Here is a 57,671-nt window from a genome sequence, read left to right as displayed (position 1 = left end):
ATCACCGAGGTCGAGCAGCTGACGGCTGGCAAGGACGACCTGCTCTTCAACCCGGACGGCGTTCATTTCCCCAAGCCGATCTGGTCCGACGTCCTGCCGCCGGAGGAACGCGTCCCCGCCGCCGAGTTGCGGCGCATCGCCAACCTGTATTTCCAGTCGATCCAGGAACATGATCCGACGATCGTGCCGTTCCATCCCGACTGCAACCGGACCGAAAACGGGACGCCGACCACCAATACCAACCGGCCCGACGTCATCACCTCCGACAGTTGCGACATCGGCGTCACCAAGTTCGGCTGGATACCGGTGGTCCGCGAACGCCGCTTCCCGATCGTCGACACCGCGCGCGGCCTGGTCATCGGGATCAGCCATCTGGACGTGGTGCCCGGCATCAGCAGCAACAACGGACCCAGGGCCGATGCGCCCTTCACCTTCGTGATCTATGAGATCTTCAAGATCGTCGACGGCCGCATCCTCGACATCGAATGCTTCATGATCACGCCCAAGGACCGGCGCTCGATCTGGCCGGTGGGGCCGTTCTACGAAAAGCTTCATCCCTATCGGCGGGCGGCCTCGCCCGCCGCGAAATAGCCCGCATGCGGCGGCGCGCCATGCCGGTCCGGGCCATTTTTCGGGCCGCAGGCGGCAAGCGCGGTTCGATGCCGCCGCTAGCCTTCATTCCATATCAGCGAGGGGGAAGAGTGCGTTGACGAAGCCCATGGTTCGGCTCGCCGTCGTACAGGCGGCGCCAGTCTATCTCGACGCGCAGGCGTCCACCGACAAGGCCATCGGCCTGATCGCCCGGGCGGCGGCGAACGGCGCGAAGCTGATCGCCTTTCCGGAAATCTGGATACCGGGTTATCCCTGGTGGATATGGCTGGGCGCACCGGCATGGGGCGCGCAGTTCCTGCCGCGCTACCACCGCAACGCCCTGGCCGCCGACGGCCCCGAACTGGGCCGCATTCGCGAGGCCGCCGCGCGGCATGGCATCCACTGCGTCATCGGCTATGTCGAGCGCGCCGACAGCACGCTCTACATCAGCCAGATGCTGATCGACGACACTGGCACGACGGTGTTCAACCGGCGCAAGCTGAAGCCGACCCATGTCGAGCGCACCGTGTTCGGCGAGGGTGACGGGTCCGACCTGAAGGTGGTGGACACCGCCATCGGCCGCCTGGGCGCGCTATGCTGTGCCGAGCATGTCCAGCCGCTGAGCAAGTTCGCCCTCTATGCGCAGGGCGAGCAGATCCATGTCGCCTCCTGGCCGTCCTTCACGCTCTACAAGGGCATCGCTTATGGGCTGAGCGCGGAGGCGAACCTGGCCGCCAGCCGCGTCTATGCGCTGGAGGGGGGCTGTTTCGTCCTTCATGCGACCGGGGTGATGTCGCCCGATGTCTATGACACGTTGTGCGACACCCCCGACAAGGTGGCGTTGCTCAACGCGGCCGGTGCGGTGCAGGGCGGCGGCAATTCGATGATCTTCGGACCCGATGGCCGCTCGCTGACCGAGCCGATGCCGGAGGATGAGGAAGGGCTGCTCTATGCCGATGCCGATTTCGACGCGATCGTCCATGCCAAGAGCGCACTCGATCCGACCGGCCATTATTGCCGCGCCGATGCGACGCGGTTGCTGCTGAACGCCCGGCCGCGCCGCCCGGTGGAGCCGTTCGGCGCGGCGCTGCCCGACGCTGGCACATGGGAGGCGCTATGACCCCCTCCCACACCGCCGATGGCGGCGCCCTGAGCGGCGACCGCCGCTATGAGTTTCGCGCGATCACACTGCTCGCCTTGGGGTTCGGGCTGGTCGGGCTCGATCGTTGGCTGGTGATGCCGCTCGCGCCGCAGATCATGCGCGACCTGAAGCTGGATTATCAGGACCTGGGCAACCTGGCCGCGGCGGTCGGCCTGTCATGGGGCGTGTTCGCGATCCTGATGGGCAATCTGGCCGACCGCATCGGGCGTCGCCGGATCGTGATCGCCTCCGTGATCGGCTTCTCGCTGCTGTCGGGGGTCAGCGGACTGGCGGGCAGCCTGGCGATGCTGATGGTCGCGAGGCTGGCGATGGGCGTCGCGGAGGGGGCCTATTGTCCCGCGAGCTACGCCGCCGCGCTGGATGCGTCGCGGCCGGCGCGGCGCGGGCTCAACCTCGGCATCATCCAGGGGGCGTTCGCGCTGTTCGGGCTGGCGCTTGGCCCCATCATCGCCACGCAGCTGGTCGCGATCGTCCCGTCGTGGCGCGCCGTGTTCCAGATCGTTGCGGTGCCCGGCCTCGTGCTGGCGGGCGCGATGTTCGTGGTGCTGCGCGATCCTCCCCGCACGGCCCGCCCGGCCGCGACGGCCGATCCCGCCCCCCGCGCATCGTGGCGTGACGTGCTGGCGCGGCGCAACGTGCGGGTCGCCATCCCGGCGATCTTCTGCTCGATGAGCGGCATTTTCGTGCTCGGCGCGATGACGCCGGTGTTCCTGACCGATGTCGTGCGGCTGGACGGCCCGCAAATGGGGCTGGTGATGTCGGGCCTGGGCTTTGGCGGCTTCGTGGGGCAGATCGCGCTGTGCGGCATATCGGACGTGATCGGCCGCCGCCCCGCGCTGGTCGCCGCGTTCCTCGGCGGGGCGGCGGCGCTCGCCGCGCTGGTGCTGACCGCGCACACGCCGCTGCCGCTGTTCGCGCTGCTGTTCCTCGCCGCCTTTTGCTGCTGTGGCGCGAACGCGCTGCTCGCGGGGCCGGTGGCGGGCGAGGCCGTGCCCTATACGCTGTCCTCGACTGCGATGGGGCTGGTCGTCGGGCTGGGCGAGATCTTCGGCGGCGGCATCGCGCCGAGCATCGCCGGGCGCATCGCCGTCACCACCGGGCTGCCGACGACGCTGCTCACCGTGTCGGGCGTTCTGGTCCTGGGCGCGGTCGCCAGCATCGCACTGATCGAGACCGCGCCGCGGCGCGGCCATCGGGCGGCCCGGCCCGAAACGCCCGCCATCGCCGTTTGAGGCCCGGCCCGCGACCGGCATAGCATGGACCGACAAGGAAAAAAGGAGTGAGAGGATGACCCGCTACAGCTTCGAGGCGCAATATATCGACGGGACATGGCGGCCCGGTTTGGGCGACGAAACCATGGAGGATCGCAACCCCTATTCGGGCGAGTGCCTCCTCCGCCTGCGCGCCGCCGACCTTACCGACGTCGATGCCGCCTATCGCGCCGCCGCCAAGGCGCAGCGAGAATGGGCGCAAACGCCTCCGGCGGTCCGGGCCGACCTGTTCCGGCGCGCCGCGAATATCGTCCAGGCCCGGCGCGACGAGATCATCGACTGGCTGGTCGCCGAATCGGGTTCCACCCGGATCAAGGCCGGAATCGAATGGCAGGCGGTGATGGGCGGTCTGAACGAGGCCGCGTCGATCCCCTATCGCATCAACGGCCGCATCCTGCCGATCGACCTGCCCGACACCGAAAGCCGCGTCTATCGCCGCCCCATCGGCGTCGTCGGCGTGATCAGCCCGTGGAACTTCCCGCTCCACTTGTCGCACCGCACGATCGCGCCCGCGCTGGCGGTGGGCAATGCGGTGGTCGTCAAACCGGCCGAGGACACCCCCGTCACCGGCGGCCTGCTGCTCGCGCGCATCTATGAAGAGGCAGGCCTGCCACCCGGACTGTTCAACGTCGTCACCGGCAGCTCGCGCGTCATCGGCGACGGCTTCTGCACGCATGATGTCCCGCGCTTCCTGTCCTTCACCGGCTCGACCGGGGTGGGGCGGCGCATCGGCAGGCTGGCCATCGAGGCCCCGGTCATCAAGCGGGTCGCGCTGGAGCTGGGGGGCAACAACCCGTTCGTCGTGTTGGCCGATGCGGACCTCGACCAGGCGGCGCAGGCGGCGGCCTTTGGCCGGTTCCTGCACCAGGGCCAGATCTGCATGAGCACCAACCGCGTGATCGTGGAGGACAGCGTCCACGACGCCTTCGTTGAGAAGTTCGCCGCCTGCGCCGCGCGGCTGAAACATGGCGATCCGGCCGACCCGGATACGCTGATCGGCCCTGCGATGAACGCGAAGCAGCTGGCCGCGAACCTCGACCACCTCGCCGCCGCCAAATCCCGCTTCCGCCTGGTCCTCGGTGGCGAGCCGTCGGGCGCGGTGGTTCCGCCGCACATCTTCGCCGATGTCGACAATGACGACCCGCTGGCGCAATCCGAGATGTTCGCGCCGATCGCCTTCGTCATCCGGGCGCGGGACGAGGCGCATGCGCTCGAACTCGCCAACGCCACCGATGCGGGCTTGTCCAGCGCGGTCTTCACCCGCGACGAGGCACGCGGGCTGCGCTTTGCTCATGGGCTCGACGTCGGGATGACGCATGTCAACGACATGACCGTCGCCGACATGCCGTTCAATCCGTTCGGCGGCGAGAAGAACAGCGGCATCGGCCGTTTCGGCGGCGACTGGATCGTGGAGGAGATGACCACGACGCACTGGGTGACGATCCGGCGCGGTGCGGTCGACTATATCCCCTGATCGCCGCCTCTTACCCCGACGACGACCCCCGCCGGGCGACCGGCGATGCGACAAGGCCCAGCTCCCGATGTACACCACCTCCAGCGCTTTCCTCGATGCCCTGATCGAGCATGGCGTTTCCCATGTCTTCGCCAACCTCGGCAGCGACCACCCCGCGCTGGTCGAGGCGATCGCGGAGGCGCGCGCCGCCGGGCGGCCGATCCCGCGCATCGTCACCTGCCCCAATGAAATGGTCGGCATGAGCGCCGCGCACGGCTTCTGGCTGGCGAGCGGCGTGGCGCAGGCGGTGGTGGTGCATGTCGAATGCGGAACCCAGGCGCTGGCCGGTGCGGTCCACAACGCCGCCAAGGGACGCGCCCCGATGCTGATCTTCGCGGGTGCGTCCCCCTTCACCCAGCATGGCGAGCTGAAGGGATCGCGCAACGAGTTCATCCAGTGGATCCAGGATGTGCACGATCAGCGCGGCCTGGTGCGTGGCTATATGCGCTACGACAATGAGATCCGCACCGGGCGCAACGTCAAGGAACTGGTGCACCGCGCCTTCCAGTTCGCCGGTTCAGATCCCAAGGGCCCCGTCTATCTGATCGGCGCGCGCGAGGTGATGGAGGAAGAGGTCGCGCCGACCCCCGACGAGGCGGCGGCCTGGCGCTGCATCGGGCCGGGCGCGCTGCCGCCCGAAACGGTCGCCCTGATCGGCGAGGCGCTGCTGACGGCGCGACGGCCGCTTGTCGTGACGTCCTTCCTGGGCCGCAATCCGGCGGCGGTCGCGCCCCTGGTTACGCTGTGCGAGCGGCTGGGGATCGGGGTGCTCGAATCCGTGCCCAATGCGATGAACTTCCCGCACAGCCACCCGCTCTATCTCGGCAACCAATGGAATCAGCCGCAGCAGAATGCCGATCTGGCCGCGGCGGATATGGTGCTGGTGATCGACAGCGACGTGCCGTGGATCCCGACCGTGTCGGCGCCGGGCGATGCCGCGCGAATCTTCCACATCGATGTCGACCCGCTGAAGGAACAGATGCCTTTGTGGCGGATCGGGGCGGAGGCGGTGTGCCGCGCCGATGCCGCGACCGCGCTCGCGCAGCTGGACGACTGGCTCGCCGCGCAGCCCCTCCCCGCCGCGCGCATCGAGGAGCGGCGCGCGCATTATGCCGATCGCCACGCGGCGCGCGAAGCGGTGCTGCGAACGCGCGAGGCGGTTCCGGCGGGAACCATCACGCCGGAATATTTCGTGTCGCGCCTGCGGGCGGCGCAAAGCGACGACATGCTTTTCGTCAACGAGGCGATCTCCAACTATGGCGTGGTGTTCGATCACCTGCGGCTCGACACGCCGGGGGCGATCGCGACGAGCGGCGGCGGATCGCTGGGGTGGAACGGCGGGGCGGCGATCGGCGTCCGGCTGGCCAGGCCCGATGCGACGGTGGTGGCGCTGACCGGCGACGGGTCCTTCCTGTTCACCGTGCCCAGTTCGGTGCACTGGATGGCGCGGCGCTATGACGCACCGTTCGTGCAGATCGTCTTCAACAATCGCGGCTGGAAATCGCCCAAGCTGTCGACACTGGCGGTCCATCCGGACGGCTATGCCGCGCATGCCGACGATCTGGACACCTCGTTCGACCCCGCCCCCGATTATGTCGGCATCGCCGCCGCATCGGGCGGCGCATGGGGTCGACAGCTTCGCGACCCGGCGGAGATCGACGATGCCATCGCCGAGGCGCTGCGGGTCGTGCGCGAGGAACGGCGCTGCGCCGTGCTGGACGTGTGGCTGGACCATCACTGACATGACCCGCGCGCTCATCACGCTCGACGATTATCGTGACGCCGCGCGGCGCAAGCTGCCGCGCATCGTGTTCGACTATCTGGAGGGCGGTGCGGGTTCCGAGCGCGGCCTTTCGCGCAACCGCGAGGCTTTCGCGCGAACCCGGCTGCTGCCGGATCGCCTGACCGATGTCTCGCAGCGTCGACAGGCGATCGCGCCGTTCGGCCGCCCCTGGGAAAGCCCGTTCGCGGTCGCGCCGATGGGCCTGACCGGCGTGGTGCGGCCGCAGGGGGACCTGATCCTGGCGCGGGCGGCGGCGCGGGCGGGCATCCCCTTCTGCCTGTCCACCGCGGCGACCAGCACGATCGAGGCGGTGCGCCGCGCCTCCGACGGGGAATTGTGGTTCCAGCTCTATGTGGTCCAGCGCGCGCTGGCGGACCAGCTCGTGGCCCGCGCGCGAGACGCGGGGTGCACGACCCTGGTCCTCACCGTCGATGTCGCGGTGAATGGCGACCGGGTGCGCGATCGGCGCAACGGCTTCGGCGTCCCCCTGCGCATGACGCCGCGCATCCTGCTCGACGGCGTCCGTCATCCGGTCTGGTCGCTCCGGCAGGTGCGCCAGGGCTTTCCGCAGCTCGCCCATTTCGTCGCCGCCGGTGACGGGGACGTGGAGGCGCAGGCCGCGCTGATGGCGCGCCAGATGGATGCGAGCTTCGACTGGACGGCGCTGGCGCGGCTTCGCGACGACTGGCGCGGCACGCTGATCGTCAAGGGCATCGTCTCCGCCGAGGATGCGCGGCATTGCGAACGGCTGGGGGTGGATGGTGTCGTCGTCTCCAACCATGGCGGCCGCCAGCTGGAGGACGCGCCCGCCCCCATCGACCTTCTGCCCGCCGTCGCGGATGCGTGCGGGCTGCCCGTGCTGATGGACAGCGGGGTTCGTGACGGTGCCGATGTGGTGAAGGCGATGGCCGCCGGTGCGAAGGGCGTGCTGGTCGGCCGGCCGCTGCTTTATGCCCTGGCGGCGGATGGCGAGCGCGGCGTCGATGCCGTACTCGCCATGCTGCGGCGGCAGGTCGATACGACGCTGGCGCTGCTGGGGACGCCCGACGTCACCCGACTGGAGCGGCGTCATTTGGTCTGAGGTGCGCGCCTTTCACCCGCCGCCCCGCAGCGCCTCCGACCGGCCCTGTACCGAGGGCGGCAATCCGGCGAGACTGTCTCGGGTGATCGCGCCGGGACGGTCGGCCCCGATCAGGGTCATCGTCACCCGCATGTCCGCCGCGATCAGGTCGAGCAGTTCGCTCACCCCCCGTTGCCCCCGCGCCGCCAGCGCATAGATATAGGCCCGGCCGAGCAGCACCGCATCCGCGCCCAGCGCCATCATGCGCACCACGTCGATCCCTGAGCGCACGCCGGAATCGGCCAGCACCGCGATCGCCCCGGCGACCGCATCGGCGATGGGGGGAAGCGCCGTGGCGGTGGGCATGGCCCCGTCCAGCTGCCGCCCGCCATGGTTGGACACGATGATCCCGTCCGCCCCGAAACGGACCGCCTCGCGCGCGTCGTCGGGGTCGAGAATGCCCTTGAGGATCAGGGTGCCCTTCCAGTCCTGGCGCACCCATTCCAGATCGCGCCAATGGATGGCGGGGTCGAAATTGCGCGCCAGAAACCCGGTATAGTCGGCCATGCTCATGGAATGGCCGAGATAGGCCTCGATATTGCCGAAGGAGAGCGGGCGGCCGCGCAATCCCACATCGACCGCCCAGCGCGGGTGGCGGAGCGCCTGCGCATATTGGCGCAGCGTCGCGGCGGGCCCGGCCATGCCGGAGCGCCGATCGCGATAGCGCGAGCCGGGCGTCGGCATATCGACGGTGAACACCAGCGTCCGCATTCCCGCCGCCCAGGCCCGGTCCAGCGCGTTGCGCATATAGCCGCGATCCTTGAGCACATAGAGCTGCGACCAGAGCTGCCCCGGCGCGTCGCGCGCCACCTCCTCGATCGACGCGACCGAGACGGTGGACAGGGCATAGGGAATGCCCGCAAGGCCCGCCGCCCGCGCCGCCTGCACCTCGCCGCGCCGGGCATACATTCCCGTCGCCCCGACCGGCCCCAGCGCGACCGGCATCGCCCATGGCTGGCCCAGCACCGTCACCGCCAGCGAGGGGTCCCCCGCGCCCTTGAGGACGCGCTGGCGCAGCGCGACCCGCTGCAAGGCGTCGACATTGCCGACCATGGTGGATTCGGTGACGGCGCCGCCATCGATATAGTCGAACAGGAAGCGCGGCAGGCGGCACCGGGCCGCCTCGCGGAAATCCGTGGGGGCGGAAATGATCATCGAAAGACCTCGCTTGACGGGTCACCGACCCGGTAAGCGACGAAAATAGGCCAAGGGTCGGGTTGCGAAAAACGAAAGCTCCGACTGGCCTCCATTCCCAAATCGACTGGCCCGGACGGATCGCCCCGCCCGGCCGACCGGCTAATCCGCCTGGTCGGCCACCATCTGCAACCAGGCGCGCGCGGCGTGCGACAGGAAGGCGCCGTTGCGCCAGACCATCGCCAGCCGCCATTCGATATAGGGTTCGGTCACGAGCACGCCGCAGATACGCTCCGCATCGACCTGGTCCACCAGCAACCGGGGCAGAAAGGCAATGCCGATCCCCGATGCGGCCAGTTCGAGGATGAATTCCACCTCGCTGCTCTGAACCGCGATATTCGGCTTGAACCCATGGCGGTGGCACGCATCGACCACCATGCGATGCAGCACGAAGCGGTCGGAAAACAGGATGAACGGCTCGTCGCGCAAGGCGTCGAGCGACAGCGACCCGGCCTTGGCCAGCGGATGATCGCGCGCCATCACCGCCATCACCGGATCGCGCCAGACCTCCTGGCTATGCCATTCGGGCGCGCTGGGATCGACCGTCGCCGCCAGCTCGATCTCGCCGGTGCGCACCATGTCGAGGAGCTGGTCGCCGCCATGCTCGCGCAGTTCGATAGCGATGCCCGGATAGGTCCGGCGATAGCGGGCCAGCATCGGCGCGAAGATCCGCGCGCTGCCGACCGGGGGCAGGCCGATCCGGAGGCTGCCCCGCTGCAATCCGCGTATCTCGTCCAGTTCGACGAGCAGGTCGCTGCGTTCCGCCAGCAGGCGCGCGGCGCGCGGATACAGCGCCTCGCCAAAGGTGGTCAGCTTCACGCGCGGGCCGATCCGGTCGAACAGCGGCGCGCCGAGTTCGTCCTCCAGCTGCTTGACCGCCTTGCTGACCGTGGACTGCGTCGCGAAGATCGTCCTGGCCGCCTGCGAAAAGCTGCCCTGGCGAACCGCTTCGACAAAGGCGCGTAGCGTTCGGAATTCCATGCCATTCCTTTAAGGAATAGTACCCATGCCAACAAGTCGCTCCAGGCGTGACTGCAAAACGACTATCGGGGCGTGTTCCCCTCGGTTATCCAAAGAGCCCGTCGTGCCCGTGCCGCCCCCTTCCGTCCCTGCCCGTGATCGGGCGATCGCCCGCCGCCTCGCCACCGGGTTGGCGCGTCGTGGCATACAGTTCCGCGCGGGCGAGTTCGCGCTGCTGGAGGGCGCATCGGGCAGCGTCGCGGTGCTGGCGATGATCCTGTGGGCGCAGGCGTCCCATCGCCCGGCGGATATCTGGGGGGCCTATGCCGCGTTCTGGGCCTGTCTGGCGGACAATCGGCTCCATGCCGCATCGCGCCTGCGGGCCATGGCCTTGTTCGTCATCGGCGGCGCGGTGCTGGCGACCGCCATGACGGCCATGGTCCATCCCGCCCTTCCGCTGACCGCCACGCTGGCGGCGGTGGCGGTCGCGGCGATCACCTTTGTCGCCGGCCGGTCCTATGGCATGGCCACGGTGGGCATGCTGCTGGGCGTCGTGGTGGTCGTGGCGGCGGAATGGCCGGTCGACGCGGCAGGCCCGATGGCGGTCGGCATCGCGTTCCTGGCCGGTGGCGGCCTGGCGCTGCTGCTTCGGATCGGCAGCGTCTATGTGCTGGAGCGGCCGAACCGTGATCGCGATGCGACGTCCCCCGCCCCGCCCGAGCTTCCCTCGACCCGGTCGGCGCGGCTTCATGCCGCCAGCGCCGGTGTCGCGGTGTTCGCCTGCTTCCTGGCGGCGCATGGCCTGGGGCTGGCCTATCCGCAATGGGCGACGATGACGGCGGTGGTCGTCATCACGGTCAATATCCGCACCTCGTCCTGGCGCGCGGTCGAGCGGATCGCGGGGACGCTGATCGGGACTGCGATCGTGATGGTCCTGATCGGCCACGCCAACGGCCCGGTCGCGCTGGAGGCCCTGGTGCTGCCGCTGGCCGCGCTGACGATCGCGCTGCGTGCGGTCAACTATACCATCTTTGTCGGATGCGTGACGCCCTTGTTCGTCGTGATCGCCAAGATCGCCCTTCCCCTGCAAAGCGCGGGCGCACCCCAGGCACGCGCCGTCGATACGATCGTGGGCACGTCGATCGCCCTCGTGATCTGTACGCTGATCGCGGGGCTCGTGCGATGGATCGACACCAGACGCAGCCCCGCGCCCTCAGCCTGCGGATAAGCCTCGACGCCGACCGGCCGTCCTCACAGGCGCAGCCCCAGGCCGACCCCGAACACCAGCGGGTCCAGCGAGACGTTCACCCGCTGGCGGCCCAGCGCGGCATTGTCCAGCCGCGCGGTGGTGTCGATATCGATATATTTGACGTCGAGGTTCAGAAAGACCCGGCGAGTGAGGTCCATATCGACGCCCGCCTGCACCGCCCAGCCTGCGCTGTCCTTCAAATGGACCCTGGTCGGCCCCACCGCGCTTTCCAGTCCGTCCGAAGCCGCCTCGTTCCAGAAGATCGTATAGTTCACGCCCGCACCGACATAGGGCCGGACATGCCGGGTCGGCGTGAAGTGATATTGGACGGTCAGGGTCGGCGGCAGGACCCAGGTGGAGGCGAGCCTGCCGATGCCGCCGGTCGTGCCCCGCACCCCGCCGATCGCATGCTTCGTGGTCGAGGCGATCAGTTCGACGCCGATATGGTCGGTCGCCATATAGGTCGCGTCGACCTCCGGCATCACGCGGTCGTCGACCTTCACCGGCTCACCGGGGAAGGCGGGCAGGATGCTGCCCGACCGCTCGTTGGGCGCGACGAGGATGGCGCGGGCGCGGAGCAGCACGTCCCCGGCGCGAGTCCCGACCCGAGCGTCGCGTCCCCCGCTATCCTGCGCCCATGCCGACGTACCGATTCCCGTCGCGGCGAGCGCGAACAGGGTGGCGGCGGTTCTGATGACGGTCATCCCATGTCTCCTGTGAGGCTGTGGGCGTCGGGATAGGAGCGCCCCCGCCCCGCCGCCTTGACCATCGACAAGCGCCGGTTTGACGGCGGTCAAAGGCATGCGCGCACCGCCGGGGCACGCCATGGGCATGTGGCCCTATCATCCCGATCTGCTCGCCCGGCCCGTGCCGCGCTACACCAGCTATCCCACCGCCGCCGAGTTCGGCGACCATGTGGGCCATGCCGACATGGCGACGGCGCTCGACATGGTCGGGGCGGACGAGATCGTGTCGCTCTATCTCCATATCCCCTATTGCCGGGCGATCTGCTGGTATTGCGGGTGCAACACCGGGGCGGCGAACCGGACCGCGCGGCTGGATGCCTATCTCGCGCGGTTACATGCCGAGATCGATCTGGTGGCCGCCCGGTTGAAGGGAAGCGGACGGATCGCCCGGATCGCCTTTGGTGGCGGAAGCCCCAATGCGATCCCGCCCGCCGCCTTCGCCGCGCTGGTCGCCCATCTGCGCACCGCCTTTGCCAGCCACGAGGCGACGCTGTCGCTGGAGATCGATCCGCGCGGTTTCGATGCGGACTGGGCAAGCGTCATCGCGGAGACCGGCGTCGCGCGGGCCAGCCTGGGGGTGCAGACCTTCGACCCGGCACTTCAGGCGGCGATCGGTCGGGTCCAGCCGCGCGAGCAGATTATCCGCGCGGTCGCCCTGTTGCGCGCCGCCGGGGTCGGATCGATCAATTTCGACCTGATGTACGGCCTGCCCGGCCAGGACGATGCGACGCTGGCCGCGACGCTCGAGGAGGCCATCGCGCTGGCCCCGGAACGGCTGGCAGTGTTCGGCTATGCGCATGTGCCGCACCTCATCCCCCGCCAGCGCCGCATCGACGCACGGGCCCTTCCGGGTGCGGCGGCGCGCTTCGGCCAGGCGGCGCTGGCGCATGACCGGCTGACGCATGCAGGCTACCGCGCCATCGGCTTCGATCACTTCGCGCAAGGCCATGATCCGCTGGCAAGCGCGGCGGCGAACGGACGGCTGCGCCGCAATTTCCAGGGCTTTACCGACGATCCCGCCGACATCGTGATCGGCCTGGGCGCCAGCGCGATCAGCGCCTTTCCCGACCGCCTGCTCCAGAACGCCAAGAATGCCGGGGCATGGCATCAGGCGATCGGCGCGGGTCGGTTCGCGACGACGCGCGGCCTTCATCGCGGCCCTCTGGAGCAGCGCCGGGCACGGGCGATTGCGGACGTGCTGTGCCAGGGCGTCGCGAACCTCGAGGGCCTGCCCGAGCGGACCGCCATTCGCGAACGGCTCGGTCGGTTCGAGCAGGTCGGGTTGATCGCCTGGGACGGGGCGTGCCTGCGGCTGGCGGCGGAGGCCCTGCCCTATGCCCGCACCATCGCGGCGGCCATCGATGCCTGGCGCAACGAGGACGATACCCGCTTCAGCCATGCCGTCTGACCTTCCGCCGCGCTGCGCGGCCTGTGCCGGGCGGAGCATGGCGCTGTGCGACGGTCTGGACGAGGCCGCGCTGGCCGCGATCCATCATATCGGTCACCGCCGTCGGCTACGCGCGGGGCAGGCTTTCGGCTGGATCGGCGATCCCGCACGCCATTGCGCGCATCTCGTCTCCGGCGTGCTGAAGGTGACCCGCATGCAGGCGGATGGCGGCGTCCAGATCGTCGGCCTGCTCTATCCCGGCGATTTCGTCGGCACGCTCTTCGCCGACCGGTCCGCCGATGCGATCACGGCGCTGGGCGATGCCGATCTGTGCGTCTATCCGCGCCAGGCGCTGGAGGAGATGCTGGTCCGCCATCCCGCCGCCGGACGACTGCTGCTGCGCCGGACGCTGGCGACTTTGGACGAGGTGCGGCGCTGGATGCCGATGCTGGCCCGCGCCCGTGCCGACGCACGGGTGGCCGCGCTGCTGCTCGACATGGCGCGGCGGTGCGGGGCGGAGGGCGACGGCATGTTTCGCCTGCCCCTGTCACGCGGCGCGATGGCGGAGGCGCTGGGCCTAGCGGTCGAGACGGTCAGCCGCCACATGACCGCCCTTCAGAATGACGGGGTGATCCAGCTTTGCGGTCTGCGCGGCGTGCGCCTGATCGACCGGACGCGCCTCGCCATCGTCGCGGGCTAGCTCAGGCGGCGGATCGGCGGGACGCATCGTCCGCCGCCCATTGCCGCTCGCACAGCGCGCTGAGCACGGGGCGATGGCTGACGAGGATCATCCCCTGCCCGGTCCGCTCCAGCCGGGCGGCGAGGCGACGCGCGACCTCCGCCGCGACATCGGCGTCCAGCCCCTCGCCCGGTTCGTCGAGCAACAGCCAGGGCGCATCGCCCAGATAGGCGCGGGCCAGCGACAGCCGCCGACGCTCTCCACCCGACAATCGCGCGCCATCGTCGCCCAGCCATGTGTCGAGCCCGTCCGGCAAGCCCCGCACCACCGTATCCAGCGCCGCGTCGCCCAGCGCCCGCCACAGACGATCCTCGGTCGCATGCGGGTCGGCCATGCGCAGATTGTCGCGAACCGTACCCGCGATCAGCATCGCCTCCTGCGGCGCCCAGGCGAAGAGCGCGCGCAGCGTCGCAGGCGGCAGATCGGCCGCATCCCGGCCATCGATCCCGATCCGGCCGGACCGTAGCGGACGCAGCCCCAGCAAGCCTTCGATCACCGTCGTCTTGCCGCAGCCCGATGGCCCGGTCAGCGCGATCCGGCTGCCCGGCATGAACCGGTCGCCATCGAGGACGAGGATCGGCTGGCCGCGCGATCCGACAGCGGGACGCGGGTCCGCCGCCGCATCGAAGACCGCATCCAGCCGCGCCTCCGCCTCGCGCAGCCGCCCCCTTTCGGTCGACGCCCGCAGGATCGGCGCGAGCCCGTCGACGGTCATCGCCGCCGCCAGCGCCGCGAGCGCGGCGACCGGCGCACCGGCGTCGAGCGACAGCATCAGCGCCGACGCCGCCGCCACGGCCACGCCGGTCGCGTGCAGCGCCTCGAACCGCGCGGCGACCGCGGCCTGCCGGATCTGCGCGTCGGCCAGGCGATCGCTCACCGCCGCGACGCGCGCGGCCGCCCAGTCCTCCAGCGCGAAGCAGCGCAGCTCCGCCGCCGCGCTTCCGAGCATCGCCACCTCCTCGCGCAGCGCGCCCGTCGCCCGTTGCACCGCGCGGCCGGGCTGCTCCAACCGGCGCGCGCCATGAAGGGCCAGGGCCAGGACGCCCCCGGCACAGGCCAGCGTCGCCACCATCGCAGGCCAACCGCCGAGCAGGGTCAACGCCGCGCCCGCCATGACCGCCGCGACGGCGCCCCACGGCCCCGACAGACGGACGAAGCGCCATTCCACCGCATCGACATCGCCGATCAGCCGCGCGGTGGCCTCGCCCCGCCCCAGCGCCAGCGCGACCCGGGGCGGCGCGGCGGTGATCGCGCGGTAGAGCGCGGGGCGCAGCCGGGCGAGCGCGCCGAACGCCGCGCCATGGCTGGCCAGCCGTTCGCCATAGCGCGCGCCGGTCCGCACGATCGCCAGCAGGCGGATCGCGGCGGAGGGCAGCATATAGTTGAACGCCTGCGCCGCCACGATCCCGGCCCCGCCCGCCAGCGCGGCGGCGGTCAGGAACCAGCCCGACAGCGCGAGCAGCAGTACCGATGCGGCCGCCACCGATGCGGCACAGCCACCCGCCCGCCACAGTCGGCGACGCTCGTTCCGGCGTTCGGCGGCGATCCATGTGCGAAGGGTCATGCGGCAGGTCCCAGATGGATGACGCGCGTCGCGATGGCGGCAAGCGCGGGGCTATGGGTGGCGATCAACGTCGTGCGCCCGCGCGCCGCCCCGCCGATCGTCCGGATCAGCGCGGCTTCGGCCACCGCGTCGAGATGCGCGGTCGGCTCGTCGAGCAACAGGAAGGGCGCGGGGTTCAGCAAAGCGCGGGCCAGGGCGATGCGCCGCCGTTCGCCGCCCGACAACCCGCTTCCCCGCGCATCGAGCGGCGCATCCAGGCCCCCCGGACGACGGCGGAGCATCGGCATCAGCCCCGCCACGACGACGGCCCGTTGCAGGGCCAGCGCCGTGGCCTCGGGATGGGCGAGCAGCAGATTTTCGCGGATCGTGCCCGCGATCAGCAGCGGATGCTGGCCGACCCAGCTTGCCTGCCCCGCCAGCGAAGTCAGGGCCAAGCCGCCCATCTCGACCGTTCCGGCCGATAGCGGCGCGAGGCCCAGCAGCAGGTGCAGCACGCTGGTCTTGCCGCTGCCCGACGGCCCCAGCAGCGCCACTGTCTCACCGGCCCCGACGGACAAGGAGAGACGCGAAACGGCGGGCGCGTCGCTGCCGGGATAATGGATCGTGACGTCGCGCAGGGTCAGCACCCCAGCCGCCGCCGCGACCGGAACCGCGCCCGCCGGCCCGCCCAGCGGCATCAGCATCTCGGCGGCGGTCTCCGCACCTTGCTTGTCATGATAGGCGGCGGCCAGGCGGCGCATCGGCGCATAGAATTCCGGCGCCAGGGCCAGCACGAAGAAGGCGCGCGGCAAGCTCAGCGTCTCAGGGGCCTCAAAGGGCAGCAGGCCGAGCAGCGAGAAACCGCAATAGACCGCTACCAGCGCGACCGACAGCGCCGCGAAGAATTCCAGCGCGGCGGACGACAGGAAGGCGATCCGCAGGACCCGCATGGTCCGCTCCGCCAGTTCCTGCGCGGCGGCGCCGATCGCCTGGGTCTCGCGTGTCTCGGCGCGGAAGGCCAGCACGACGGACAAGGCGCGCACCCGGTCGGCGAAACGCGCCGACAGACGATGCAGCGCAAGGAACTGCCGCCGCGACTCGTCCGCCGCCGCGCCGCCCGCCAGGATCATCGCCGCGACGAAGGGCAGCAGCGTCGCCGCCAGAATGACGGCTGCGACCGGGCTGGCACAGGCGGTCGCGGCCAGGACCAGGATCGGCGCGATGGCGGCGGCCCGGCGTGCGGGGAGGAAACGGGCGACGAACCCGTCCAGCGCCTCGACCGCATCCACGGCCTGCGTCGCCAGCTGGCCGCTGTCCATCGGCATGCCCGCCTGCCGATACAGGGCGGCGGCGACGACGCGCCGCCGTTGCGCCCGCTTGACCAGTCCCGCGCGCGCGGCCCCCTGTCGCACGGCCAGCATCGCGAACCATCCGCGCGCCATGCCCATGCCGATCGCGAGCAGGGCCCAGGGCAGCACCGCCCCCCGTCCCGCCACCGCCGCCACGCCCCCCGCGATCCCGGCCGCGAAGCCGATGGCGGCCAACGTATCGAGGAGCAGCAGGCCCGGCGTCCCGTCACGGCCCGCGGCCGCATCCTTCAACCAGCGGCTCCGCATCCGGGCGGTCGGGGCATCATGGGCGATCGTCGTCATGCCGCGACCGTCGCAGCGGCGTGGGCGGGCGTCTTTGACCGCGGTCAATGTCGGGGGTCGGGTCGGGGCGTAGCGAATCCGCGGACAAGGGGCCGGGGGGCGGCTCCTTTTATGGAGACATGCCATGGACCCCGGGGTCGTCGACCTGTCGCGGCTGCAATTCGCGGCCACCGCCTTGTATCATTTCCTGTTCGTGCCGCTGACTTTGGGCCTGTCGATGATGCTGGTCATCATGGAATCGGTCTATGTCATGACCAATCGCCCGGTGTGGCGGGTGACGACGCGCTTCTGGGGCAAGATCTTCGGCATCAACTTCGTGCTGGGGGTCGCCACCGGGCTGACCATGGAGTTCCAGTTCGGCACCAACTGGTCCTATTTCTCGCATTATGTCGGCGACATCTTCGGCGCGCCGCTGGCGATCGAGGGGCTGATGGCCTTCTTCCTGGAGGCGACGTTCGTCGGGCTGATGTTCTTCGGCTGGGACCGGCTGTCGAAGCTGGGGCATCTGATCGTCACCTTCCTGGTGGCGCTGGGCACCAATTTGTCGGCGCTGTGGATCCTCATCGCCAATGGCTGGATGCAGAACCCCGTCGGCGCGACCTTCAATCCCGGCACGATGCGGATGGAGGTCGCGGACTTCGGCGCGGTGCTGTTCAATCCGGTGGCGCAGGCCAAGTTCGTCCATACGGTCAGCGCGGGCTATGTCTGCGCCTCGGTCGTGGTGCTGGGCGTGTCGGCCTTCTGGCTGTTGAAGGGGCGGTTCGTCTCCGTTGCGCGCCGGTCGATGACGGTGGCGGCGGCGTTCGGCCTCGCCTCCTCGCTGTCGGTCGTCGTGCTGGGCGACGAGAGCGGCTATGCGCTGACCGACAACCAGAAGATGAAGCTCGCCGCGATCGAGGCGGTCTGGCACACCGAACCCGGCCCGTCGGGGCTGACGCTGTTCGGGCTGCCCGACGTCAAGGCGCACGAGACCCGCTACAAGGTCGAGATCCCCTGGGTCCTGGGCCTGATCGCGACGCGCAGCCTGGACGGCACGGTGACGGGCATGTCCGAACTGGTGCTGAAGGCGCAGGAGCGGATCGCATCGGGCGTGATCGCCTATGACGCGGTACAGCGGCTGAAGGCCGATCCGCAGGACCGGACCCAGCGGGCGCGGTTCGAGGCGCATAAGCGCGACCTGGGCTATGCGCTGCTCCTCAAGCGGCAAATGGCCGACCCGCGCAGCGCGACGCCACAGCAGATCGAGGCGGCGGCATGGGACACGGTGCCCGATGTCGGCCTGCTCTTCTGGAGCTTTCGCATCATGGCGGGGATCGGCTTTGCGATGATCGCGCTGTTCGCGACCGCCTTTGCCCTGTGTTCGCTGCGGATGCACATGGACGCGCGCTGGTTCCTCAAGCTGGCGGTGGCGGCGATCCCGCTGCCCTGGGTGGCGATCGAGCTGGGCTGGCTGGTCGCCGAACTGGGGCGTCAGCCCTGGGCGATCGAGGGCGTGCTGCCCACCTTCCTCGCGACCAGCTCGCTGTCGCGCGGCGCGCTATGGACCACGCTGGCGGGCTTCACCGCGCTGTACGGCGTACTGGCCGTGATCGAGGTCCGGCTGATCCTGGCCGCCATCGCGCACGGGCCGGAGGAACGGGACGACCAGCCCGGCCCCGGCCCGATCCCCGCCGCCATTCCCGTTGCCGCCTGAGCCAAAGGACTGGGATATGTTCGATTACGAGATGTTGCGCCTGATCTGGTGGGCGCTGCTGGGTATATTGCTGATCGGCTTCGCGCTGACCGACGGATTCGACCTGGGGGTCGCCGCCCTCCTGCCCTTCGTCGCGCGGAACGATGCCGAGCGGCGGATGGTCATCAATTCCATCGGGCCGACCTGGGAGGGGAACCAGGTCTGGTTCATCCTGGGCGGCGGGGCGATCTTTGCCGCCTGGCCCTTCGTCTATGCGGTCAGCTTTTCGGGCTTCTACCTGGCGATGTTCCTGGTCCTCGCCGCGCTGATCCTGCGGCCCGTGGGGTTCAAATATCGCAGCAAGCGGCCCGACCCGGCATGGCGCACCCGCTGGGACTGGGCGCTGTTCGTCGGCGGGCTGGTGCCCGCGCTCGTCTTCGGCGTCGCGGTCGGCAACGTCCTGCTGGGCGCGCCCTTCCGCCTCGACAGCGATCTGCGCGCCTTTTACGACGGGACGCTGCTCGGCCTGTTCACGCCCTTCACCCTGCTGTGCGGGCTGTTGTCGGTGGCGATGCTGGTACTGCACGGCGCGGCGTGGCTGTCGATCAAGGTCGAGCACGGGCCGGTCCACGACCGCGCCCGGACGTTCGGGACGGTGGCGGCGATCGCCGCGATCCTGCTGTTCGCGGGCGGTTTTGCCTTCGTCGCCTGGGGCGGCATGGGCTATCATGTCGTCGGCGCGGTCGATCCTCTCGGCCCGTCCAATCCGCTGCACATGACGACGGAAGCGGCGGGCGGCGCGTGGCTGGACAATTATGCCGCCTATCCCTGGATGACGGCGCTGCCCATTCTGGGCTTTGCCGGGCCTGTGCTGGCCCTGATCGGTATCAGGAGCAGGCGAGAGAGCCTCGCCTTTGCCGGGTCGTCGCTGGCCGCGACGGGCATCATCGCCACGGTCGGCTGTTCGATCTTCCCCTTCATCCTGCCCTCCAGCATCGACGCGCATAGCAGCCTGACGGTCTGGAACGCCTCGTCCACGCAGAAGACGCTGGGCATCATGCTGTTCGTCACCATCGTCTTCCTGCCGATCGTGCTGGCCTACACCGCCTGGGCCTACCGGGTGATGTTCGGCCGCGTGACGGCGGAGGCGGTGCGCACCAACCCCGACTTCTACTGAAAGGCCCCGTCCATGTGGTATTTCTCCTGGGTCCTAGGCCTCGGCCTGGCCATCGGCTTCGGCATCCTCAACGGCATGTGGCACGAATTCCATTTGCCGCAGGAGGAGGATGTGTCGCCGCGACACTGACGGATGGGACAATCCGTCCGACGACAAGGGATCATGGCCATGCTATCGGGCAAGGCCATGATCCCGAACGACGTTTGTGCCGACTGCGCGGTGCGCGACCGGGCCCTGTGCGGCAGCCTCGACGACCGCGAGCTGATCGCGCTCAACACGATAGGCCAGCGCCGCCATGTGGCGCGGGGCCAGACCATCGCCTGGGCGGGCGACGAGGCGGTGCTCTGCGGCAACCTGCTGTCGGGGGTGCTCAAACTGGTCGCCGCCACCGCCGACGGGCGCGAACAGACGGTCGGCCTGCTCTATCCGGCCGATTTCTTCGGACAGCCCTATGCGGGCGATGTCGACTTCACGCTGACCGCGCTGACCGATGCCGAGCTTTGCGTCTTTCCGCGTGTCGCCTTCGAGCGGGTGCTGGAGGATCACCAGCGCATGGAGCGGCTGTTGCTCCAGCGGACCTTCGAGTCGCTGAACGAGGCGCGCGGGCGGATGCTGGTGCTGGCGCGCCAGTCTGCGGGGGAGAAGCTGGCCGGGTTCCTGCTCGACATGGCGGCACGCGCCGGGGCCGGCGGGTGCCGGGCCAGCCGCGACGGGCCGCTCACCTTCGACCTGCCGCTGACGCGCGGACAGATCGCCGACGTGCTGGGCATGACGATCGAGACGGTCAGCCGCCAGCTGACCCGGATGAAGCAAAGCGGGATCATCGGCCTGCCCGGCGGCCGGGCCATCACGATCAGCGACCGCGACGCGCTGGCCGCCCGCGCTGCGGCCTGAGAGGCGGTCAGGCCGCGACGTTGTCCGCCAGCGCCTCGACCAGCAGCGCGCGGGCCTCGCGCGTCAGGCGGTGCCCGGCCAGGGCGATGATGGTCAGCTGCTCGAAATCGACCGCGCGGCGGCACCCGGTAAAGAAACAGCGCAGCATATGGCCAAGCGCCTCGGGCCCCATGGCGGCATCCGCCCCGTCAAAAGCCTCGATCAGATCGCGCGCCGCCGCGCCGTCCGCCATGTGCCGATGCCGGACATGGTCGAGCAGCGTCCAGGCGAGCGGGTCTTCATGCCCGTTGAGCAGCATCGCCGCCAGATAATCGCCATCGACCCGCTCCCCCTTCGCCACCAGCCCCTGCAAGGCCGTCAGGAATGCCGCCGTCATCGGCGCGTCGGGCCGCTCGGGCAGGCCGTCCGCGATCGCCTCCGCCTGGTCGCACAGGGCCAGGCGACGGCGATGTTCCCGGATCAGCCGGACCAGGTCGATTTCGTGGATGACGTGCCAGCGACGCGCGAACGGCACGACGCTGCCTTGAAGCGGGTTGCGGTCCATCGCGCAGGGTCTCCTTCGCCGCCCTCGTGACGCAGGGCAGCTTCGCCGACATTGACGATGGTCAAACGCGGACGCCCGGCCCCTTCAACGCTGGCGGGCGAGATGCCGGTGGATCGTGCTGCGGTGGACGCCCAGTTGCCGCGCCGCCGCCGAGACATTGCCGCCATGGGCCGCCAGCGCCGCGTCGATCGCCTCCGCCCGGTCATCCGCCAGCGGACGCGCCACGGGCAGCTCGATGCCGCCGCTTCGCGCCTCCGCATCCCAACCGCCGATCAGCGTCGCGCCATTGGCCAGGCGCAGCTGCCCCTTCGCCGCCTGGCTGCGCATATCGACCAGTTCGCCGAGCGCGGTGTCGTCCAGCGCCTCCCAGCTACGCCCGACCAGCGACAGGCCGCGCCGGTTGGCCGCGACGAGCCGGTCGTCGCGAAACACCAATATCCCCTCTCGCGCCGTGCCCAGCATCGCCGCATCGTCGTGCATGCGCAGCACGCGGCAATCCGCAAAGCCGGTGCGGAACAGCCGATGCTCGATCTGGTCGACCGCCAGGCGGATCAGCCCCAGCGCATGCCCGTGCCCGCTGACCGAAGGGCCCGAAATGTCGAGCGCCCCGACGATCGCGCCGCGCGGATCGAGGATCGGCGTCGCGGCGCAGCTCAGCACCGCGTGTTCGGCGAAGAAATGCTCGCCGCCATGCACCGCGATCGGGCGACGCTCGGCGATGGCGGTGCCGATCGCATTGGTGCCGGTGCTCGCCTCGGTCCAGGACACGCCGGGCCGCAGCGCCACCTGCGCCGCCCGCGACAGGAAGCCGGTGTCGCCGATGGTGTCGAGGATCATGCCGTCGGCATCCGCCAGGATCACGACGCTGCCCGTGTCACGCGCCTCGCCCGCCAGCATCTCCAGTTCGGGGCGGCAAAGGCGGCGCAGCGACTCGCGACGCTGGCGCAGCGCATGGAGTTCGCCCTCGGTCAGCGGCCCGCCATCGCGCAGCCGCCCCTGCGCCAGCCCCATGTCGGTGCAGCGCAACCAGGAGCGCAGCACCGGCTGGCGCACGCTTTCGAGCGGCAGCTGCCCCTCGTCGAAATAGGCTCGCCGGCCCTGTTCTATCCCGGCGCCGTCCATCGCCGCATCCTTCTCCGACTGTCGCAAAGTGCGACACCGGCGCGGCTTTCGCGTCGCGCCGTGCGACACATGCTACGCCTTGCCGACGGAAAGTCCATCGGCGCCGCGCATCTCGTCGCGGATCGGCTTGCCGCGCGCGCCGCACAGGCAGAGCCTTGGCGTCATAACAGACCAAGGAGAGGTTTCATGACGATCCAGGAAAGCATCAAGGCCCGCACCGCGCCGTTCAAGGAACGCTATGCCAATTTCATCGGCGGGCGCTGGGTCGATCCGGTCGACGGACGCTGGTTCGACAACCGATCGCCGATCGACGGACAGGTCATCTGCCAGGTCGCGCGCAGCCAGGCGGCCGATATCGAACTCGCGCTCGACGCCGCGCACAAGGCCAAGGACGGCTGGGGCCGCACCAGCGTCGCCGAGCGGGCGCTGATCCTCCACCGCATCGCCGACCGGATGGAGGAGAATCTCGGCCGCCTCGCCACCGTCGAGACCTGGGACAATGGCAAGCCGATCCGCGAGACGACCGCCGCCGACCTGCCGCTGGCGATCGACCATTTCCGCTATTTCGCGGGCTGCATCCGCGCGCAGGAAGGCGGGATTTCGGAGATCGACCACGACACGGTCGCCTATCATTTCCACGAGCCGCTGGGCGTCGTCGGGCAGATCATCCCGTGGAACTTCCCGCTGTTGATGGCTTGCTGGAAGCTGGCGCCCGCGCTGGCGGCTGGCAATTGCGTGGTGCTGAAACCCGCCGAGCAGACCCCGGCGTCGATCATGGTGCTGGCCGAACTGATCGCCGACCTGTTGCCCGACGGCGTGCTCAACATCGTCAACGGATATGGCGTCGAGGCGGGCAAGCCGCTGGCGCAGAACCCGCGCATCGCCAAGATCGCCTTTACCGGCGAGACGACGACCGGGCAGCTCATCATGTCCTATGCCTCCGAAAACCTCATCCCGGTGACGCTGGAGCTGGGCGGCAAGAGCCCCAATATCTTCTTCGGCGACGTGGCGGCCGAGGATGACGATTATCTGGACAAGGCGATCGAGGGTTTCGCCATGTTCGCGCTCAACCAGGGCGAGGTCTGCACCTGCCCCAGCCGCGCGCTGGTCCACGAATCCATCTATGACCGCTTCATGGAAAAGGCGGTCGCGCGGGTCGAGGCGATGATCCAGGGCGATCCGCTCGACCCCGCCACCATGGTCGGCGCGCAGGCGTCGCAGGAGCAGATGGACAAGATCCTCGGCTATCTCGACATCGGCCGCGACGAGGGCGCCAAGGTGCTGACCGGCGGCATGCGCAACCGGCCCGAGGGGCTGGAGGGCTATTATGTCAAGCCGACGGTACTGAGCGGCAACAACCGGATGCGCGTGTTCCAGGAGGAGATTTTCGGCCCCGTCGTGTCGGTCGCGACCTTCAGGGACGATGAGGAGGCGCTGCGCATCGCCAACGACACGCTCTATGGCCTGGGCGCGGGCGTGTGGACGCGCGACGGCACCCGCGCCTATCGCATGGGCCGCGCGATCCAGGCGGGGCGGGTGTGGACCAACTGTTATCACGCCTATCCCGCCCATGCGGCGTTCGGCGGCTACAAGCGCTCGGGCATCGGGCGCGAGACGCACCGGATGATGCTCGACCATTATCAGCAGACCAAGAATCTGCTGGTCAGCTACTCGGCCAAGAAGCTCGGCTTCTTTTGACCCCAGGCTTCTTTTGACCGTGATCAAGGCGGGGATCGGCCGCCGCGCCCATCCCCGGCCTATCCTCATTCGACAGGAGAAACACCATGGCGAAGACGATGAAGGCGGCGGTCGTCCGTGCGTTCGGCGAACCGCTCAGCATCGATGAAGTCCCCGTTCCCGAAGTCGGCGACGGCATGATCCAGGTCGCGATCCAGGCGTCGGGCGTCTGTCACACCGATCTGCACGCGGCCGAGGGCGACTGGCCGGTCAAGCCCAACCCGCCCTTCATTCCGGGGCATGAGGGCGTCGGCTATGTCTCGGCGGTCGGCAGGGGCGTGAAGCACATCAAGGAAGGCGACCGGGTCGGCGTGCCCTGGCTCTACACCGCCTGCGGCCACTGCGTGCATTGCCTGGGCGGGTGGGAGACCTTGTGCGAGAGCCAGCTCAACACCGGCTATTCGGTCAATGGCGGCTTTGCCGATTATGTCATCGCCGACCCCAATTTCGTCGGCCATCTGCCCGGCAATATCGGCTTCACCGAGATCGCGCCGGTGCTGTGCGCCGGGGTGACGGTCTATAAGGGGCTGAAGATGACCGATACCAAGCCGGGCGACACGGTCGTCATCTCCGGCATCGGCGGCCTGGGCCATATGGCGGTGCAATATGCCGTCGCCATGGGGCTGAACGTCGCGGCGGTCGATGTCGACGATGCCAAGCTGGACCTGGCCCGCCGTCTGGGCGCGAAGGTCACGGTCAATGCGCGGACGGAGGCGGACCCGGCGGCGGCGATCAAGCGCGAGACCGGCGGCGGGGCGCAAGGCGCGCTGGTCACGGCGGTCAGCGAAAAGGCGTTCGCGCAGGCCGTGGGCATGATGGCGCGCGGCGGCACGGTGGCGCTCAACGGCCTGCCGCCCGGCGACTTCCCGCTCAACATCTTCGGTCTGGTGCTGAACGGCATCACCGTGCGCGGGTCGATCGTCGGAACCCGGCTCGACCTTCAGGAGTCACTCGACTTCGCGGCGGACGGCAAGGTCAGGGCGACGGTTTCCACCGCGCCGCTAACCGAGGTCAATCACGTGTTCGACCGGATGCGCCAAGGGCAGATCGAGGGCCGCATCGTCCTCGACCTCGCCGCCTGACATCAGGGCGGGCGGCGGTTTCGGCGCCGCCCGCCGCTTTGGGAGTGACAATGACCGATCGTATCGCCTGCCCGACCCTTCGTTCGCGTATCACCGATGCCGATAGCGCCGCCGCCCTGATCCGCCCCGGCGAGACGGTGGCGACGAGCGGCTTCACCGGATCGGGCTATCCCAAGGCCGTGCCGCAGGCGCTGGCGCGGCGGATGGCGGCGGAGCATGCCGAGGGGCGGCCGTTCCGCGTCAACCTGTGGACCGGCGCCTCGACCGGCCCCGAACTGGACGGCGCGCTGGCGGCGGTCGACGGCATCGCGCAGCGCCTGCCCTATAGCGGCGATCCGGTCGCGCGCGAGAAGATCAATCGCGGCGAGATCGACTATCTCGACATGCATCTCAGCCAGGTCGCGCCGATGGCGTGGGAGGGGGTGCTGGGCACGCTCGACACCGCGATCATCGAGGTGTCAGGCATCCGCGCGGACGGCTCGCTGATCCCCTCCTCCTCGGTCGGCAACAACAAGACCTGGGCCGACCGCGCCAAGCGTGTCATCCTGGAGGTCAATCGCTGGCAGGACGCGGCGCTGGAGGGGATGCACGACATCTATTACGGCACCCGCCTGCCGCCCGACCGCGTGCCGATCCCGCTGGTGCGGCCCGACGACCGCATCGGCACGCCCTATCTGGCCTGCGATCCCGACAAGATCGTCGCCGTGGTCGAGACGGACGCGCCCGACCGCAACCTGCCCTTCGCCGCGCCCGACGATACCGCGCGCGCCATTGCCGGGCATATCATCGAATTCCTGGCCCATGAGGTGTCGCGCGGGCGCCTGCCCCCTGCGCTGCTGCCGATCCAGTCGGGGGTGGGCAACATCGCCAATGCCGTGCTGTCGGGGCTGATCGACACGCCCTTCGAACCGATGACCGCCTATACCGAGGTGATCCAGGACGGGATGCTCGACCTGCTGGACGCCGGCAAGCTGCGCATGGCCTCCGCCACCGCCTTTTCGCTCAGCCCGCAGGCGGCGGCGCGGCTGAACGCGAACATGGCGGGCTATCGCGACCGCATGATCCTGCGCCCGCAGGAGATCAGCAACCATCCCGAACTGGTCCGCCGCCTGGGGTGCATCGCGATGAACGGGCTGATCGAGGCCGACATCTATGGCAACGTCAACTCGACGCTGGTCATGGGATCGCGCATCCAGAACGGCATCGGCGGATCGGGCGATTTCGCGCGCAACGCCTATGTCTCGATCTTCATGACCCCTTCGACCGCCAAGGGCGGCAATATCTCCGCGATCGTGCCGCAGGCGGCGCATGTCGATCACATCATGCAGGACGTGCAGGTGATCGTGACCGAACAGGGGCTGGCCGATCTGCGCGGCCTGTCGCCCCGCCAGCGCGCGCGGGGCGGTGATCGAACGGTGCGCGCATCCCGATTACCGCCCCCTGCTCGCCGACTATGCGCTGCGGGCCGAGGGCGGTTCCTATGGCCTTCATGCACCCTCGCTGCCCGCCGAGGCGTTGTCCTGGCATCGTCGTTTCATGGAAACGGGAACGATGCGGCCATCTTGACCATGTCGAAGGTCGCCCCGACCATGATGGCACCCAGTCAGGAGGACAGGATGATGATCGCGGATACCGAGTTGCTCGTCACTCGCCATGGCGTGCGGCTGCACGTTCGTCCCACGCGCGAGGAGGACGAGGCCGCGCTGGCCGAATTCTTCGCGCGCGTCTCGCCCGAGGATTTGCGCTTCCGCTTCCTGACCAGCGTGCGGCAGGTCAGTCACGAGCGGTTGACCGGTATGATCCACGCCAACGATGCCGCCAGCACCAGCCTGGTCGCCCTGGCCGATGACGGATCGGTGCTCGCGGCGGCGATGCTGGTGGGCGACGACGCGACCAAATCGGCCGAGGCGGCGATCGCGATCCGGCATGACCGAAAGGCGCAGGGCATCGGCTGGACGCTGCTCGACCATCTGGTCGGCCATGCCCGGCAGAAGGGGTATCGCACGATCGAGGCGCTGGAAGATCGCGACAACCGGTCCGCCATCACGCTGGAACGCGAAATGGGTTTCGAGCCCCATCCGGTCGAGGGCGACCCCATGCTGATCCGGCTGAAACGCACCATCCTCTGACCGAACGGCCCGCGGATCGTCCATAAGGGGCGGCGATCCGCGGGCGGACCTACCCGCCCTCAGCCTCCCGTCGGCAGGGCCGATCGCCACCCATGCGACCGCTGCCTGGGTCAAACGCTTTGACTTGCCACGCCTCGATGACGTAATGATACATCATATCAATGATGAGAGCTTGGTATGAACAGCGCATTTTCGATCGTCGATACCGGGCAGGCCCGCCTGCCGGTGACCGTCCTGTCGGGCTTTCTGGGGGCGGGCAAGACCACGCTGCTCAACCATATCCTGGCCAATCGCGAAGGGCGGCGGGTGGCGGTGATCGTCAACGACATGTCCGAGGTGAATATCGACGCCGATCTGGTGCGCGGCGGCGATGCCACGCTGTCGCGCAGCGAGGAGACGCTGGTCGAGATGACCAATGGCTGCATCTGCTGCACGCTGCGCGACGACCTGTTGCAGGAGGTGCGCGCGCTGGCCGAGGCCGGGCGGTTCGACCATCTGGTGATCGAGAGCACCGGCATCTCGGAGCCCTTGCCGGTCGCCTCCACCTTCTCCTTCCGCGATGAGGCGGGGCAGTCGCTGGGCGATGTCGCGCGGCTCGACACGATGGTGACGGTGGTCGACGCCATCAATCTGCTGAAGGATTATTCGAGCCAGGATTTCCTCGCCGATCGGGGCGAGTCGCTGGGCGAGGAGGACACGCGCAGCCTGGTCGGCCTGCTGGTCGAACAGATCGAGTTCGCCGATGTGGTGGTGGTCAACAAGGCGTCGTCGGTGTCCCCCGAACAGCTCGCCACCGTCAAGAAGCTGGTCGCCAGCCTGAATGCCGATGCCCGGATCATCGCCTGCGACCAGGCGCGCGTTCCGCTGGATGCCATTCTCGACACCGGCCTGTTCGACGAGGAAAAGGCCGCGCAGCATCCGCTCTGGGCGAAGGAGCTGTACGGCTATGCCAGCCATGTCCCCGAGACCGAGGAATATGGCATTGAGAGCTTCGTCTACCGCGCGCGCGCGCCGTTCGATCCGGTGAAGTTCCATGGCTTCCTGACCGATGGCGGACTGGATCATGTCGTGCGGGCCAAGGGGCATTTCTGGCTGGCGACCCGGCCCGACTGGGTCGGCGAACTGGCGGTCGCGGGCGCGCAGACGATGTCCGCGCGCCTGGGCCGCTGGTGGGCCAGCATTCCACGCAACCAATGGCCCGACGACGACCGTTTCGAGCGTTTCGTCGCGGGCCATTGGAACGAGATCTGGGGCGACCGGCGACAGGAACTGGTCTTTATCGGCATCGGCATGGACGAGGCGCGGATCCGCGCCCGGCTCGACGCCTGCCTGTTGCCGGTCAAGGCGTTTACGCCCGACCTGTGGATGGGCCTGCGCGATCCCTTCCCGGCCTGGGGCGAGCGCGCGCTGGAAATGGCCGAATGAGCCGGATCGCGACCGCCGCGCACGCGCTTTCGCGCCTGCCCTTCCGCGCATCGCTGGCCTGCGCCCTGCCGCTCATGCTGACGCTGACCGCTCCGGTCGCGGCGACCGAACCCCAGGCGAGCCCGATCCTCGCCGCCGACGGCACGCGCCATGGCAGCGTCAGCGTGCGGGATACGGCGTCGGGCGTGCTCCTGCGGATCGAGGCGACCGGCTTGCCGCCGGGATGGCACGGCATGCACTTTCACGAGAAGGGCGATTGTTCCAGCGCGGGCTTCACCTCGGCGGGCGGCCATGTGCATGCCGCCAAGCCGGTCGTGCACGGTTTCCTGGTGCCGGGCGCCAATGACGCGGGCGACTTGCCCAACCTGTTTGTCCGGGCGGACGGCAGCGCCACCGTCGAGCTGCACTCCACGCTGGTATCGATGACCGGCGCGGGCGGACGCCCCGCGCTGAACGATGCCGACGGTGCCGCGCTCGTCATCCACGCCGATCCGGACGACTATCGGACCCAGCCGATCGGCGGCGCAGGCGCGCGCATCGCCTGCGCCGTCCTTCGCTGAGCCGTTCCGCATGACGCTTTTCCACGACGGCGCGAAGTCCGACCCGTTCACCCCCGACAAGGATGAAGACATGATCCGCAAGGCCGGTACTCCGGCAATCGCGCCGTTTTCCGGCGCCCTCGCTCGGCGGGGAGGGATCGCCCATGGCTGAGTCGCATCCGGCGCTATTTTCCGGCCCCGAGTCGCTGATCCCCGTTTCGGTGCTGACCGGCTTTCTGGGCAGCGGCAAGACGACCCTGCTCAACCAGCTGGTACGCGCGCCGCAGATGAGCCGCGCGCTGGTCATCATCAACGAGTTCGGCGCGGTCAGCCTCGACCATGATCTCATCGCCCGGTCGAATGACGATCTGGTGGTCGAGATGATCGGCGGATGCCTGTGCTGCACCGTTCGGGGCGACCTGGCGCGCACCCTGCGCGATGCGCCCTGGCGCTTCGCCCGCGACGGCCTGTGCTGGTTCGACCGGGTGGTGATCGAGACCACGGGCCTCGCAGACCCCGCGCCGATCCTCCACACGCTGATGACCGACCATCGTCTGCGCACGCTCTACCGGCTCGACGGCGTGATCGCGACGGTCGATGCGGTCAACGGCATGGCGACGCTCGACGCGCAGGAAGAGGCGGTCAAGCAGGCCGCCGTCGCCGACCGCATCCTCCTGACCAAGACCGACCTCGCCTCTCCGCAGGACCAGCAGGCCCTGACCGGGCGGCTGCGCGCGCTGAACCCCGCCGCGCCGCTGATCGTGGCGGTCAACGGCGCGGTATCGCCGGACGTGCTCTTCGATGCCGGTCTCTACAATCCCGAGACCAAGAGCAACGATGTCCGCCGCTGGCTGGCGGCCGAGGCCTATGACGATCCGCACCATCATGACCATGGCCACGACCATCATCATCACGGGCACGATCACCACCATCACGGCCATGACCATCATCATGACGTGAACCGGCATGACGATCGCATCCGCGCCACCTGCCTGACCTTCGACGAACCGCTGAAGGCGCATGCGTTCGAGCGCTGGCTCGATGTCCTGGCCATGTTCAAGGGGCCGGACATCCTGCGCATCAAGGGCATCGTCAATCTGGAGGACGAGCCGAACCCGGTGGTGATCCACGGCGTGCAGCATGTCTTCCACCCGCCGGTGGTGCTCGACGCCTGGCCGTCCGACGACCGGCGAACCCGGCTGGTGTTCATCACCCGCGATGTCAGCGCCGACGAACTGCGCGGCACGCTGGCGCTGATGACGCTGGGGCTGGACTGTTTCGGGTTGCAGGGTCTGGTCGAGGATGTTCCCGCCTCCGGCCTGCTCGGCGTTCCATAGCCCGCCCTCCCCTGGCCGCCCCGATCCCCGATCCCCGATCATCGCGGGCGGCCAGGGCGCGACGGTCACTGGAGCCCATATCCTCGCGGCGCACCCAGCGTCATCGCCAGCATGATGCGCGTCGAACAGATGGCGCAGTCGAGCGCACTGGCCGCGCCCTTGTTGCAGTCGATACAGGCGCGGCGGCGCATCGATCCGTCCAGCAGCCCGAGCAGCAGGCATTCGTCGTCCGACCGCGCGCACTCCCCCACATCGATGCAGCGGCCGAGTGCAGCCTCGCACAAGGTCAGATAGCTGTCGAACACCGGCGCCAGCATCTCGCAGCGATGCGGGGCCAGCATGCGGTGCAACGCCTGTTGCACCGGCCTGCCCCCGTCGCGCGCATAGCGCCAGCAGCGCGCGGCGGCCGTCAATAGCCCGGCGGCATCGGGGGCCGCGCCCATCGGCGCTGGTGGGTTCATGAGGCTTTCCGCTTGCTTCGGACATGGGCTCATGCCGGTTTCCTTCGACGCCTTACTGGGACTCCATCATTATAGCATTTGATAGTCATTATCAACAAAGAGTCAGGTCGTGGCGATGCACGGCGCGGCCCAGACGCTGTCGCGGGGCCCCGCCACCGCACGCCGCCGGGCGGCACGCGCCATGACGGCAAAGCCCATCGCCCCCAGGGTCGCGACCCCGTCGACCAACTGGCTCGCACCGGGATGGCTCCAACCCCGGGCGAATATGGGGGACAGGAGCGTGGTGAGCGGAATGGCGGCGGTCGCCCCGGCGGCGACCCACAACAATTCCGACCCGCTGCGCGCCGCACCGCGGATCAGCGCCCAGGCGACCGCCGCGACGAACACCAGATAATAGATGCGCCCATGCCATGCGCCGATATCGGCGCGGTCGGCGGGCAGCCACTTGGCGGCGGCGATCGTCAGCGAGATCCCGGCGACGCAGCCCAGCGGCACGCCCACGGTCAGGCTGCCGAGGATGCGGGTCGCGCGCGTCTGCTCCACCATAGCCGCCTTGCGCTCCTTGCGGCGGCGGCTCTCGATCCACAGCAGATTGCCCGAGTAGAACAGGAAGGCGCCGGCAAGACCCAAGAGGAAATAGGACCAGCGCACCGGCGCGCCGCCGAAGCTGCCGAAATGCAGCGCGAAGAAGGACGTGACCGCCGCGAACCACGGCCCCTGCCGCCCCGGCATATAATCCGCCTCGATAATCGCACCGGTGCGGGTGTCGATCTCCGCCCGGCCATAGGTGGGCGCGCGCATGCCATAGCGCTGGTCGACGCCCGTGAGATCGCCCTGGGCACCACCCTTGGCATCATGGCGATAGGTGATCGAGCGCAGCGCGAAGCCGGGCGCCTGTACCGCGATCCGCCGTTGCAGTTCGACGGGCGACAAGGTGCCCTGCACCGCCTCGAGCGCGGGCGGCTCCGGCGGGCCGGGCGGCGGCGGAGCCCGCCGCTCGACCGTCGCCGCGCCGACCCGATACACCGCGCCCTGGGCGGCATAGATCTGGTCGTGAAATGCGAAGATGACGGCGGTGACGGCCATGACGATATGGAAGGGCAGGCTGAACAGCCCCAGAAGATTGTGAAGGTCGAGCCACATCCGCTTGATATTTTTGCCGAAGCGCAGCGCGAACAGGTCCTTGGCCAGGCTGGGCAGCAGGCAGATGACGCCCGAGACGATCGCGACGGCGTAAAGCAGCGAGACCAGCCCCATGATCGGCATCGCCGTCCTGCGATCGAGCGGCAGGCCGACCTGCTGGTGCAGCACGTCGACCAGCTCCGCGACCGGCGAGGCGTCCTGCCGGACCACCTGCAACGCACCCTCCGGGGTCAGCGCGGCGAGGAAGGTCGGGCCCGGCGCGCGGCGGTTGCCGGTGGTCCAGCTCAGCCGTGCGGGCATGTCGGGGCCGGTGTCGAAATGCACGGTATAGGCGGCACGCGCATCGGGCCGCGCGTGCAGCACCTTGGCGATCAGTTCGGGCGTGCGATCCAGCGACGGCGGCGGCGCGATGCTGGCGGGGGCGGAGGCCCATCGGTTCAGCGGCTCGGCGAACATCGTGATCGCGCCGGCGTAAAAGGCGATGAACAGCGCCAGCCCGGCGATAATGCCGACCCAGCTATGCACGTCCTTATAGGTCTTCAGAATATCGGTGCGCATCGGCGATCACCCCAAAAGCAGGCGCGCGGCGATATAGGCCGCCCAGGCCATCAGATTGGCGAGCGCCAGCCAACCCCATGCGCGCGCGCCGCTGCGGAACAGGAAACAAAGGCCCAGCACCAGGCACCAGATCGGCGACACCAGCCACATGGCCAGCTGTTTCTGCGCGCTGAACGGGCCATCGTCCGTCGAGAACAGCGCGGCGAACAGACAGGTGAGCGCCAGGGCCAGCGTCAGCCCCAGCAGGGCGGCGGCCGATACCTTGCCGAACCAGTCGCGGCTGGTGAGAAGCGGACGGCTCATCGCGCCGCCTCCCGCCGGAAGCGCCACCAGCGGACCGCCACCGGGACGATGCTCCAGACCAGCATCGCCCCCGTCATCCAGGTGAAGACGGCGGTCGCCGGACCCTGCACGGTCATCAGCAGCGCCAGCGCGACCGACAGCAGCACGATCCCGGCGATCCGACCGGACCGTCGCGCCCCGCCACCGGCGATCAGGGCCTGATGCGACGTGCCCACATAAAGGCATAGAGCTCCGCCGATAATGGCGAAGGCGGCGCACCAGGCCGCGATCACGGCGCGGCCCGTGCAAAGGCGAAGCGGATCGCCGGTGCCATCGCCGCCAGCATCGTCGTTCCGTGCGTCTGGCCCGGCAGCGGCAGGAAGCGGGCATGGTCCGCGCCGCCGCCCCGATCGAGCGACCGCGCCAGCTCGGCGGGAGGGGCCGCGGCCGCGTCGCCCTCCGCGATCAGGATGCGGGGGTGCGAGGCCCCGGCGGTCGCGGCCTCCCGCGCGATCAGGCCGTTGCCGAACCAGAGCGACGGGCTGACCGCGACGATGCCGCCGAACATCGCCGGACGGGTCAGCGCGGCATGCAGCGCGAGCAGGCCGCCGAAGCTGTGGCCGAGCAGCGTCTCGCGCGATCGATCGACCCGCCAATGCTGGCGGACGAACGGCTGCACCTGTCGCTCGACGAGGTCGAGAAACGCCTCGGCCCCGCCGGTCGGCCATCCGCTGCCGGGGCTGTTCGCGGGGATCGTCCAGCCGGGCGTGGCGGGGGTATAGTCGCGGGCGCGGCGCTGGAGCGAGCCCGCCGCGATCCCGACGACAATGCCCTCCCCCACGCCGCTGCGCGCCCCCGCCCCGGCCAGCCGACGCGCGGTCAGCGCCGCGATCGCGAAATTATCCTCGCCGTCCAGCACATAGAGCACCGGATAGCCGGAGGGCGGCGGCGGTGCCTCCGGCCAGGCGACGAAGAGGCGATACGCCTCTCCGTCCGGTGCATGGACGACCCGCTCGACGCTGCGCGGTAGCGTGTAGGGCGGTCCCGCGGGCGGCTCCGGCATCGCCGCCGCAACCGGCGACGCCAGCGCGAGCAGGCCCGCCAGCCACGCGCTTACCACCGGTATTGCAGCCGCAGGTTCAGCGTGCGTCCCGACCCGTAGAAACAGGCCGATGCCGACGAGCACAGGGCGACATAGCGCCGGTTGGTCAGGTTGCGTGCATTGACCGACAGGATGATGCCGCTGGCAAAGGCCTTGCGCAGGAACAGGTCGTACAGCGTATAGCCCGGCACGCGATAGGCGTTGGCGGTATCGCCGTAGGACACGCCGACATAGCGCACTCCGCCGCCCAGGCCGACGCCGCCCAGCGCCCCGCCCTCGGCAAAGCGATAATCGGCGAACAGCGATCCCATCCAGTCGGGCACCTGGGTCAGCCGGTTGCCCTGCTGCCCCTTCGCCCCGCGCGTGATCTCGCTGTCCATATAGGTGCCGGTCGCGATCAGGCTCAGGCCGCCGATCAGCGTCGCCTTGCCCTCCAGCTCGACGCCACGGATGCGCCCCTGTCCGGTCTGCACCTGACAGGTCGTGCCCGCGCAGACATGGCTTTCGTCCGGGTCGGGGCTGGCGAGGTTATTCTGGGTCAGCTGGTACATCGCGGCGGTGAGCAGCGCGTTGCTGCCCTGCGGCTGGTATTTCACGCCGACCTCATATTGATCGCCGGTCGTCGGCTTGAACGGCGTGCCGTCGAAATATTGCCCGGTCGTCGGCTGGAACGAGGTCGAGTAGCTGGCATAGGGCGCCACGCCGCTCGGCGAGATCCAGGTCGCGCCCGCGCGCCACGTCATCTTGTCGGCCTTGGTCACCGTCACCGGATCGGTGGTGCCGGTCGCCAGTTCGTTGACCTGATGGTTCTTGGCCCAGTCGTAGCGCGCGCCCAGGGTGACATGCAGCTGGCCGAGCGAGAGCTGATCCTGGCCATAGGCGCCGACCTGTTCCAGCCGCGCGTTCAGATGGACCTGCGGCCGGAGCGTCGAGAGGATCCGCCCCACCCCTTGCGACACGGGGTTGAAGATGTCGGGCATCGCCGGAACGTCGGTCGACAGGTCGCGCAGGTGCCGCCATTCGGTGTCGAGCATGTCGACGCCCAGCAGCACCCGGTGCGCCAGCCGCCCGGTGTCGATGCGCCCCTCCAGCTTGGTATCAAGGCCATAGCCGTCGGAATGGCCGACGCCGCGCACCGCGCGCCGGTTGATCGTCTTGCCGTTGGACAGGGTGCCGCCGCGCAGCACCGTCCCCTCGAACAGCGTCTCGACCCGGGTGTAGCGACCATTTTGCCGCAGCTCGAAGCGATCCGAAAAGGCATGCCGCAGCTCGTAGCCGAGCAGATACTGGTTGCGGTCATAGGTGTTGAACTGCGGCTCGCCCAGGAAGGCGTCCAGCCGGATATGACGTCCGCCCGCGCCCGGCTGGCGCGATCCGATATCGGGCAGGAACTGGAAGGTCGATCCGCCCTCGTCGCGCTGATATTGCGCCATCAGCGTGACGCTGGTCGCCGCATCGGGCGCCCAGGTCAGGCTGGGCGCGATGTAATAGCGGCCCGTCTTGATCGAATCGATCTGGGCATCGCCGTAACGCGCCAGACCGACGAGCCGTGCGGTGACCGTGCCATCGGCGGTCAGCGGCCCCGACACGTCCGCCGCGCCCTGATACTGCCACTTGCCGAGGCTGGTGAACCCGGCCCCCTGCAACATGATCTCGCCGCGCGGGGTCGCGGTCGGCCGCTTCGTCACCAGATTGACGATACCGCCCGGCGCCACCTGCCCGAACAGCACCGCCGAGGGGCCCTTCAGCACCTCGATCTGCTGGAGCGCGAAGGGATCGAAGGCGGTGCGCGTCCATTGACCGCCCGCGGGCAGCCGGATGCCGTCGAGGAACAGATTGTCGCTGAAGCTGCCCGCCGAAAAGCCGCGCACCGAAAAGCTGTCGGCGCGGCTGTCGATGCCGTCCTGCTCGGCCTGGACCCCGGCGGTATAGGCCAGCGCCTCGGTCACGCTGTGCACCGCGCGGACGTCGAGTTCCTCGCGCGTGATGACCGAGATGGATTGCGGCACTTCGATCAGGCGCGTCGCGGTCTTGGTGCCCGACGTCGCCTGGGTCTGCCCCGTGGCGGTCACGACGATGTCGGTATCGCGAAGCGCATCGCCCTTGTTATCCTGGGCCGCCTCGGCCGAGGTCGCCGCCGACAGCAGCAACCCGATACCCAAACAGATTCTCATACGTCTCCCGCCCCTTGGTACGCGCCGCCCTGACGGCGCTTCCGTGATAATTCGGGGGCGTCTAATGGCGTCAGCTAATGAGAGTCAATCTCATATGGACAGGATGTTGTAATGTTTGAGGAATATCGGCCACTTCCGGCAAAGAGCGACGCCTCCCTTCCCTCGCCCATCGCAGAGGGGAGAGGGTTGCGCAGACTTGGTCTTTGCGAAAGCAAGACTTAGTCGGAGCTGGGTGAGGGGTGCATGCGCGCAGCGCGCGAGCCTTTGGGCTCGCTCAACCCCTCACCCAAGCTGCGCTAGCCAGCAGGCTGGCAAGCTTCGCTAACCCTCTCCCCTGTCCAGGGGAGAGGGACGAAGAAGCAATACTGAATGGCGATCCGACCTAGGGGTCGAGCCCCAGCGCGGCGCGATCGGCGGTGGCGCTGGCCAATTCGGCGCGCGCGGCGGCGATCCGGGCCTGGGCGTCGATCAGGCGGACACGGGCGTCATTGGCGGTTTCCTCGCGCTGGTTGACCAGGAAGAAGTCGCTCGATCCCAGTTCGAAGCGGCGCCGCTCGGCCGCCGCGAGCCGCTCGGCCAGTTGCCGTTCCTGGTCGGCGATCCCCGCCAGCTTCTCGGCCGCGCCGACGCCGATCAATATGCCTTCCACCTCGACCGCGATCTGGTCGCGCAGGAACCGGCTGCGCGCCGCCAGCGCGTCCATCTCCGCCTGCGCCTCCGCGATCCGACCCTTGGCCGCGCGGTTCTGAAGCGGCAGCGAAAAGCGAAAACCGACCGCCGCCTCCAGCGGGGTGCGCGACGGTCCGCCCAGCCCGACCGGGCCGATATCCTTGCCCGCCTCGCCCCGCAGGTCGAGCCGGGGGCGCAGGTCGTTCTGCGCCAGGGCCAGCCGCGCCGTCCCCTGGTCGATCCGCGCCAGCAGCATCTGGATGTCGGGCCGCTGCCGCGCGAAGTCGGAGCGCGCGGCCGCCGCCACCCCCGACAGCGCCTCGGCCCCCTGCGGCAGACGGTCCGGCCCGACCAGCAGCGGCTCGCCCGCCGCATCGCGGAAATAGAGCGACAGGGCGTTGGCCGCCGCCTGGAAATCGCCTTCCGCCCGGACCACCAGCGCCCGGCGGCGCACGAGATTCTGGTCGTTCTCCGCCAGCAATATGTCGGGCCGCGCGCCCAGCTGGACCTGACGGGCCAGGCCGCCGCGACGGCTCTCGGACAGCGCCAGCAGGTCGCGATAGGCGCGCAGCCGCAGGCCCGCCGCCACCCAGTTCTGATAGGCGTCGATCGCGCGCCGCTGCACCCCGATCGCCACCGCCTCGCGCTCGAACCGCGCAATGTCGATATCGCCCGAAGCCAGCGTGCGGCGGGTCCGACGCTCGTCCACCAGCCGGTCGCGCAGCAGCGAATAGAGCGCGCCGACCTTCACCTCGCCCAGGCGGTTGGTATAGTTCTGGTTCTCATAGACCGGGAAATCGCCCCGGCTGACCCGGTAGCCGCCATAGACATAGCCGCCATTGTCGCCGAGCGGACGGGTCGCGGTGGCCGAGGCGACGGTGCCGTCATAATAGCCCAGCGTGCGCGACCGGCCCTCCGCCTCGAACACCGTGTCGAACGCGCCGTTCGCGGTCAGGGCCCGCCCCTCGGCCGCACGGACCTTGGCCAGCGCCTCGACGATCTGCGGCGCGGCGCGGGCGGAGGCGCGCAGCACCTCGTCCAGGGTCAGCGGCCCCGCGCCGTTGGCCTGCACCGGCACCGGGTTGGGCCGGATACGCTGCGCCGTGGCGGGCACGGCGGGCGCGACGAGCATCGACAGGATCAGCAGCGGCCGGATCATTTGGGCTTGCCCGCCTTGGCCGCGATCTTCTTGTCGTCCTCCTTCTCGGTGGCCTTGTCGGTCGCGACCTTGCCGAATTCCAGCGGGAAGTCGTTCAGCTGGCGCCAGAGTTCATAGCCGACGCTGACCGTCTCCCCCTGCACCCAGCCCTGCACCTTGCCGCCCAGCCGGACGAAGCGCCGCTCGGGCCAGGCGGGCTTGCCCGGCACCGGCTCGACCAGGATGCGGAACAGCCCCTGGGCATTGGCGGTCGGGTCGATGCTGCGGATGCGGCCGTCGAAAAAGCCGTAGGCGACCGACGGCCAGCCGCTGAACTGGATCGCGGGCCACCCCTCGAACTCCAGCCGCACCGGGCGGCCGGGGCGCAACAGCGGCACGTCGCGACCGTCGATCATCAGCTCCACCGCGCGCTCCACCTGCTCCGGCGCGACCACCGCCAGCGCCGTCCCGGCGGACACCAGCGCACCACCGGCGGTGGCGTTGAGGTTCTGGATACGGCCGTCGCGCGGGGCGCGGACGAGCTGGGCCGACTGGCGGTTCAGCTGGACGTCGATCCGGTTGAGCTTGGCGCGCGACTCCGCCAGCTTGGCCCCGGAGTCGGACACCTTGATCTGCGCCTGTTCATAATCGCGCCGCGAGGCCAGCCCTTCGGCGAACAGCTGGCGGGTACGGTTGACGTCGATCTGCGCCACTGCCTGCGACTGGCGGACCGAGGCGATCTCCGCCTCGACCTGCGCGCGCTCGGCGGCCAGGCGCGACAGCAGATTGGGGTCGAGATCGACGATGCGCGCGATCGGGTCGCCGCGCTTCACCGGCTGGCCGTCCTGGACATACCAGCGTTCGACCCGTCCGGGGACCAGCGCGGTCACGTCCTGCGCGCGGTCCTCCGGATCGAGCGCGACGACCTGCCCCCGCCCTTGCGCGGTCTGGAGCCAGGGCACCGCGAACAGGATGAAGACCACCACCGCGATGCCGACCGTCAGGATCCAGGCGATGGCGACCGCCACGCGCGGCGGACGCAGCGAGGCCAAAGTGCGGAAATGCGCGAGATGCTCAGGCAGATGCGACATCGCCACCCTCCTGACGATAAGCGGCCTGGAGATCGGCGAGATGGTCGAAGCGCCGCTGTTCGGTCAGGCCCAGATAGAGATACCCGTCCAGCGTCAGATCCTCGGGTCGGCCGGTGCAGAGCAGCACGGTGGTGCCATGCGTCTTCAGCAGGCGCAGCGCCGCCAGCAGCCGCTGCGGCGGCAACAGGTCGAACAGCTGGCCGAGCAGCAACAGCCGGGGCCGGACGAGCAGCGCATTGGCCAGCTTCAACGCCATGGTCTCCCCGACGCTGAGCGGATAGCCGGTCGAGCCGAGCGGGGTGTCCAAGCCCTGCGGCAGGCTGGCCAGACGCCGCTCGAGACCGACCATGGCGAGCGCCGCCATCGCATCCTCGGCACGTTCGCCCGAGGCGAGGCGCAGATATTCGCGGATCGTGACCTCGACGATGGTCGAACGGTCGAGCACCGTCACGTCCGAGCGCAGATGGTACATGTCGAACGACCCCAGATCGGTGCCGCCGATCCGCACCAGCCCGCGTTCAGGCACCACATGCCGTTTCAACAACATGGCCAGCCGCCGCTCCGCGCCGGGTTCGGCAACGGTGACGAGCTGCTCGCCCGCCGCCAGGGTCAGATTGTACCGCGCCTGGTCGAACCGGACATCGGTCATCTTCACGGCGCCGTCGCGCGGGCCGTTGTCGCCCAGCACCTTGGGCTCCTGCGGAATGGCGAACAGCAGCGACAGCTCCTCGGAACTGGCGACCAGGTCGTAGAAGGTGTCGAGATACAAGCCGAGCTGCGAGATGCCGTAGAAGACGCCCGACAGGATCAGCTCGGCGGCGACCAGCTGGCCCAGCGACAATTGCCCGCGCAGGATCAGCATCCCGCCCAGCAGCAGCAATCCAGCGCTGGCAAAGGCATAGATCAGCAGGAAGGCGATCGTCTGCGCGAACTGATAGCGGAAATAGCGGCGATGCGTGTCGACATAGCTGGCGGTCATCGCCTCCGACCGCGCCATCGCGAAGTCGAGGTGGCGCAGCGACTTGTAGAAGCCGTTCGATCCGCCGACGCTCTCCAGCCAGCGCGCGGCATTGTGCTTGGCATGGCTCAGCGCGACCGCGCCGCTGATCGCCCCGCGCCGCCACAGCAGCCAGACGAGCAGCACCGCCGCCACCAGCACGGCGTTGAAGGCCAGGAAGACCGGGTGGTAGAAGCTGGTGATCGTCAGGCCGATCGCGGCCTGCAACATGATGGTGAACGCCCCGATCACCAGGCTGGGCACCGATTTCTGGACGACGACCAGATCGAAGAAGCGATTGAACAGGTCGCCGCGATTGCCGTCGGCGAAGAATGGGTCCTGCGCATGCACCGCGCGCAGCGTGACCTCGGCCACCACGCGCGAGAACAGGCGGCGCTCGAACGCGGCCATGATCCACACCCGAAGCGCGCTGAGCCCCGCGACCAGCAACAGCAACAGCAGCAGCACGCCCGACAGCGCCCAGAGCGGGGCGGGCATCGCGGTGTTGGCCACGCTGTTGATCAGCAGCTGGACCGAGATGGGCGTGGCCAGCGCCAACAGGCTGATCGCGATGGTATAGACCATGCCCAGCCGCACATAGGCCGCGTCCGGCCCCATGATCTGCGCCAGCCAGCCGACCGCGTCCCGAAATCCCAACCGCTTCGCTGCCACGAAGGCCCCCTTTTCCATTTCGACGCGCCCCATCGCACCAAAATTTTTCTGGATCGTTTCTGCGGCGTAAAGAAAGGTACGAAGCGGCCTAATCTATGTCGTTTTTCCGTCATGCCTTCCTGCGCGGCCGCAGCGAGACGGACGGATCAGAAGGCATCCCAGTCATCGTCGGCCAACGCGACATTGCCCTGGACACGCGGCGCCGGGGCGCTGCTGCGGATGCGCGGCGCCGCGGTCGCCACCCGGTCCTGAAGCGCATGGACCGGCGAGGTCGGCGCGGGCGCGGGCATCCCGATGCGGAAACGGGCGATCTGGTTGGCCAGGCCATCGGCTTCCGCCGCCAGGCTGCGCGCGGCAGCGGTCGCTTCCTCGACCATCGCGGCATTTTGCTGGGTCACGCTGTCCATTTCGCCGACTGCGGTATTGACCTGCTGGAGCCCGGCCGCCTGCTGTTCGGCCGCGCTGGCGATCTCGCCGACCAGGTTGCTGACCTCGACGATCCGGTCGATGATGCCGGTCAGCGCGTCCCCGGTCTCGCCGACCAGACGGACGCCCTCGGCCACCTGTTCGGAGGATGCGCTGATCCGGTCCTTGACGTCCTTGGCGGCGTCGGCCGAACGCTGCGCCAGCGCGCGGACTTCGGAGGCGACGACGGCGAAGCCCTTGCCCGCATCGCCCGCGCGTGCCGCTTCGACACCGGCGTTCAGCGCAAGGAGATTGGTCTGGAAGGCGATGCCGTCGATCACGCCGATAATCTCGGAGATTTCGTTGGACCGCCGCTCGATACCGCTCATCGCCTCGACCGCGTTGCGGACGATGCCCCCCGACCGCTCGACCAGCTCGCGCGCGTTGCGCACCGCCGCATTGGCGCTGGCGGTCCGCTCGACGGTCGAGCGCATCGTCGCGGTGATCTCGTCCATCGCCGAAGCGGTTTCCTCCAGGCTCGCGGCCTGCTGCTCGGTGCGCATCGACAGGTCGTCGGAGGCGGTGCGGATCTCGCTCGCGCCGCCGTTGATGCCCGACACGGCGGTCGACACCCGGCCCAGCGCGTCCTGCAAGGCCTCGGCGGCGGCGTTGAAGTCGGTCTTCAGCTTGGCGAACGGGCCGGTCAGCTGCGTATCGATCCGGGTCAGCAGGTCGCCGCGCGCCAGTTCCGACAGGCCATGGCCGATGCTGTCGACGATCAGCGTGGTCTGCTCCGCCTTGGCCCGCTCCGCCGCCGCGAGCTGGTCGCGGAACCGGGTCATCGCCTGGGCCAGATCGCCGACCTCGTCGCGGCGATCGGCTTCGGGGACGGACACATGCATGTCGCCCGCCGCCAGTCGGCCCATCGCATCGGTCATCGTGCCCAACGGCTTGGCGATCTGGCGGATCAGCAGGACGAGCAGCGCCACCGTCAGCGCCACCGCGGCCAGGATCATCGCAAGCGTGATCAGTCGCCCGGTCGAAGCGATCGAGGCGGCCTTGGCACGTGCCGCGTCCATCGCGGCGGTATAGGCTTCCTCCGCCCGGCCGAGCGCGGCGTTCTGCGCGTCATAGTCCTTGACCTCCGTCAGCGCGCTGGCCTGCGCCGCGGCGACCTCGCCCTGGCGGGACAGGGCGATCGTGGCGGGGACATGGTCGAAATAGCGTTGCCAGACGGCGGCGAAGTCCTGCATCGCGGCCTTCGCGGTCGGGTCCTGTTCCAGCGACGCGACCTCCACGAGCGACTTGTTGATGATGTCGGCCGCCTTGCGCATCGCCTTTTCATGCGCGTCCATCACCTCGGGCGAGGTGCTGACGATATGGGTCATTTCCTCGGCGCGGGTGTTCGACGTCTGCGTATCGATGCTGTGGGTCAGCTTCTGGAGACGTGCCAGCCGCTGGGCGATATCGGCCGCATTGGCGCTCAGGGCGTTCTGATTGCGAATGGAAAGCCCGCCGACGATCAGCAAGACCACCAGCACGACGGCGAAGCAGCTTATCAGCTTCGTCCCGATCCGCAGGTTCTTCATTGCAAACTCCCTGTATCTCTCGAATTCGTCGCCATGCCCCCGCATAGTGGCGTGGGACGATAGACATGCCGGGTTAACAAAAACCTTTGCAGCAGGCCCCTCCCCGTGCCGGAGCGTCACCGCTGCCGCCTTCGCCCCCAGTCATGGGACAGGCCGAAAAGGATCGCGCGGCGTGCCTGTCGCATCGGCGGCAAGCCGTGTACGACCCGCCATCGAGCGGCAGGGAGTGTGGTGTGGCAGGTGGCGAGGCACGACGGAACGATCCCGAACGGCGGCAACGCATCATCGACGCGACGCTGGACGTGGTCGCCGAGCAGGGCGTGCCGGGGACCACGCATCGCCGGATCGCGGCGAAGGCGGCGGTGCCTCTGGGGTCGGTCACCTATTATTTCGCCTCGCTGGAGGAGTTGCTGACCACCGCCTTCGTGCAGCTGGCCGAGCGTTCCTCCGCCGCCTTCGCCGCGCATATGGCGCGGGCCAGCGATGCGGACAGCGCGCGCGAGGCGATCATCGACATCATCGCGGGGTCGGTCTGGGCGGAGCCGCGCACGCTGCTGTTGAGCTATGAACTCTATGCCTTTGCCGCGCGCCACCCCTCGGTCTCGACCGTGATGCAGGGATGGATGAACAACAGCCGCGCCGCGCTGGAGCGGTTCTTCGACCCGCTGACCGCGCGCGCGCTGGATGCGCTGGTCGAGGGGATCGGCATCCACAACTCGATCGATCGCGATCCGCTCGACCGGGAGGCCATTCGCACCATCGTCCACCGGATCGCGGCGCCCTGACGGGCTTGCACCGGCGCGCAGGCCCCGCCATCCTGCCCCCCATGGATCGATCGGGGGGAAGCGAATGACGATGCGTTGGATGGCGGCGGCAAGCCTGGTCGCACTGGCGATCCCGGCCGCGGCGCAGGAGGCTCCGGTCCGCCCGCCCGTCGCCGCGAAAAAGCCCTATCAGGTGCCCTCGCCCAACGGCGCGCGCGAGGATGATTATTACTGGCTGCGCGACGACACCCGCAAGAATCCGGAGATGCTCGCCTATCTCAACGCCGAAAACGCCTATGCCGATGCGCAGCTGGCCGGGCTCAAGCCGCTCCAGACCCGGCTCTATGACGAGACGGTCGCGCATATCAAACAGGATGACAGCAGCGTCCCGTATCGGAAGAACGGCTATTGGTATTCCTCGCGCTTCGTCACCGGCGCCGACTATCCGCTGATCGAGCGTCGGCAGGGCAGTCAGAGCGCCCCCGCCACCCTTCTCTTCGACCAGCCCGCCATGGCGAAGGGCCACAATTTCTTCTCACTGTCCGACTGGTCGGTCAGCCCGGACAACAAGATGGTCGCCTGGGCCGAGGATACGGTCGGGCGGCGGCAATATGTGTTGAAGGTCAAGGATATCGCGACCGGCCGCATCCTTGCCGACACCGTGACCAATATCGAGCCCAACATCGTCTGGGCCGATGACAACCGCACCATCCTCTATATCGCCAAGGACCCGGTGACGCTGCGCGGCTATCGGGTCATGGCGCATCGGCTGGGCACGCCGGTCGGCGACGACCACATGCTCTATGAGGAGAAGGACGACACCTTCCAAATGGGCATCGGCCGGACGACCGACGATCGCTATATCTGCATCGGCGTCCAGAGCACGGTCAGCGACGAGCAACGCTGCGCACCGGCGACCGCGCCGACCCGCTTCACCGTCATCGCCCCGCGCGAGCGCGAGTTCCGCTACAGCCCCGACCATCTGGGCCATCGCTGGATCATCCGCACCAATCGCGGGGCCAAGAACTACAAGCTCGTGACGCTGGCCGATGCCGACATGGCCAAGGGGGTCGCCGCCTGGCGCGATCTGGTGCCCGGCAGCGACACCGTGTTCATCGAAGATTTCAAGCCGTTCCAGGGGTTCGTCGCGATCGACCAGCGCGAGGGCGGCAACCGGATGATCCGCCTGCTGACCGATGCGGGCAAGTCGATCCCGGTCAAGGCGGACGAACCCGCCTATCGCATGAGCCTGTCGACCAACGAGGAGCCGGATACGCCCTGGGTCCGCTATACCTATGGCTCGCTGGTCACGCCGACCACCACCTTTGAGGTCAATGCCCGCACCGGCGAGCGCCGGACGCTCAAGGTGACGCCGGTGCCCGGCTATGATCCCAGCCGCTACGTCACCGAACGCGTCTGGGCCCCGGCCCGCGACGGAACGCGCGTGCCCGTCTCGCTGGTCTATCGCCGCGACGTGAAGCGCGACGGCACTGCACCGCTCTTCCAATACGCCTATGGCAGCTATGGCAATTCGACCGATCCGGGGGTCGATCCGGGGCGGATCGGGCTGCTCGATCGCGGCGTGGTCTATGCCATCGCGCATATCCGGGGCGGGCAGGAAATGGGGCGCGGATGGTATGATGACGGCCATCTGCTGAACAAGAAGAACAGCTTCACCGACTTCATCGACGTCACCCGCTATCTCGTGGCGCAGAAATATGCCGCGCCCGGCCGGGTCGCGGCGATGGGTGGCAGTGCGGGCGGGCTGCTGATGGGCGGGGTCGCGAACATGGCGCCGCAGGATTACAAGGTCATCATCGCACAGGTGCCCTTTGTCGACGTGGTGACGACGATGCTCGACGCCTCGATCCCGCTGACGACCTTCGAATATGACGAGTGGGGCAATCCGGCGAACAAGCCCTATTATGATTATATGCTCAGCTATTCGCCCTATGACAATGTGGCGGCCAAGGCCTATCCGGCGCTCTATGTCGGCACCGGGCTGTGGGACAGCCAGGTGCAATATTACGAACCCGCCAAATGGGTCGCCAAGCTGCGCGCGACGAAGACCGATGCCAACCCGCTGCTGTTCCGGGTGAATATGGAGGCCGGGCATGGCGGCAAGTCGGGGCGGTTCGAGCGTATCCGCCAGAATGCCGAGTGGCAGGCATTCATGCTATCGCAGCTGGGCGTGGCGGGCGAATAATGGACGGGGCGGGCTTTGCGGCCTGCCCTCCCCCGGCCCGTCCCGCCTGCGGGATGGCTTCGCGCCAGGCCATGTCACGGGCGCGGGTCCCCTTCCCCCCATCGTCGCACCCCGCTACGCATCACCCATGATACGGCTCGGCTGGCTTATCCTGGGATTGCTGTTCGTCGCCCTCGGCGTGATCGGGGCGATCCTGCCGCTGATGCCGACGACGATCTTCCTGATCCTGGCGGCGGGATGCTTCGCACGATCGTCGCCCCGGCTGGAGGCGTGGCTACTCGATCATCCGCGCTTCGGACCGACCTTGCGGGCCTGGCGACGGGACGGCGCGATCGGGGTCAAGGGCAAGGCCATGGCGTGCGGCGGCATGGCGCTGGGCTATGGCCTGTTCTGGCTGACGGCGGCCCCGCACTGGCCGCTGGCGCTGCTGGTCGGGGTGGTGATGGCGGGCTGTGCGGGCTTCGTCCTCAGCCGCCCGACCGCGCGCTACTGAACGCGGTTGCGTCAGCAATATATGAACCATATATGCTTCGTATATGGGCATAGTCAAAATCGACGATCACCTCCATGAAGAGGTCCGCCGCGCGAGCACGGTCATGTGCCGCTCGATCAACGCACAGGCCGAATTCTGGATGAAGATGGGCATGCTGGCCGAGGCCAATCCGACGCTCAGCTTCCATGACATCGTGAAGGCGCAGATGGCCGCCGCCGATGCCGCCCTGCCCCAGCCGATGGTCGCCTGACATGGTCAAGACGGCGGACGAGCTGGCGCTGATGCGCGTGTCGGGACGGCTGCTCGCCCAGGTGTTCGAGATGCTCGACGGGCTGACGCTGGCGGGCATGTCGACGCTGGCGATCAACGACCGGGTCGAGCATTTCATCACCCACGACCTGTCGGCCCGGCCCGCGAGCAAGGGGCAATATGGCTTTGCCTATGTGCTCAACAGCTCGATCAACCAGGTGGTGTGCCACGGCGTGCCGAGCGCCGACGACGTGATCCGCGACGGCGACATCGTCAATCTGGATATCACGCTGGAGAAGAACGGCTTCATCGCCGATTCCAGCAAGACCTATATGGTCGGTGACGTCGCGCCCGGCGCGAGGCGGCTGGTCCGCGTCGCGCAGGAGGCGATGTGGAAGGGCATCCGCCAAGTCCGCCCCGGCGCACGGCTGGGCGATGTCGGCGCGGCGATCGAGAAACATGCCAAGGCGAACGGCTATTCGGTGGTGCGCGACTATTGCGGCCATGGCATCGGGCGCGAGATGCACGAGGAACCCAATGTGCTGCACTTCGGACGGCCGGGAACCGGCGCGGTGCTGCGCGAAGGCATGACCTTCACCATCGAGCCGATGATCAACCAGGGGAGGCACAAGGTGTCGACCGGCGAGGATGGCTGGACGGTCGTGACCGATGACGGGAAGCTGTCGGCGCAGTTCGAACATACCGTCGCGGTGACGAAGACCGGGGTGGAAGTGCTGACGCTGCGGGCGGGTGAGAAGCTGGGTTGAAATCCGTTCCCCGGCGTAGGCCGGGGCCCAATTACGATGTGGCCGATGGCGCGCGAGGCGATGCGGGGGAGGCATCAACGATGTGGTCGCTATAGCCTCCCCGCATCGGCTGGCGCGCCACGCTGTTCGTAGAAACTGGGCCCCGGCCTTCGCCGGGGAACAGGGCGTTCTTACCCTTCGACCCGCAACCGATATCCCACGCCGAGCTCGTTCGCGATGACGCTCCCCACCGGTTGCGGTGCTTCCAGCTTCTGGCGCAGATTGCGCACGACGATGCGTAAGTAATCGATACGCGGATCCTCGTCCCCGCCCCAGGCGGCGTCGATGATCTTGTCATGCGTCACCACCCGGCCGGGATGGCGCGCCAGCACCGCCAGCACGTCATATTCCTTGCGGGTCAGATGCTGTTCCTCGCCCCCGCGCGTCACCATGCGCCGGTCGAGATCGATCGCCAGGTCGCCGGTCCGCACCACGCTCGGTGCCGCCTCCGCCGCACGCGCATGGCGCAGCGCGACCCGCAGGCGGGCGAGCAGTTCCTCGCTGTCGAACGGCTTGGTGACATAATCGTCCGCACCCAGGTCGAGCGCGGCGACCTTCTCCTCGGTCACGTCGCGCGCCGAGACGACCAGCACCACCCGCTCGGCCGCACGAAGCAGCGGGATCAGGCCCAGCCCGTCGCGATCGGGCAAGCCCAGGTCCAGCAGCACCGCATCGGGATGCTCGGCCGCCGCGCGTGCCAGCGCGTCGCGGCCGTCGCGCGCCTCGATAACCTTGTGCCCCGCCTGTTCCAGCGTGTTGCGCAGCAGGCGACGGATCGCGACTTCGTCGTCCACCACCAATATCGTCGCGGGCATCAGGCCATTCCCTCCGGCGCGCCGTCGCGCATGATCAGGTCGCGCGGAAAGACCAGGGCGAAGGCCGCACCGCTTTCATCGTCGCGATTGCCCGCCTCTACGCCCAGACCCATCGCCTCCGCAAAGGCCTTGACGATGGCGAGGCCCAGGCCGGTGCCGCCCGCCACCCGGTCCGATCCCTCCAGCCGCCGGAACGTCTCGAACACCTCGGCTTCGCGGCCCGGCGGCAGCCCGGGACCATGGTCGAGGACCGACAGGCGCAAGCTGCCGTGGCGGTGCCGCCCCTCGATCACGATCTCGGTCCCCGGATCGCCATAGCGCCCGGCATTGTCGAGCAGGTTGAGCAGGCAGTGATGCAGCAACTGCGGATCGGCGCGGACCAGCGGCAGGTCGGGCGGCACGTCGAGCCGCACCGCATGGCCCTCCAGCGCGCGGCGGGCGTCATGCGCCGCGCCCGTCACCGCATCGCTCAGGTCGATCGCCTCGATCTTCAGCTTCAGGGCCCCCGCCTCGACGCGGGCCATGTCGAGCAGATTAGCGACGAAGCGATTGAGCCGCGCCGCCTCTCCCTCGATGGTCGCGATCAGATCGGGCGTCGCGCCCTGCCGCAACTGCGCGGCGGCGGCCATCACCGCGGTCAGCGGCGTGCGCAGATCATGGCTGACCGAGGAGAGCAGCGCCGCCCGCAGCCGGTCGCGGGTGCGCACCGCATCGACATCGCGCACCTCCGCCTCCAGTCGCAACCGTTCGAGGATCAACGCGGCCTGGTCGATCAGGCCCGTCAGCAGCGGCAGGCGGTCGGCGCGCACCGGCTCGCCCCCCGCCTCACGCGCCAGCCCGAGGACCGCGAGCGTCCGGTTGCCCGCCTTGAGCGGCTGGAACAGCCATTCGGACGCGGCCAGCGTCGCCGACCCCTTGCCCGCCGGCGTACCGGTGTCGAAGGCCCAGTGCGCGGCGGCCATCTCCATCGTCTCCAGCCGGTAATCGGGCTTGGTCGCCGCCTGTACCGCCAGCCCGGCGGGCGACGGGGTGAGCAGGACGGCCTGCACCTCGAACAGCCGCGCGATATCCTCGCAGATCACGCGCGCCGCCTCGGCCGGATCGGCGAGGCCGCTGAGCCGATGGAGGAAGCCCGCCAGCGTCGCATTGTCGCGCGCGCTGCTCGCCGCGAGGTCGGCCTGCGCCCGCACGCGCGAGGTCAGCTGACTGGTCGCGACCGCGACGCCCAGCAGGACGAAGATCGAAATGACATTCTCGGGATTGCTGACGCTCAGCGTGCCGACCGGTGGCAGGAAGAAGAAGTTATAGGCGAGGCTCGACGCCAGCCCCGCGAACAACCCGGTGCGCAGGCCGTAAAGGCTCGCCGCCGCCATGACGGGCAGCAGATAGAGAAGCGCGACATTGCCCAGGTTGAGGATATGGAACAGCGCGCTCGCCAAGCCCGTCACCAAGGCCACGCCGAGCAGCGTCAGGCCATAGCCGGTGGGCGATCCCCATTGCCCGCGCCGCCGAGTCCGCTCGCGCGCGACCGGGACCTCGCCGACCGGCAGGACATGGACGGTGACGCCCGGCGTCTCGCGCACCAGCCGGTCGACCACCGAGCCGTGGCGCAGCTCGAACCAGCGCGACCGCTTGGCCTTGCCGACGACCAGCTGGGTGGCGCGGGCATCGGCAAGGAAGGCGCGGATGCCTTCGACCACGCTGGGGGCGGGCACGGTGGCAACCGCCGCGCCCAGCTGCGTCGCCAGCGTCATGGTCGCGGCCAGCCGCCGGTGCTGCGCCTCGCCCAGCGTCGCGGTGCGCGGGGTGTCGATGAACAGGGCGGTCCAGGGCGCGCGGAGCGCATCGGCCGCGCGCTTGGCGGCGCGGACCAGTTCGTCGGCGCCGGGCAATTCGCTGACCGCGACGACCAGCCGCTCGCCCGCCGCCCATTGCCCGCCGACGCCAAGGCCGCGGACATGGTCGAGCATCTGCGCATCGACCGCCTGCGCCGCCCGCCTGAGCGCCAGTTCGCGCAAGGCCGACAGGTTCGACTTGGAAAAGAAATGCGACAGCGCCCGCGTCGCTTCCTGCGGCAGATAGACCTTGCCCGCCTTCAACCGCTCGATCAGCTCGTCGGGGGGGATGTCGACCACCTCGATCTCGGCGGCCTCCAGGATGCGGTCGGGCACCGTCTCGCGCACCCGGACGCGGGTGAAGCTGGCGACGACGTCGTTCAGGCTCTCGACGTGCTGGATATTGACCGTCGAATAGACGTCGATCCCTGCCGCCAGCAGTTCCTCGACATCCTGATAGCGTTTGGGGTGGCGGCTGCCCGGCGCATTGGTGTGCGCCAGTTCGTCGACCAGCGCGAGACGCGGCGCGCGGGCGAGAACCGCGTCGAGGTCCATCTCGTGCAGCGTCCGCCCTTCATAGGGGACGGCGCGGCGGGGCATGACCTCCTGGCCGCGCACCAGCGCTTCGGTCTCGACCCGGCCGTGCGTCTCGACCACCGCGACGACGACATCGACGCCGTCGCGGCGTCGTGCCGCGCCCTCGGAGAGCATCTCGAACGTCTTGCCGACGCCGGGAGCCGCGCCCAGGAAGATCTTCAGGCGGCCGCGCCCCTCGCGCTCGGCGGCGCGCAGCAGGGCATCGGGGTCGGGGCGCGGCTCGCCTCCCGTCATCGCGCGGGCGTTGCGTCCAGCGCGCGGTTGAGGGCGAGGACGTTGACATGGGGGTCGCCCAGCACCGAGCCCTCGGTCCTGGCGACGACCAGCGCGCGGACCCGCTCGACGCCCAGGCCACGGACGCGGGCGATGCGGGCGGCCTGCGCCAGTGCGGCTTCGGGCGACAGATCGGGGTCGAGCCCCGATCCGCTGGCGGTGACGAGGTCGGCGGGCACGTCGCCCATCACGCCTTCGGCCCGACGCTTGGCGACATCCGCCTTCACCCGGTCGGCCAGCGCCTGCGACGTCGGCCCCAGGTTCGAGCCCGACGAGGCCAACCCGTCATAGCCCTTGCCCGCCGCCGAGGGTCGCGTCTGGAAATAGCGGTCGCTGACGAACGCCTGCCCAACGACTTCGGAGCCGATTACGCGCCCCCCGACCTGCACCAAACTGCCATTCGCCTGATGCGGGAAGATCGTCTGTCCGATGCCGGTCATCGCCAGAGGATAGACCAATCCGAGCAGGACCGCGAACAGGATCGTCATGACGATCGCGGGCCGTAATGCGGAGGTGATGTCGGTATTCATGATATTTCCTTCCTCAAGCCCCTCCCCTTCAGGGGAGGGGTAGGGGGTGGGGCGCCGCCGCAAACGAAACGCTTGGGGAAAGGCCCCACCCCAACCCCTCCCCTGAAGGGGAGGGGCTTTTGCCCTCAGCTCACGCCAGTCCCAGGCCACCGACCACGAGGTCGATGATCTTGATGCCGACGAACGGCGCGATCAGGCCGCCCAGGCCATAGATGGCGAGGTTGCGCGCCAGCAGCGGCCCCGCCCCCATCGGCCTATAGGCGACGCCCTTCAGCGCCAGCGGCACGAGCAGCGGGATGATGAGCGCGTTGAAGATGATGGCGCTGAGGATTGCCGATTGCGGCGTCGCCAGACCCATGACGTTCAGCACGCCGAGGCCGGGATAGAGCGCCACGAACATCGCCGGGATGATCGCGAAATACTTCGCCACGTCATTGGCGACCGAGAAGGTTGTCAGCGCGCCGCGCGTCATCAGCAACTGCTTGCCGAGGCCGACGACCTCGATCAGCTTGGTCGGGTCGCTGTCGAGGTCGACCATGTTGCCCGCCTCGCGTGCGGCCTGGGTGCCGGTGTTCATCGCGACGCCGACATCCGCCTGGGCGAGCGCGGGCGCGTCGTTGGTGCCGTCGCCGCACATCGCGACCAGCTTGCCGCCCTGCTGTTCCTTGCGGATCAGCGCCAGCTTGTCCTCGGGCGTCGCCTGGGCGAGGAAGTCGTCCACGCCCGCCTCGGCGGCGATCGCGGCGGCGGTCAGGGGATTGTCGCCGGTGATCATCACCGTGCGGATGCCCATGCGGCGCAGTTCGCCGAAGCGTTCGCGGATGCCCGCCTTGACCACGTCCTTCAGGAAGATGGCGCCGAGCAGGCGGCCGTTCTCGGCCACCGCCAAGGGCGTACCACCGGCGCGCGCGATCTCGTCGGTGATGCGGCGCAGCTGGGTCGCCGCCGCCGTCTCGCCCACGCCCGGATGGGCACGCAGGATCGAGTCGACCGCGCCCTTCTGGATCAGCCGGTCGCCGATCCTCACGCCCGAGATACGGGTCTGGGCGGTGAAGGGGATGATCTCGGCATCGGCAGGCAGGTTGGCGATCGACACCTTGAACTGCTCGCGTGCCAGCACGACGATGGAGCGGCCCTCGGGCGTTTCGTCGGCCAGGCTGGCCATCAGCGCCGCCTCGGCCAGTGCATCGACGTCCGAGCCGCCGACGGCACGGAACTCGCTCGCCTGACGGTCGCCGATGGTGATGGTCCCCGTCTTGTCGAGCAGCAGCACATCGACATCGCCCGCCGCCTCGACCGCGCGGCCCGACTTGGCGAGCACGTTGAAGCGGACCAGCCGGTCCATGCCCGCAATGCCGATCGCAGACAGCAAGGCCGCGATGGTCGTCGGGATCAGGGTGATGAGCAGAGCGGCCAGGATCGCCACCGGGATGCTGCCGCCCGCAAAGGACGCGAAGCCCGGAATGGTACCGACCGCGATCAGGAAGATGATCGTCAGGCCGACGAGCAATATGGTCAGCGCCACCTCGTTAGGGGTCTTCTGACGCTCGGCGCCCTCGACCAGCGCGATCATGCGGTCGAGGAAACCCTGGCCCGGATTGACCGTCACCTTGACGCGGATCTCGTCCGAGATGACGCGGGTACCCGCCGTCACCGCCGAGCGGTCGCCGCCTGCCTCGCGGATGACGGGCGCGCTCTCGCCGGTGATGGCGGCTTCGTTGACGCTGGCCACGCCCGCGACGACCTCGCCGTCCGAGGGGATCAGGTCGCCGGTCTCGACCAGCACCACGTCGCCGATCTTCAGCGCGCTGGCGGGGACATTCTCCCATTCATGGCCAGCGCTCGTCAGCCGCTTGGCGGTCAGCTCGGCCTTGGCGGCGCGCAGGGACGCGGCCTGCGCCTTACCGCGCCCTTCGGCCAGCGCCTCGGCGAAGGTGCCGAACAGCACGGTCAGCCACAGCCAGACGACCAGTTGCAGCTTGAACCCGGTGGTCAGCCCGTCATGCCCGACGACGAGCAGCACGGTCAGGAGGGCGGCGACCACCGCGGTCACGAACATCACCGGGTTGCGGATCAGCTCGCGGGGGTTGAGTTTGACGAACGAGGCCTTGATCGCCGGGAGCACGAGCTCGGCGGTGAACAGGCTCTTGGTAGGGGAATGGGCCATGAATGGCGCTCCCGATCAGAAGAGTTGACCGCGGATCATCGCGAGATGATCGGCGATGGGACCAAGGGCGAGGCTCGGCAGGAAGGTCAGGCCGCCCAGCACCAGCACGATGCCGACGAGCAGACCGATCCACAGCACACCCGTGGTCGGGAAGGACCCGGCCGAGGCGGGGACATGCTTCTTCGCGGCGAGGCTCCCGGCAATGGCGAGCATCGGCACGATGATGAAGAAGCGGCCCACCCACATGGCGACGCCCAGCAGGCCGTCATACCAGGGGGTCGCGGCGGTCAGACCGGCAAAGGCCGAGCCGTTGTTCGCCACCGCGCTGGTGAAGGCATAGAGGATCTCGCCGAACCCATGCGGCCCCTTGTTGAGCGGCCCGGCCAGCCCCGCCTGCGTGACGCAGGACAAGGCGGTCATCCCCAGGATGAACAGCGGCAGGACGGCGATGGCGAGGACGGCGAGTTTGACCTCTCGGGCTTCGATCTTCTTGCCGACATATTCGGGCGTACGGCCGACCATCAGCCCTGCGACGAACACCGCCAGGATGGCGAACAGCAGGAAGCCGTAAATGCCCGCACCGACGCCGCCGATCACGACCTCGCCCAGTTGCATGTTGAACAGCGGGATCATGCCGCCAAGTGCGGTAAAGCTGTCATGCATCGCATTGACCGCGCCGCACGACGCCGCCGTGGTGACGGCCGCGAACAGCGCCGAGGCCGCGACGCCGAAGCGGACCTCCTTGCCCTCCATATTGCCGCCCGCCACGCCCAGCTGGTGCAGCACGGGGTTGCCCGCCGCTTCCGCCCAATAGGCCACGGTCGCACCGCCCAGGAACAGCAGGACCATCGCGGCGAGGATCGCCCAGCCCTGCCGCGTATTGCCGACCGCCTTGCCGAAGCACCAGGTCAGGCCGAAGCCGATGACGAAGATCGACAGCATCTGGACGAAATTGGTGAGCGCGGTCGGGTTCTCGAACGGATGCGCCGAGTTGGCATTGAAGAAGCCACCGCCATTGGTGCCGAGCATCTTGATCGCTTCCTGGCTGGCCACCGGACCGAGCAGGATCGACTGGCGCACGCCCTCCAGCGTGTCGATATTGACGACGCCCGCCATGGTCTGCGGCACGCCGCTGGCGATCAGGAAGACCGCATAGACGAAGCTGACCGGCAGCAGCAGATACAGGGTGATCCGCGTCACATCGGCCCAGAAATTGCCCAGATTCTTCGTCTCGCGCCCCGCAAAGCCGCGGAACAGCGCAAAGGCCAGCGCGATGCCGGTCGCCGCCGACAGGAAATTGTGGATGGTCAGGCCGAGCATCTGGGACAGGTTCGACATGGTCGCCTCACCCGCATAGCTTTGCCAGTTGGTGTTGGTGGTGAAGCTGATGGCGGTGTTGAACGCCAGATGCGGAGTCAGCCCGGCCAGCCCCTGCGGATTGCCCGGCAGGTAGAATTGCAGGCGCAGCACCGCATAGGTGAAGACCATCAACGCGACGTTGAAGATCAGCATGTGCAGCGCATAGCGGCGCCAGCCCTGCTGCGCCTCCGGGTCGATGCCCGACAGCGCGTAGAAGCCGCGCTCGACCGGACCGAGCACGACATGCAGGGGCGTGCGCCGCCCTTCATAGAGCGCGAACAGCCACGCGCCGACCGGCTTGGTCAGCGCGAGCAGGATCGCGACGAAGCCCAATATCAGGGCCCATCCTTGAAGCGTCATGATGCCGCCTCCTTCAGAAGCGTTCGGGGCGGATCAGCACCGCCACCAGATAGACGAGAAGGCCCAGCGCGGTCAGCGCCGTCAGCCAGAGGTCGAGGGTCATGGCTCCGGCCCTCCTCACGCGTGGTCGCACAGGCGGGCATAGGCGAGCGTCGCCGCCATCAGCCCGGCCATGACCAGCAACCAGATCAGATCGTCCATAGTGCGGCTCCTCAGAAGGCAGCGGTGAGGGTGGCCAGGAAGGTGCTGCCCGCGATATTGCCGGTGCCGTCCTGCCCCTTGCTGAAGCTCGGCCGCAGATAAGCGGCCTTGCGGTCGGAAATGTCGGTGTCGACCCAGGCCAGCCCCAGCGTCAGGTTGCGCCACGTCGTGTCTGCGCCCAGCGACCAGTCCCAATAATCGCCGGTCGGCGTCGGCGCGGTGGCGTTGGGGCCGAGGCCGTCCATGCCCCAGCTATGGCCGATATGCGCCTTGGCGGTGATCGGCGTGCCATGGATCGCCGCCGCACCGTCGCCCCAGAGATACAGATTGTCGCTCTTGGCGCCCGGATGGTCATAGACACCCGCCGCAGCACTGGCGCCGTTGTCATACCATTTGCCGATCGCCTGCTGCTTGGGCGCATAGGCGACACCGGCAGTCAGCGAGAGCGGGCCGGTCGTGCCCGACAGCTTGGCGAAGGGTTCGGCATAGTCGGTCCTGTTCGCGCCGCCCGGATACATGTACCAGGTCAGCCCGACGTCGAGCGTGCCGGTCGGGCTGATCCTGGTCTTGTACCCGCCGATCAGGTCCAGCTCCATGTTCGCGCCGCCGAAGGTGCCCCACCCCGCCAGGTTCGACGCCCAGGTGCCGACATAGGCACCGCTCTCATGGGTCGCCGTGATACCGGCCTGCACCGCCATATGCTCGTCCGACTGCGAAATGCCGCGCAGCCGATAGTCGGAGACGATCGCGGCCGACCCGCTGACGGTCACGGGCGGCGGCGGCGCGGTCTCGGCGGTCTGCGCCGATGCGGCGGCCGGAAACACGAACAGCGCCGTGGCGGCGCAAATGGTGATGGTCTTCATATAGGCCCCTATGGACAGGCCGCCGCGAAGAAATGGGCGACCTCCAGGGCCGGGCAATTAGGCCCGTGCGCCGTAGCAATGCGAGGGCGATTGCCCGGTTTCGCATATAGACGGCATATAGTGCGCCCTCCCATTCCTCCCCTGCAAGGGGAGGTGGCAGGCCGTCAGGCCTGACGGAGGGGTGTCACCCTCTCGGTAGCGGGACACCCCTCCGACGCGCTGCGCGCGCCACCTCCCCTTGCAGGGGAGGAAGAAAATGGCGTCATGGAAACGTCAACGATTTCCGCCATGACGGGACATGGTTTCACTCTCCCGCCGCTCACTCCTGTCCGCCGGTGCCGCCCTAGCCGGAGCCGGTGCCCTGCCCCCCGCGATCGCCCGCGCCGCCGCGATCGCGCCCGACCGGCGCACCGGGACGATCCGCGATGTCGAGCATGTCGTCATCCTGATGCAGGAAAATCGCGGCTTCGATCATTATTTCGGCACCATGCGCGGGGTGCGCGGCTTTGGCGACCGCTTCCCCATCCCGCTCGCCCCGGCCACGTCCGGCGGGGAACCGCGCACCGTCTGGCAGCAGATGGACCGCACCGCCCCCGACGGCCCGCGTCTGGTGTCGCCCTTCCGGCTCGACACCCGTGCCCATTTCGATCTGATGCGGATGGAGGGCACGCCGCACACCTGGCCCGATGCCCAGGCCGCCTGGGACGAAGGGCGCATGGCGCACTGGCCCGAGGCCAAGAAGCAGCGCGCCATGGGCCATTATGCCCGCGCCGACATCCCCTTCCAGTTCGCGCTGGCCGAGGCCTTCACCATTTGCGACGCCTATCACTGTGCGATCCAGACCGGGACCAACACCAACCGACTGTTCCTGTGGACCGGCACCAACGATCCTTCGGGCAAGGCGGGCGGCCCGGCGATCAGCAATTCGCATGACAGCTTTGCCGAGGATGGCGGCGCGGCCAATCCTTATCGCTGGACCAGCACGGTCGAGCGGATGCAGGCGGCGGGCGTGGACTGGCGCATCTATCAGGACATGGCGGACAATTTCACCGACAATCCGCTGGTCGGTTTCGCCGCGTTCCGCGAAGCGCATCATGGACGCGGCGATCCGGCGCTGAAGGACCGGGCGCTGACCACTCGTGGGCTGGACGTGCTGAAGGCCGATGTGCTCGCCGGGCGGCTGCCGCAGCTGTCCTATGTCATCGCCACCGCCGCCGGGTCGGAACATCCCAATCCTTCCAGCCCGGCGCAGGGGGCGGCCTATACCGCAGAGCTGCTCGACGCGCTGACCGCCGACCCGAAGG

At 68.9% G+C, this 57,671-nt stretch carries 50 protein-coding genes and 1 pseudogene (2 of these 51 only partly in view); 27 read left to right on the top strand and 24 right to left on the bottom strand.

What is annotated here, in order from left to right; all coding sequences use genetic code 11:
• From QE385_RS18195 to QE385_RS18170, 6 genes are all read left to right on the top strand, one after another.
• Positions 1-591 carry the 3' portion of a hypothetical protein gene (locus tag QE385_RS18195; RefSeq protein ID WP_307104287.1) on the top strand. 381 nt of this gene lie to the left of the window's left edge, so the window shows 591 of its 972 coding nt (coding positions 382-972); the start codon falls outside the window, past its left edge; its stop codon occupies positions 589-591.
• A 127-nt stretch (positions 592-718) separates the two neighbouring features.
• Positions 719-1,711: a carbon-nitrogen hydrolase family protein gene (locus QE385_RS18190; RefSeq protein WP_307104285.1), complete on the top strand. Its 993-nt coding sequence runs from the start codon at positions 719-721 to the stop codon at positions 1,709-1,711.
• A complete protein-coding gene (locus QE385_RS18185) occupies positions 1,708-2,985 on the top strand; it encodes an MFS transporter (RefSeq protein ID WP_307104282.1) in 1,278 nt (425 codons plus the stop codon). Before QE385_RS18190 ends, QE385_RS18185 begins: the two co-directional genes overlap by 4 nt.
• 55 nt (positions 2,986-3,040) lie before the next feature.
• On the top strand, positions 3,041-4,498 hold the full coding sequence (locus QE385_RS18180; protein ID WP_307104280.1) for an aldehyde dehydrogenase family protein: 1,458 nt from the start codon (positions 3,041-3,043) through the stop codon (positions 4,496-4,498).
• A gap of 67 nt (positions 4,499-4,565) precedes the next feature.
• Positions 4,566-6,278: a thiamine pyrophosphate-requiring protein gene (locus QE385_RS18175; RefSeq protein ID WP_307104278.1), complete on the top strand. Its 1,713-nt coding sequence runs from the start codon at positions 4,566-4,568 to the stop codon at positions 6,276-6,278.
• Between the two features lies 1 nt (position 6,279).
• The gene (locus QE385_RS18170) at positions 6,280-7,401 is read left to right on the top strand and encodes an alpha-hydroxy-acid oxidizing protein (RefSeq protein WP_307104275.1); all 1,122 of its coding nucleotides are present in this window, start codon (positions 6,280-6,282) and stop codon (positions 7,399-7,401) included.
• 12 nt (positions 7,402-7,413) lie between these two features.
• Here the strand turns inward: QE385_RS18170 and lldD are convergent, their stop codons facing one another.
• Positions 7,414-8,595 (bottom strand): FMN-dependent L-lactate dehydrogenase LldD, encoded by a 1,182-nt coding sequence (lldD, locus tag QE385_RS18165; protein WP_307104274.1) that lies wholly within the window; start codon positions 8,593-8,595, stop codon positions 7,414-7,416.
• Positions 8,596-8,736: 141 nt separating this feature from the next.
• Positions 8,737-9,615, bottom strand: coding sequence for a LysR family transcriptional regulator (locus tag QE385_RS18160; RefSeq protein WP_307104272.1), 879 nt, complete (start codon positions 9,613-9,615; stop codon positions 8,737-8,739).
• Between the two features lie 103 nt (positions 9,616-9,718).
• Here QE385_RS18160 and QE385_RS18155 point away from each other — a divergent pair, with 103 nt between their 5' ends.
• Positions 9,719-10,822, top strand: coding sequence for an FUSC family protein (locus tag QE385_RS18155; protein ID WP_307104270.1), 1,104 nt, complete (start codon positions 9,719-9,721; stop codon positions 10,820-10,822).
• A 23-nt stretch (positions 10,823-10,845) separates the two neighbouring features.
• Here QE385_RS18155 and QE385_RS18150 read toward each other — a convergent pair whose 3' ends face one another.
• Positions 10,846-11,547: an OmpW family protein gene (locus QE385_RS18150; RefSeq protein ID WP_307104268.1), complete on the bottom strand. Its 702-nt coding sequence runs from the start codon at positions 11,545-11,547 to the stop codon at positions 10,846-10,848.
• Positions 11,548-11,674: 127 nt separating this feature from the next.
• Here QE385_RS18150 and QE385_RS18145 point away from each other — a divergent pair, with 127 nt between their 5' ends.
• Together QE385_RS18145 and QE385_RS18140 are read left to right on the top strand one after the other, a co-directional pair.
• Positions 11,675-12,997 (top strand): radical SAM protein, encoded by a 1,323-nt coding sequence (locus tag QE385_RS18145; RefSeq protein ID WP_307104820.1) that lies wholly within the window; start codon positions 11,675-11,677, stop codon positions 12,995-12,997.
• The gene (locus QE385_RS18140) at positions 12,987-13,676 is read left to right on the top strand and encodes a Crp/Fnr family transcriptional regulator (RefSeq protein ID WP_307104266.1); all 690 of its coding nucleotides are present in this window, start codon (positions 12,987-12,989) and stop codon (positions 13,674-13,676) included. Before QE385_RS18145 ends, QE385_RS18140 begins: the two co-directional genes overlap by 11 nt.
• Position 13,677: 1 nt before the next feature.
• On the opposite strand, the gene QE385_RS18135 is transcribed toward QE385_RS18140, so the two are convergent.
• Positions 13,678-15,279, bottom strand: a complete 1,602-nt coding sequence (locus tag QE385_RS18135; protein ID WP_307104264.1) for an amino acid ABC transporter ATP-binding/permease protein — start codon at positions 15,277-15,279, stop codon at positions 13,678-13,680.
• Positions 15,276-16,910: a thiol reductant ABC exporter subunit CydD gene (gene cydD, locus QE385_RS18130; protein WP_307104262.1), complete on the bottom strand. Its 1,635-nt coding sequence runs from the start codon at positions 16,908-16,910 to the stop codon at positions 15,276-15,278. Before cydD ends, QE385_RS18135 begins: the two co-directional genes overlap by 4 nt.
• Before the next feature lie 124 nt (positions 16,911-17,034).
• On the opposite strand from cydD, the gene QE385_RS18125 reads away from it, so the two are divergent.
• From QE385_RS18125 to QE385_RS18110, 4 genes are read left to right on the top strand one after another with little or no spacing between them, the layout of a single operon-like run.
• A complete protein-coding gene (locus QE385_RS18125; RefSeq protein WP_307104259.1) occupies positions 17,035-18,603 on the top strand; it encodes a cytochrome ubiquinol oxidase subunit I in 1,569 nt (522 codons plus the stop codon).
• Positions 18,604-18,619: 16 nt separating this feature from the next.
• A complete protein-coding gene (cydB, locus tag QE385_RS18120) occupies positions 18,620-19,759 on the top strand; it encodes a cytochrome d ubiquinol oxidase subunit II (RefSeq protein ID WP_307104257.1) in 1,140 nt (379 codons plus the stop codon).
• Between the two features lie 12 nt (positions 19,760-19,771).
• Positions 19,772-19,888, top strand: a complete 117-nt coding sequence (cydX, locus tag QE385_RS18115) for a cytochrome bd-I oxidase subunit CydX (protein WP_307104256.1) — start codon at positions 19,772-19,774, stop codon at positions 19,886-19,888.
• Between the two features lie 57 nt (positions 19,889-19,945).
• The gene (locus QE385_RS18110) at positions 19,946-20,653 is read left to right on the top strand and encodes a Crp/Fnr family transcriptional regulator (RefSeq protein WP_307104255.1); all 708 of its coding nucleotides are present in this window, start codon (positions 19,946-19,948) and stop codon (positions 20,651-20,653) included.
• Between the two features lie 7 nt (positions 20,654-20,660).
• On the opposite strand, the gene QE385_RS18105 is transcribed toward QE385_RS18110, so the two are convergent.
• Together QE385_RS18105 and QE385_RS18100 are read right to left on the bottom strand one after the other, a co-directional pair.
• A complete protein-coding gene (locus QE385_RS18105; RefSeq protein ID WP_307104253.1) occupies positions 20,661-21,197 on the bottom strand; it encodes a hypothetical protein in 537 nt (178 codons plus the stop codon).
• Positions 21,198-21,281: 84 nt separating this feature from the next.
• Entirely contained in the window at positions 21,282-22,319 is a 1,038-nt protein-coding gene (locus QE385_RS18100) for a sigma-54-dependent Fis family transcriptional regulator (protein WP_307104251.1), read from the bottom strand.
• Between the two features lie 186 nt (positions 22,320-22,505).
• Here QE385_RS18100 and adh point away from each other — a divergent pair, with 186 nt between their 5' ends.
• From adh to QE385_RS18060, 8 genes and pseudogenes are all read left to right on the top strand, one after another.
• Entirely contained in the window at positions 22,506-24,017 is a 1,512-nt protein-coding gene (adh, locus tag QE385_RS18095; RefSeq protein WP_307104249.1) for an aldehyde dehydrogenase, read from the top strand.
• An 86-nt stretch (positions 24,018-24,103) separates the two neighbouring features.
• On the top strand, positions 24,104-25,138 hold the full coding sequence (locus QE385_RS18090) for a zinc-dependent alcohol dehydrogenase (RefSeq protein ID WP_307104247.1): 1,035 nt from the start codon (positions 24,104-24,106) through the stop codon (positions 25,136-25,138).
• Between the two features lie 50 nt (positions 25,139-25,188).
• Positions 25,189-26,704, top strand: a pseudogene (locus QE385_RS18085) (acetyl-CoA hydrolase/transferase family protein).
• Between the two features lie 2 nt (positions 26,705-26,706).
• Positions 26,707-27,267, top strand: a complete 561-nt coding sequence (locus tag QE385_RS18080; protein WP_307104817.1) for a GNAT family N-acetyltransferase — start codon at positions 26,707-26,709, stop codon at positions 27,265-27,267.
• Between the two features lie 177 nt (positions 27,268-27,444).
• Positions 27,445-28,692, top strand: a complete 1,248-nt coding sequence (locus QE385_RS18075) for a GTP-binding protein (protein WP_307104245.1) — start codon at positions 27,445-27,447, stop codon at positions 28,690-28,692.
• Complete coding sequence (locus QE385_RS18070) at positions 28,689-29,252, top strand: superoxide dismutase family protein (RefSeq protein ID WP_307104243.1); 564 nt, start codon at positions 28,689-28,691, stop codon at positions 29,250-29,252. The genes QE385_RS18075 and QE385_RS18070 overlap by 4 nt, the downstream gene beginning before the upstream one ends.
• Before the next feature lie 10 nt (positions 29,253-29,262).
• Positions 29,263-29,403 (top strand): hypothetical protein, encoded by a 141-nt coding sequence (locus QE385_RS18065; RefSeq protein ID WP_307104241.1) that lies wholly within the window; start codon positions 29,263-29,265, stop codon positions 29,401-29,403.
• Positions 29,396-30,568, top strand: coding sequence for a GTP-binding protein (locus tag QE385_RS18060; RefSeq protein ID WP_307104239.1), 1,173 nt, complete (start codon positions 29,396-29,398; stop codon positions 30,566-30,568). Before QE385_RS18065 ends, QE385_RS18060 begins: the two co-directional genes overlap by 8 nt.
• A gap of 65 nt (positions 30,569-30,633) precedes the next feature.
• Here the strand turns inward: QE385_RS18060 and QE385_RS18055 are convergent, their stop codons facing one another.
• The 10 genes from QE385_RS18055 to QE385_RS18010 all read right to left on the bottom strand — a co-directional run bounded on the left by QE385_RS18055 (position 30,634) and on the right by QE385_RS18010 (position 42,849).
• Entirely contained in the window at positions 30,634-31,029 is a 396-nt protein-coding gene (locus QE385_RS18055; protein ID WP_307104237.1) for a hypothetical protein, read from the bottom strand.
• Positions 31,030-31,131: 102 nt separating this feature from the next.
• Positions 31,132-32,730, bottom strand: coding sequence for a PepSY domain-containing protein (locus QE385_RS18050; RefSeq protein ID WP_307104235.1), 1,599 nt, complete (start codon positions 32,728-32,730; stop codon positions 31,132-31,134).
• Positions 32,731-32,736: 6 nt separating this feature from the next.
• Entirely contained in the window at positions 32,737-33,033 is a 297-nt protein-coding gene (locus tag QE385_RS18045) for a hypothetical protein (RefSeq protein ID WP_307104233.1), read from the bottom strand.
• The gene (locus QE385_RS18040; protein ID WP_307104230.1) at positions 33,030-33,305 is read right to left on the bottom strand and encodes a hypothetical protein; all 276 of its coding nucleotides are present in this window, start codon (positions 33,303-33,305) and stop codon (positions 33,030-33,032) included. The genes QE385_RS18045 and QE385_RS18040 overlap by 4 nt, the downstream gene beginning before the upstream one ends.
• Entirely contained in the window at positions 33,302-34,132 is an 831-nt protein-coding gene (locus tag QE385_RS18035; protein ID WP_307104228.1) for an alpha/beta hydrolase, read from the bottom strand. Before QE385_RS18035 ends, QE385_RS18040 begins: the two co-directional genes overlap by 4 nt.
• The gene (locus QE385_RS18030) at positions 34,126-36,288 is read right to left on the bottom strand and encodes a TonB-dependent siderophore receptor (protein ID WP_307104226.1); all 2,163 of its coding nucleotides are present in this window, start codon (positions 36,286-36,288) and stop codon (positions 34,126-34,128) included. Before QE385_RS18030 ends, QE385_RS18035 begins: the two co-directional genes overlap by 7 nt.
• A 382-nt stretch (positions 36,289-36,670) precedes the next feature.
• Positions 36,671-38,116 (bottom strand): TolC family protein, encoded by a 1,446-nt coding sequence (locus tag QE385_RS18025; RefSeq protein ID WP_307104223.1) that lies wholly within the window; start codon positions 38,114-38,116, stop codon positions 36,671-36,673.
• Positions 38,113-39,186 carry an efflux RND transporter periplasmic adaptor subunit gene (locus QE385_RS18020; RefSeq protein ID WP_307104221.1) on the bottom strand — a complete coding sequence of 358 codons (1,074 nt, stop codon included), beginning with the start codon at positions 39,184-39,186 and terminating at the stop codon, positions 38,113-38,115. The genes QE385_RS18025 and QE385_RS18020 overlap by 4 nt, the downstream gene beginning before the upstream one ends.
• Positions 39,170-40,855, bottom strand: coding sequence for an ABC transporter ATP-binding protein (locus tag QE385_RS18015; RefSeq protein WP_307104219.1), 1,686 nt, complete (start codon positions 40,853-40,855; stop codon positions 39,170-39,172). Before QE385_RS18015 ends, QE385_RS18020 begins: the two co-directional genes overlap by 17 nt.
• A gap of 146 nt (positions 40,856-41,001) precedes the next feature.
• Positions 41,002-42,849 (bottom strand): methyl-accepting chemotaxis protein, encoded by a 1,848-nt coding sequence (locus QE385_RS18010; RefSeq protein ID WP_307104217.1) that lies wholly within the window; start codon positions 42,847-42,849, stop codon positions 41,002-41,004.
• A gap of 233 nt (positions 42,850-43,082) precedes the next feature.
• Here QE385_RS18010 and QE385_RS18005 point away from each other — a divergent pair, with 233 nt between their 5' ends.
• The 5 genes from QE385_RS18005 to map all read left to right on the top strand — a co-directional run bounded on the left by QE385_RS18005 (position 43,083) and on the right by map (position 47,328).
• Positions 43,083-43,634 carry a TetR/AcrR family transcriptional regulator gene (locus QE385_RS18005; protein ID WP_307104215.1) on the top strand — a complete coding sequence of 184 codons (552 nt, stop codon included), beginning with the start codon at positions 43,083-43,085 and terminating at the stop codon, positions 43,632-43,634.
• A gap of 64 nt (positions 43,635-43,698) precedes the next feature.
• Positions 43,699-45,819, top strand: a complete 2,121-nt coding sequence (locus QE385_RS18000; protein ID WP_307104214.1) for a S9 family peptidase — start codon at positions 43,699-43,701, stop codon at positions 45,817-45,819.
• A gap of 127 nt (positions 45,820-45,946) precedes the next feature.
• Positions 45,947-46,312 (top strand): YbaN family protein, encoded by a 366-nt coding sequence (locus QE385_RS17995; protein ID WP_307104212.1) that lies wholly within the window; start codon positions 45,947-45,949, stop codon positions 46,310-46,312.
• Positions 46,313-46,355: 43 nt separating this feature from the next.
• Entirely contained in the window at positions 46,356-46,562 is a 207-nt protein-coding gene (locus QE385_RS17990) for a ParD-like family protein (RefSeq protein WP_307104209.1), read from the top strand.
• A gap of 1 nt (position 46,563) precedes the next feature.
• On the top strand, positions 46,564-47,328 hold the full coding sequence (gene map, locus QE385_RS17985; protein ID WP_307104207.1) for a type I methionyl aminopeptidase: 765 nt from the start codon (positions 46,564-46,566) through the stop codon (positions 47,326-47,328).
• A gap of 170 nt (positions 47,329-47,498) precedes the next feature.
• On the opposite strand, the gene QE385_RS17980 is transcribed toward map, so the two are convergent.
• From QE385_RS17980 to QE385_RS17950, 7 genes are all read right to left on the bottom strand, one after another.
• Positions 47,499-48,182, bottom strand: a complete 684-nt coding sequence (locus QE385_RS17980) for a response regulator transcription factor (protein ID WP_307104204.1) — start codon at positions 48,180-48,182, stop codon at positions 47,499-47,501.
• On the bottom strand, positions 48,182-50,848 hold the full coding sequence (locus QE385_RS17975) for a sensor histidine kinase KdpD (protein WP_307104202.1): 2,667 nt from the start codon (positions 50,846-50,848) through the stop codon (positions 48,182-48,184). Before QE385_RS17975 ends, QE385_RS17980 begins: the two co-directional genes overlap by 1 nt.
• Positions 50,845-51,417, bottom strand: a complete 573-nt coding sequence (gene kdpC / locus QE385_RS17970; protein WP_307104201.1) for a potassium-transporting ATPase subunit KdpC — start codon at positions 51,415-51,417, stop codon at positions 50,845-50,847. Before kdpC ends, QE385_RS17975 begins: the two co-directional genes overlap by 4 nt.
• A gap of 130 nt (positions 51,418-51,547) precedes the next feature.
• Complete coding sequence (gene kdpB / locus QE385_RS17965; protein WP_307104199.1) at positions 51,548-53,584, bottom strand: potassium-transporting ATPase subunit KdpB; 2,037 nt, start codon at positions 53,582-53,584, stop codon at positions 51,548-51,550.
• A gap of 15 nt (positions 53,585-53,599) precedes the next feature.
• On the bottom strand, positions 53,600-55,303 hold the full coding sequence (gene kdpA / locus QE385_RS17960) for a potassium-transporting ATPase subunit KdpA (RefSeq protein WP_307104197.1): 1,704 nt from the start codon (positions 55,301-55,303) through the stop codon (positions 53,600-53,602).
• Positions 55,304-55,316: 13 nt separating this feature from the next.
• Entirely contained in the window at positions 55,317-55,406 is a 90-nt protein-coding gene (kdpF, locus tag QE385_RS17955) for a K(+)-transporting ATPase subunit F (protein ID WP_307104195.1), read from the bottom strand.
• A gap of 109 nt (positions 55,407-55,515) precedes the next feature.
• Positions 55,516-56,367: a TorF family putative porin gene (locus tag QE385_RS17950; RefSeq protein WP_307104193.1), complete on the bottom strand. Its 852-nt coding sequence runs from the start codon at positions 56,365-56,367 to the stop codon at positions 55,516-55,518.
• A 298-nt stretch (positions 56,368-56,665) separates the two neighbouring features.
• On the opposite strand from QE385_RS17950, the gene QE385_RS17945 reads away from it, so the two are divergent.
• Positions 56,666-57,671, top strand: partial view of a phosphocholine-specific phospholipase C gene (locus tag QE385_RS17945; RefSeq protein WP_307104191.1) — the beginning only. It continues 1,064 nt past the right edge of the window; only the first 1,006 of its 2,070 coding nucleotides appear in the window; the start codon lies at positions 56,666-56,668; the stop codon falls past the right edge of the window.

Origin of the sequence: Sphingomonas sp. SORGH_AS_0950 (assembly GCF_030818415.1) — a bacterium.
Lineage (GTDB): Bacteria > Pseudomonadota > Alphaproteobacteria > Sphingomonadales > Sphingomonadaceae > Sphingomonas.
The sequence above is the reverse complement of the archived record's forward strand: the minus strand, read 5'-3'. Positions and strand labels throughout refer to the sequence as shown.

Bases quoted from the DNA above. Each gene is read 5' to 3' on its own strand.
- QE385_RS17990 (WP_307104209.1), top strand. From the start codon at position 46,356: ATGGGCATAGTCAAAATCGACGATCACCTCCATGAAGAGGTCCGCCGC.
- QE385_RS18110 (WP_307104255.1), top strand. From the start codon at position 19,946: ATGATCCCGAACGACGTTTGTGCCGACTGCGCGGTGCGCGACCGGGCC.
- QE385_RS18185 (WP_307104282.1), top strand. From the start codon at position 1,708: ATGACCCCCTCCCACACCGCCGATGGCGGCGCCCTGAGCGGCGACCGC.
- QE385_RS18145 (WP_307104820.1), top strand. From the start codon at position 11,675: ATGTGGCCCTATCATCCCGATCTGCTCGCCCGGCCCGTGCCGCGCTAC.
- QE385_RS18135 (WP_307104264.1), bottom strand. From the start codon at position 15,279: ATGACCCTTCGCACATGGATCGCCGCCGAACGCCGGAACGAGCGTCGC.
- QE385_RS18070 (WP_307104243.1), top strand. From the start codon at position 28,689: ATGAGCCGGATCGCGACCGCCGCGCACGCGCTTTCGCGCCTGCCCTTC.
- QE385_RS17980 (WP_307104204.1), bottom strand. From the start codon at position 48,182: ATGCCCGCGACGATATTGGTGGTGGACGACGAAGTCGCGATCCGTCGC.
- QE385_RS18170 (WP_307104275.1), top strand. From the start codon at position 6,280: ATGACCCGCGCGCTCATCACGCTCGACGATTATCGTGACGCCGCGCGG.
- QE385_RS18140 (WP_307104266.1), top strand. From the start codon at position 12,987: ATGCCGTCTGACCTTCCGCCGCGCTGCGCGGCCTGTGCCGGGCGGAGC.
- kdpF (WP_307104195.1), bottom strand. From the start codon at position 55,406: ATGACCCTCGACCTCTGGCTGACGGCGCTGACCGCGCTGGGCCTTCTC.
- kdpA (WP_307104197.1), bottom strand. From the start codon at position 55,303: ATGACGCTTCAAGGATGGGCCCTGATATTGGGCTTCGTCGCGATCCTG.
- cydD (WP_307104262.1), bottom strand. From the start codon at position 16,910: ATGACGACGATCGCCCATGATGCCCCGACCGCCCGGATGCGGAGCCGC.
- QE385_RS18175 (WP_307104278.1), top strand. From the start codon at position 4,566: ATGTACACCACCTCCAGCGCTTTCCTCGATGCCCTGATCGAGCATGGC.
- QE385_RS18010 (WP_307104217.1), bottom strand. From the start codon at position 42,849: ATGAAGAACCTGCGGATCGGGACGAAGCTGATAAGCTGCTTCGCCGTC.
- kdpB (WP_307104199.1), bottom strand. From the start codon at position 53,584: ATGGCCCATTCCCCTACCAAGAGCCTGTTCACCGCCGAGCTCGTGCTC.
- adh (WP_307104249.1), top strand. From the start codon at position 22,506: ATGACGATCCAGGAAAGCATCAAGGCCCGCACCGCGCCGTTCAAGGAA.
- QE385_RS17975 (WP_307104202.1), bottom strand. From the start codon at position 50,848: ATGACGGGAGGCGAGCCGCGCCCCGACCCCGATGCCCTGCTGCGCGCC.
- QE385_RS18020 (WP_307104221.1), bottom strand. From the start codon at position 39,186: ATGTCGCATCTGCCTGAGCATCTCGCGCATTTCCGCACTTTGGCCTCG.
- QE385_RS18190 (WP_307104285.1), top strand. From the start codon at position 719: ATGGTTCGGCTCGCCGTCGTACAGGCGGCGCCAGTCTATCTCGACGCG.
- map (WP_307104207.1), top strand. From the start codon at position 46,564: ATGGTCAAGACGGCGGACGAGCTGGCGCTGATGCGCGTGTCGGGACGG.
- QE385_RS18065 (WP_307104241.1), top strand. From the start codon at position 29,263: ATGACGCTTTTCCACGACGGCGCGAAGTCCGACCCGTTCACCCCCGAC.
- QE385_RS18045 (WP_307104233.1), bottom strand. From the start codon at position 33,033: ATGAGCCGTCCGCTTCTCACCAGCCGCGACTGGTTCGGCAAGGTATCG.
- QE385_RS18125 (WP_307104259.1), top strand. From the start codon at position 17,035: ATGGACCCCGGGGTCGTCGACCTGTCGCGGCTGCAATTCGCGGCCACC.
- QE385_RS18160 (WP_307104272.1), bottom strand. From the start codon at position 9,615: ATGGAATTCCGAACGCTACGCGCCTTTGTCGAAGCGGTTCGCCAGGGC.
- QE385_RS18105 (WP_307104253.1), bottom strand. From the start codon at position 21,197: ATGGACCGCAACCCGCTTCAAGGCAGCGTCGTGCCGTTCGCGCGTCGC.
- QE385_RS18090 (WP_307104247.1), top strand. From the start codon at position 24,104: ATGGCGAAGACGATGAAGGCGGCGGTCGTCCGTGCGTTCGGCGAACCG.
- QE385_RS18030 (WP_307104226.1), bottom strand. From the start codon at position 36,288: ATGAGAATCTGTTTGGGTATCGGGTTGCTGCTGTCGGCGGCGACCTCG.
- cydX (WP_307104256.1), top strand. From the start codon at position 19,772: ATGTGGTATTTCTCCTGGGTCCTAGGCCTCGGCCTGGCCATCGGCTTC.
- QE385_RS18075 (WP_307104245.1), top strand. From the start codon at position 27,445: ATGAACAGCGCATTTTCGATCGTCGATACCGGGCAGGCCCGCCTGCCG.
- QE385_RS17950 (WP_307104193.1), bottom strand. From the start codon at position 56,367: ATGAAGACCATCACCATTTGCGCCGCCACGGCGCTGTTCGTGTTTCCG.
- QE385_RS18100 (WP_307104251.1), bottom strand. From the start codon at position 22,319: ATGGACGGCGCCGGGATAGAACAGGGCCGGCGAGCCTATTTCGACGAG.
- QE385_RS17995 (WP_307104212.1), top strand. From the start codon at position 45,947: ATGATACGGCTCGGCTGGCTTATCCTGGGATTGCTGTTCGTCGCCCTC.
- lldD (WP_307104274.1), bottom strand. From the start codon at position 8,595: ATGATCATTTCCGCCCCCACGGATTTCCGCGAGGCGGCCCGGTGCCGC.
- QE385_RS18080 (WP_307104817.1), top strand. From the start codon at position 26,707: ATGTCGAAGGTCGCCCCGACCATGATGGCACCCAGTCAGGAGGACAGG.
- QE385_RS18000 (WP_307104214.1), top strand. From the start codon at position 43,699: ATGACGATGCGTTGGATGGCGGCGGCAAGCCTGGTCGCACTGGCGATC.
- kdpC (WP_307104201.1), bottom strand. From the start codon at position 51,417: ATGAATACCGACATCACCTCCGCATTACGGCCCGCGATCGTCATGACG.
- QE385_RS18025 (WP_307104223.1), bottom strand. From the start codon at position 38,116: ATGATCCGGCCGCTGCTGATCCTGTCGATGCTCGTCGCGCCCGCCGTG.
- QE385_RS18055 (WP_307104237.1), bottom strand. From the start codon at position 31,029: ATGAACCCACCAGCGCCGATGGGCGCGGCCCCCGATGCCGCCGGGCTA.
- QE385_RS18150 (WP_307104268.1), bottom strand. From the start codon at position 11,547: ATGACCGTCATCAGAACCGCCGCCACCCTGTTCGCGCTCGCCGCGACG.
- QE385_RS18060 (WP_307104239.1), top strand. From the start codon at position 29,396: ATGGCTGAGTCGCATCCGGCGCTATTTTCCGGCCCCGAGTCGCTGATC.
- QE385_RS18180 (WP_307104280.1), top strand. From the start codon at position 3,041: ATGACCCGCTACAGCTTCGAGGCGCAATATATCGACGGGACATGGCGG.
- cydB (WP_307104257.1), top strand. From the start codon at position 18,620: ATGTTCGATTACGAGATGTTGCGCCTGATCTGGTGGGCGCTGCTGGGT.
- QE385_RS18050 (WP_307104235.1), bottom strand. From the start codon at position 32,730: ATGCGCACCGATATTCTGAAGACCTATAAGGACGTGCATAGCTGGGTC.